Here is a 55,195-nt window from a genome sequence, read left to right as displayed (position 1 = left end):
GGCAGCGTCCAGAAGGTCGGGATCGAGGCCACGATGCCGGCCCCCAGCAGGGCGAGCGCGAACATCAGCGGGACGATGTGCTTATCGAACAGGCCGGCGCCGAAGAAGCCGAGCGCCGCCGCGATGGCGAGCCCCGCGACGAATTTCGGCCGCTCCCCCGAGGCGTCGGAGAGGCGCCCGACCACCACCATGCTGATCGCCCCGCAGATGTAGGGGATCGCCGTCAGGAAGCCCACGGAGGCGGCCTGCGCGCCGCTCGCGGTCTTGATCAGGTCCGGTCCCCAGAAATTCAGGCCGTAGGAGCCGATCTGCAGCAGGAAGTAGATCAGCGCGATCATCAGGAAGCCCGGCTGGCGGATCGCCCCGAGGAGCGAGTGGTCGCCGATCTCGCGGTTGTGGTGGGCGATGCGGCTCGACAGGAGCGCCTTCTCGGGCTCGGACAGCCAGCCCGCATCGGCGATCCGGTCCTCGAGCCGCGTCAGCACCAGGAGGCCGAGGACGAGGCAGGGCAGGCCGCCGGCCAGGAACAGCCATTGCCAGCCGGCCAGGCCCCCGACGCCGTTGAGGCCGCCGAGGATCAGCCCCGCCACCGGCGCCCCGAAGATGCCCGAGAAGGCCGAGGCCACGAACATGAAGGAGGTGATCCGGCCGCGATGCGAGGCCGGGAACCACAGGGTCAGGTAGTAGAGGATGCCCGGTGCGAAGCCCGCCTCCATGGCGCCGATCAGGAAGCGCAGGGCGTAGAAGTGCCACTCGCTGCGGATGAGGATCATCAGGGCCGTGGCGATGCCCCAGGAGATCATGATCCGGGCGATCCAGCGCCGCGCCCCGACCCGGTAGAGCATCAGGTTCGAGGGCACCTCGAAGATCACGTAGCCGATCACGAACATGCTCGCGCCGAGGCCGTAGGCGACGTTGCTGAAGCCGAGGTCGCTCTGGAGCTGGAACTTGGCGAAGCTGATGTTGATGCGGTCGAAGAACGCGAACATGTAGCAGACCATGATCAGCGGCATGAGCCGCCACGCGACCTTGCGGATGACGGCGTTCTCGGCCACCGCGCCGGCCTCGAGGGCCTCCGGCGACCCGGACAGGGCTGCGGTCATGGTTTCCTCCGGGGTTGTTTTTTTGGACTTGGGTGAGCGGTGTCGCCTTCGGATGGGCGGCTTCCAGACTCGGTAAGCGTGCGTAAGGAGAATCGCAGGTCAGGGCGCGTCCCCCTCCCCCCTCTGCGGGGGAGGGTGGCCCCTGCGTCAGCAGGGGTCGTGCCAGGACGAAGTCCCGCAAGAGGGGAGCGCCGCCTCAGGACGGGACGCGACCCGCATGACGGGCACAGCACGATCCTGCACCGTCGCGCTGCCCCTCTCCCGACCTCCTTCGGGGGCCACCCTCCCCCGCGGAGGGGGGAGGGAGGGCGTCGCGTCCGTCAGAGACATCAGCGCTTCACCGTCGTGGGTTCACGCCGCCCTGGCGGGCGGCGGATGCAGGTCGCTGGCGCGTCCGGCCTTGGCGACCTGGCCGGGCACGTCGTGGCCGACGAGGCGGGGCAGGTCCCGCGACAGGCCGATCAGCGCGGCGAGGTCCAGGCCGGTCGGCACGCCCATCTCGTGGGCCATGTTGACCAGATCCTCGGTGCAGATGTTGCCGGTGGCGCCGGGGGCGAAGGGGCAGCCGCCGAGGCCGCCGAGCGCCGCGTCGAACCGCCGGGCGCCCGCCTCGTAGGCGGCCAGCACGTTGGCGAGGCCGAGGCCGCGGGTGTTGTGGAAGTGGAGCGTCAGACGCCCGGACCCGACCAGCGGCAGCACCCGGGCGACCAGCCGTTCCACCTGCCGGGGATTGGCCATGCCGGTGGTGTCGGCGAGCGTCACCCCGTCGACGCCGAGCGACAGGTAGCGCTCCACCTGAGCCAGGACCTTGTCGGCGGGCTGGTCGCCCTCGAACGGGCAGCCGAAGGCGGTGGCCACGGTGGCGTTGGTGCTGACCGGCGCGCCGTGCACCGCCTCCATGATCCGCGCGAAGCCGGCAATCGAATCGGCCGGGCTCATGCCCATATTGGCGCGGTTGTGGGTCTCGCTCACCGAGGCCACGAGGTTGACCTCGTCGACCTTGGCGGCGAGCGCCCGCTCGGCGCCCTTCGGGTTCGGCACCAGGGCGACGTAGACCGTCCCGGGCCGGCGCCGGATCCCGGCGAAGACCTCGGCGGCGTCTGCGAGCGCCGGCACGGCCTTCGGCGAGACGAAAGAGGAGACCTCGATCCGGGTGAAGCCGGTCTGCGCCAGGGCGTCGATCAGACGGATCTTCTCCTCCGTCGGCACGAAGGCGGCTTCGATCTGGAAGCCGTCGCGGGTGGCGACCTCCTGGACGATCAGCGTGTCGCTCGTCGGGGTGCGGGTCGGGGCGCTCATGCCACGGCTCCCTTCGCGCGCAGGGCGGCGATCCGCTCCGGGTCGAGGCCGAGTTCGGACAGAACCGCGTCCGTGTGGGCGCCGAGCGCCGGGCCCTGCCAGCGGATTTCGCCGGGGGTGTCGGACAGCTTCGGCACGATGCCGGGCATCTTCACCGCGGTCCCGCCGGGCAGCTCGGCCTGGAGGATCATGTCGCGGGCCTGGTAGTGCGGGTCGGCCACGATGTCGGCCACCGAGTAGATCCGGCCCGCCGGCACGTCGGCGGAATCGAGGGCCGCGAGCGCCTCCTCGACGGTCTTGGTCTTCGACCAGTCGGCAATGACGCCGTCCAGCATGGCGGATTGCTTGGAGCGGCCATCGTTGTTGCGCAGGCCAGGATCCTCGGCGAGGTCGGGCTGGCCGATCGCCGTCATCAGGCGGCGGAAGATTGGGTCGCTGTTGCCGGCGATGACCACGTAGCCGCCGTCCCGGGTGGGATAGGTGTTCGACGGGGTGATGCCCGGCAGCGCCCCGCCGGTGCGGGTGCGGACCTCGCCCAGCAGATCGTATTCCGGGACGAGGCTCTCCATCACGTTGAACACGCTCTCGACGAGGGAGACGTCGATGACCTGGCCGGCGCCCTGGCCGGTCTTGACCCGCAGGAGCGCCATCAGGGCGCCGATCACCCCGTGGAGCGAGGCGAGGGTGTCGCCGATGCTGACCCCGACCCGCGCCGGGGGCGAATCCGGGCTGCCGGTGGTGAAGCGGATGCCGCCCATCGATTCGCCGATGGCGCCGAAGCCCGGGCGGTCGCGGTACGGGCCGGTCTGGCCGTAGCCCGAGATCCGGACCATCACGAGGTTCGGGTTGAGGGCCGAGAGCACGTCCCAGCCCAGCCCGAGCTTCTCCAGCCCGCCGGGGCGGAAGTTCTCGACCACCACGTCGGCGCTCCGGGCGAGCTGCTTGACGATGTCGAGGCCTTCGGGCGACTTCAGATTGACGGCGATCGATTTCTTGTTGCGCGACTGCAGGTACCACCAGAGCGAGGTGCCCTCGTGCATCTTGCGCCACTTGCGCAGGGGGTCGCCCTCGCCCGGGGGCTCGACCTTGATCACCTCGGCGCCGAACTCGGCCATCAGGCGCGTCGCGAACGGCGCGGCGATGAGCTGACCGAGTTCGAGAACACGGATACCGCTCAGCGGACCGGACATGCGCTCCTCCCTGTTTTGTTGACCGATGAATACTATCGCGCCCGGGTGGAAGTCCAAACGCCATCCATCATCGTGCGTTCTCCGGCGGAGAACGCTGGGCCGCGGCGGCGCACAGGTGGTCGCGCAGGAGGGCGGCGGCCGGGGGCAGGAAGCCGGGGCGGACGACGAGGCTCAGCGTGCGCTGCGCCCAGGGGTCGGTGAGCGGCACCGCGGCGAGGCGCATCGACGGTCCGAGCAGGGCGTAGACGGGCTCCGGCACCGTGCCGAGCCCCAGCCCGACCTGCGCCATCCGGCAGATCGCGTCGAAGCTCGGCACGTGCATCCGCAGGCGGAGCGGCCGGCCGAGGCGCCGGGCCTCGTCGCGCAGGGCGGCGTAGATCGAGCTCTCCGCGTGCAGCCCGACATGGTCGTAGTCCAGGGTGTCGGCCAGGGCGACGGCGCCGCGCGCGCTCAGGGGATGGCCCTCCGGCATCACCAGGACGAGGCGGTCGGTCCGGTACGGGCAGACGGCGAGCGTGCGCGTGTCGGTCCCGCCCGCGCAGATGCCGAGATCGGCGAGCCCCTCCTCGACCCCCGCCACCACGCCGCCGCTCGGGCGCTCCTCCAGGTCGACCCGGATCCCGCCCTGGGCGGCCAGGAAGGCCCGGAGATCCTCGGGCAGGAATTCCACGATGGCCGAGAGGTTGGCCAGCACCCGCACGAAGCCGCGCACGCCCCTGGCATGCTCGGCGAGTTCCAGAGCGATCTGCTCGGCGCTCGCCAGCATCCGGCGGGTATGGTGGAGCAGCGTCTCGCCCGCCGGCGTCAGGCGCATGCCCCGGGGCTCCCGGGTGAGCAGCGCGCAGCCGAGGGCGTGCTCCAGCTCGGCGAGCCGCTTGCTCACCGCCGAGGGGGCGATGGCCGCCCGCCTGGCCGCGCCGTTGAGCGTGCCCTCCGCGCAGATCGCCGCGAACAGGCGCAGCGTCTTGAGGTCGAGGCGGCTCAGGACCGCGGCGGCGGGCAGGTCGGCGGACATCCGGTCTCCCCCGAAACCGAGGCGGTCAGTCCCGCGATCCGACCGGCTGGCCGTAATGGCCGTGGCCGAGCTTCGCGCCCTGCCGGTTGACCCGGCCGAAGCGCAGCACCGCCTGCTCCAGATAGGCGATCGCGTCGACGAGATGGGTGCGCGCCGACGCGATGGTGTCCTCCCCCTCCTCGACCGGGGTCTCGGCGAGCTTCACGGCGGCGATCAGCACCCGGTCGCGCTCGTCCTCGATCCGCGGGTCGCGCTCGACATGGCTGCGGACCCGGGAGTCGTAGGCCTCGATGACCGACCAGGGCAGCGCGTCCTTGCCGGCCGGGGCCCGGAAGGCCAGGGCGTGGCGCCGGGCGGCCGCGCTGGCGGCCCTGACGTGGTCGGCGAGTTCTGCATCCATGCCTGGTCTCCGCGGCACTGCTCCGACGTCGCCAACGTGTTCCGGCGCCCTCCGTTGCCCTTACCGGCCGGCGGCGGCGCCCTTCAAGGCAGGCGGGGGTGGGGCTTACCTTGGTGGATCGACTCCGCGGATCGACTCGGCGGTTCGAATCGGTATCTGTCGATGCCGTGATCGACGGGCCGGGATTCGCCCGGCGAACGGGGGACGGAATGACGACGACATCCTTGGCCGGCGCGCTGCGCCAGCCCTCCTCGGCGGCGCGCCTCCTCGGCGTGATCGCGATGCTGCTGGTGGCCGCCGGCCTGTCCGGCTGCGGGGCGGTCAACCAGGTGCCGACCCTGCAGGAGCAGGCGAAATCCGCCTGGAGCGAGGTGCAGAACCAGTACCAGCGCCGGGCCGACCTGATCCCCAACCTCGTCGAGACCGTGAAGGGCTACGCCCAGCAGGAGAAGGACGTGCTGATCGGCGTCACCGAGGCGCGCGCCAAGGCGTCGAGCGTGAAGGTCGACGCCGCCACGGTCAGCGACCCGCAGAAGTTCAAGGACTACCAGGACGCGCAGAACCAGCTCTCCGGCGCGCTGGGGCGGCTGCTCGTGACCGTGGAGCGCTATCCCGACCTGAAATCGAACCAGAACTTCCTGGCCCTGCAATCGCAGCTCGAAGGCACCGAGAACCGCATCGCGGTGGCCCGGCGCGACTACATCACCGCCGTCCAGGCCTACAACACCGAGGTGCGCACGATTCCCGGCCGCTGGATCGCGGCCATCCTCTATCCGGACGCCAAGCCGATGGAGACCTTCACGGCCACGCCCAACGCCGACCGGCCGCCGAACGTGAAGTTCTAGGGACCGTCCGTGGGCCAAGGCATCCCGACGTGGGTGCGGCTCGCCCTCGCGCTCGCCGTCATCGCCGCCTGCCTGGCGGTCTATGCGGTCGGGGCGCTGGCGGCCGACCTGACCTTTCCGCCGCTCACCGGCCGCGTGGTCGACGCGGCCGGCATCCTCACGCCGGACCAGCGCCAGGCCCTCGACGCCAAGCTGAAGGCGCACGCGGACAGGACCTCGGACCAGGTCGTGGTCGCGACCGTGCCGAGCCTCCAGGGCACGACGATCGAGGATTACGCCAACCGCCTGTTCCGGGACTGGAAGCTCGGGCAGGCCAAGACCAACAACGGCGTCCTGCTCCTGGTGGCCCCGAAGGAGCGCAAGGTCCGCATCGAGGTCGGCTACGGCCTCGAAGGCGCACTCACCGACGCCCTGTCCCGGACGATCATCGCCGGCGCGATCACGCCGCGCTTCAAGACCGACGATTACTTCGGCGGCCTCGACGCGGGCGTCGACGGGATCCTGTCGATCCTGGCGGGGGACGCCGAGGAGTGGCAGCGCAAGCCGGAGGTGCGCGCCGACGAGGTCGATCCCGTGCAGGTCGGGATCTTCATCCTGCTGCTCCTGATCGTGGTGGTGGCCGCCTGGCGCATGACCCGGATCGCCGGACGGGCCGGGCGCGGCGGCGTGGTGGTGATCCCGACCGGTTCCGGCTCGGGCGGGTGGGGCGGCGGCTTCTCGGACGGCGGCGGCTCGGGCGGTGTCGATGACGGCTTCTCCGGCGGGGGCGGCTCGTCGGGCGGCGGGGGAGCCTCCGGTGACTGGTAGCCCCGCGGATGCGCTGACGCCGGAGGTGCAGGCCCGCCTCGCCCGGGCCGTGGCGCGGGCCGAGGCCGGCACGTCCGGCGAGATCGTCGTGATGGTGGTCGCCCGGGCGGGCGCCTATCGCTCCCTCGTCCTGCTGGCGACCCTGGTGGCGGCCCTGATCCTGCCCTGGCCGCTGATCGCACTGACGGAATGGAGCGCGGTCTCCCTCTGCCTGGCGCAGGCGGCCCTCGTGGCCGCGGTTCTCCTGGCGAGCCTGAACGCGCGGCTGCGGCTCGCCCTGGTGCCGCGCCGCCTGCGCGGCGACCGCGCCCGGGAGGCGGCGCGCCGGGCCTTCCGGTCCCGGGGCCTGAACCGCACCCGATCCCGCACCGGTGTGCTGCTCTACCTGTCGCTGGCCGAGCGGCACGCGGAGATCGTCACCGATCTGGGCGTGCTCCGGCACGTCCCGCAGGCCACCTGGGATGGCATCCTGGCCGATCTCACCCGAGCCCTCGGCCAGGGCGCGACCGAGGCCGCCCTGACCGCGGCGATCGCGGCCATCGGGGCCTGCCTGGAGGCGCATCTGCCGGCCGGTCCCGACGATCCGGACGAGTTGCCGAACCGGGTGATCGTGGTCGCCTGAGGCGCCGCAGCCGGCGCTCGCGCCATCGACGGTCCGTGGCGGCCGGCCGCGGGACACGGCGACACCGGGGGACGGCCGCGCTTTTGTGCGCCGCCGCACAAAATGTTTCCGGCGCCGTAACCACGTGAGACCACGGGCGATTTCCCCTTCGAGGCTTCGTGCCCGCAGGGGCGCCGAGACCCGACAGAGAGCGCTGCCGGCAAGGCTGGCCGCGCTCGAGGAGAGCCCGATGAAGATCCTGATCGCCGCGACGCCGCTCACCGGCCACCTGAATCCGCTGCTTGCCATCGGCCGCACCGTCGCGGCGCGCGGCGACGATGTTGTGGTGCTGACCGACGAAGCCTTCCGCGGGAAGGTCGAGGCGGCGGGCCTGCGCTTCACGGCCTACGCGGATGACGGCGCGGCCACGTTCCGGGAGACCACGCTGCCGGCCGGTCCGGAGCGTTACCGGCGCGAATTCGAGCGCCGCTTCATCGATCCGATGCCCGGGCAGGCGGCGGTGCTGCGCCGCCTGATCGCCGACGAGGCGCCGGACGTGATCGTGGCCGGCAGCATGTTCCTCGGCGTGCTGCCGCTGCTCCTCGACACGGCGCCCCGGCCGCCGATCGTGACCGTCAATATCAGCTTCCTGTTCCTGGAGCGGCCCGACCACGCCCCGGTCGGCCTCGGCCTGCCCCCCGCCCGGGACCAGGCCGAGCAGGTCCGCTACGCCGCCCTGAAGGCCGGGATGGACGCGGCCTTCGCCAACCCGGTGCGCGCCTACACGGACGGCCAGCTCGCGCGGCTCGGCCTGCCGCCGCTGCCCGCCTCGCTGCCCCATTCCATCGTTGTGCTGCCCGACCTGTTCCTCCAGCCCACCGTGCCGGGCTTCGAGTACGATTACGGTGCGCTGCCGCCGGGTCTGCGCTTCATCGGGCTGCTGCAGCCGCCCGCCCCGCCCGCGCCGCTGCCGGAATGGTGGCCGGAGCTGGAGGCGGCGAACGCCGCGGCCAAACCCGTCGTTCTGGTGACCCAGGGGACGCTGGCCAACGCGGATTTCGGCGAGCTCATCGAGCCGACCCTCGCGGCCCTGGCCGACCGGGACGATCTCCTCGTCCTGGCCACCACCGGCGGACGGCCCGTCGAGACCCTGCGCGGGCCGATCCCGGCCAACACGCGGGTCTCGCGCTTCCTGCCGTTCCGTGATCTGCTGCCGCGGGTGAGCGTGCTCGTGACCAATGGCGGCTACGGCAGCGTCTCGCAGGCGCTGGCCGCCGGCGTGCCGATCGTGTCGGCGGGGCTGACCGAGGACAAGGCGGAGGTGAACGCCCGGGTCGGCTGGTCCGGGGTCGGCCTCAACCTCGCCACCAACGCGCCGCGCCCGGACGCAGTGCGGGACGCGGTCGGCCAAGTGCTCGCCGCGCCCCGATTCCGGCAGCGCGCCGGCGCCCTGCAGGCGGCCTTCGCGACCCGGGACGCCATGGCGGGCATCCTGACGGCGGTGGACGACCTCGCCCGCTCCGGGCCGGTCCGCGGCGGCCGGACCGGCGTCGCGGTGCCGCTGGCGCGGTCGGCATGACTTCCCCCGCCGAACCGGAGGCCCTGCGCGTCGTCGTCGATCTCAACCGCTGCCAGGGCTACGCCCAGTGCTGCTACGCGGCCCCCGAGGCCTTCATCCTCCACGGCCACGAGATCCTGTTCTATGATCCCGCCCCGCCGGCCGAACGGCGCGGCGCGATCGAGCGGGCGGTCCAGGCCTGCCCGGTCCGCGCCATCAGCCTTCAGGCCGGCCCGGATGACGGAGACGCGCCGTGAGCCCAGAGCCCGCCGGCATCGTCGTGGTGGGCGCCTCCCTGGCGGGCCTGCGCGGGGCGGAGGCCCTGCGGCGGGGCGGCTATGACGGGCCGCTCACCCTCGTCGGCGCGGAGCCTCACCGGCCCTACGACCGCCCGCCCCTGTCGAAGCACGTGCTGGCCGGGGCGCTGGATGCGGGCGCGACCCGCCTGCCGGAGCTGACCGCCCTCCGGGCCTGCTGGCGGCTCGGGACGGCGGCCGTGGCCCTCGACCGGGCGGCCCGCACGGTCCGCCTCGCCGATGGTGCGGTGCTGGCCTACGACAAGCTCCTCATGGCCACCGGCGCCGAGGCCCGGACCTGGCCGGCCGCGACCGGGGGCGGCCTGACCGGCATCCACACCCTGCGCGGCCGCGACGACGCCCGCGCCCTGCGGGCGGCCCTGGTCGCCGGCCCGCGGCGGGTGCTCGTCGTCGGCGGCGGGCTGATCGGGTGCGAGGCGACCTCGTGCCTGCGCGACCTCGGCCTCCCGGTCACCCTGGTCGATCCCCATCCGACGCCCCTGGCCAACGCCCTCGGCACCGCTATCGGCGGCGTGATCGCCGATCGCCTGCGCGACGCGAGCGCCGTGTTCCGCCCCGGCACGCAGGTCCGGGCCTTCGAGGGCGACGCGTCGGGCCGGGTCGTCCGCGCCCGGCTGGCGGATGGCAGCGCCATCGAGGCCGATCTCGTCATCGCGGCCCTCGGGGCGACCCGGGCGACCGGCTGGCTCCGGGGCGCCGGGCTGATGGCCGATCCCGGAGGGCTCACCTGCGACGGGGCCTGCCGCGTGCGCGACGCCGACGGCACGCCCTGCCCGGACATCTACGCGGCCGGCGATGTCGCCCGCTGGCCGATCCCGCTCTACGGCGACCGGCTGGTCTCGGTGGAGCATTGGGGCAACGCCGTCGCGCAGGCCAGCCACGCCGCGCGCAACATGCTGGCCGGTCCCGGGGACCAGCGTCCCTACGCGCACCTGCCGGCCTTCTGGTCGAGCCAGTTCGGGATCAACATCAAGCTGGTCGGCCTGACCGCGGGGGCGGACACCGTGGCCGTGGTGCAGGGCTCGCTCGCCGCGCGGCGGTTCCTCGCCGTCTACGGCCGGGGCGGGCGCAGCATCGCGGCCGTGTCCTTCGATCAGGCCCGGTGGCTGCCCGCCTACGCCGAGGCGATCCTGACGGGCAGCCCCGTCCCGCCGATCACCGACGCCACCGACCAGCCCCGCATCGCCCGGACCGATCCCGGATTCCCGCCGCCGCGCCGGGCGGCCCCGGCACCGTCCCCGGCCGAGACCGCCCATGCCTGACGACGCCCTGTTCGCCGCCGTGACGGACCCGGCCAACCGGGCCGATCCCTATCCGCTCTACGCCCGTCTGCGGGAGCGGCCGGTCGCCCGCCAGCGCGACGGCAGCTACGTGGTGAGCGGCCACGCGGCGATCCGCGCCCTGATCTTCGATCCGCGGCTGAGTTCCGAGGATCTGCCGCCGTTCCGGCGCCCGCCCACCGGCAATCCGATCCGCGACTGGATCCTCAATCCGATCCGCAGCCGGATCGCCAGCGCGCACCGGCCCCTGATCTTCCGCGATCCGCCGGACCATGACGCCCTGCGCGCGGCGGTGATGCGGGAATTCACCATTCCGCGGGTCCAGGCCCTGCGCCCGCGCGTGGTCCGGGAGGTGGACGCGCTCCTCGACGCCTGCCGGGGGCGCGAGCGGATCTGCCTCGTGGACGACCTGTCCTATCCGCTGCCCGTCTCGGTGATCTGCGACTTGCTCGGGGTGCCGGAATCCGACGAGCCGCAGTTCCAGACCTGGGCGACGCAGCTCGCCACAGCCCTGGAGCCCGACGCCCGCGGCGACGTCGAGACCCGCCGGCACACGGTGGCGGCCTTCGACGCGATCTCGGACTACATGCGCGGCCTCATCCGGGAGAAGCGCCGCCGCCCCACGGGCGACATGCTGAGCGGCCTGGCCGCCCCCGGGCCGGGCGGACGGAAGCCGATGAGCGACTTCGACCTGATCGCCACCGCGATCCTGCTGCTGGTCGCGGGCCACGAGACCACCGTGAACCTGATCACCAACGCCATGCTGACCCTGCTCCGCCATCCGGAGGAGCTGGAACGCCTGCGCGCCGATCCCGAGCGCGCCCCGCGGTTGATCGAGGAGGTGCTGCGCTTCGAGCCGCCGGTGCATTTCCGGACCCGCAAAGCCCTCGGCGCGATCACGCTGGCGGGCGAGACCATCCCGAAGGGCGCGCCGATCATCCTGCTCTTCGCCGCCGGCAACCGCGATCCGGCCCGCTTCGACGCCCCCGACCGCTTCGATCCCGACCGCCCGGACCTCGAGCATTTCGGCTTCGGCGGCGGCCTGCATTACTGCGTCGGCGCGCCCCTCGCCCGGATCGAGGCGGAGATCGCCCTGGTGGCCCTGAGCCGCCGCCTCGTCGCCCCGCGGCTGATGCACGATCCGCCGCCCTACCGCCCCGGCGCCTCCCTGCGGGGGCCCGAGCAGCTGCATATCGGCATCGACGGGATCGCCTGAGCCGGCGGCCAGCGCGCGGTCGTGCCCCTGTGGGCTCCGATGATCACACCACGCTGATGGATGCGCGCGGACACCGGGCCGGGCGCTGATCAGGCGTGAAGATTTGGTGAGGACCACGGTTTCACGTGAAACATCTGTAAACCATGACCCTCACCGCCGCGTACGGCGCGTTCAGCGCCGCACCGGGACCGGCCCGTTCATGCCCGGCCAGTCGGAATAGCCGTTGGCCCCGCCGCCGTACCAATAGGCCTTCGGCGCCTCGGCGATGGGTGCGCCGGTGGTGAACCGCGCCACGAGATCGGGATTGGCGAGGTAGGAACGGCCGAAGCTGAACAGATCGGCCCGGCCGGCGGCCAACTCCTTCTCGGCGAGATCGAGAGTCAGCCCGTTGTTGCCGATATAGGCGCCCTTGAACCGCCGGCGCAGGGCCGCGAGGTCGACGCCCTCCGGCGCGTCGCGCGTCTGCTGCGTCACGCCCTCGATCGCGTGGACGTAGAGGAGCCCGAACCCGTTGAGCGCGTCGATATAGGCCCCGTAGGTGGCGTTCGGATCGGAATCGAGCGGCGTCTCACCGGGCTGGGTCGTGGCGGGCGAGATCCGGATGCCGACACGGTCGCCCCCGCCCCAGACCTCGGTCACCGCCTGGACGACTTCCAGCGGGAAGCGCAGGCGGTTCTCGATGGAGCCGCCGTAGCGGTCGGTCCGCCGGTTGGTCGAATCGCGGACGAATTGCTCCAGGAGGTAATTGTTGGCCGAGTGGATCTCGACGCCGTCGAACCCGGCCCGTTTGGCGTTCTCGGCCGCCCGGCGGTAATCCGCCACGATGCCCGGGATCTCGTCGGTCTCGAGGGCGCGCGGCGTCACGTGGGGTTTCATGCCCTCGCGGGTGAAGGCGGTTCCCTCCGGCCGGATCGCCGAGGCCGAGACCGGGGGCTTCCCGCCCGGCTGCAGGTCGGGGTGCGAGATCCGCCCGGTATGCCAGAGCTGGAGGAAGATCAGCCCGTCATTCGCGTGGATGGTCCGGACGATCCGCGACCAGCTCTCGACCTGCGCGTCGGACCAGATCCCCGGCGTGTACGCGTAGCCCACGGCCTGGGGCGAGATGTTGGTCGCCTCCGCGATGATCAGGCCGGCACTCGCCCGCTGGCCGTAATAATCGGCGGCGAAGTCCGGGGGCACGCCGTCGTCGTTCGAGCGGCTGCGGGTCAGAGGCGCCATCACGACGCGGTTCTTGAGGCGCAGGCCACCGATGGTGACGGGCTGGAGGATCGGGCTGTTCGGCATAGGGACTCGCAAAAAGGGCTCGGCGATATGGGCTGCGGAGCGCGGGCGCCCGAGGACGGCACCCGGACCGCCCCGCATTCTGACGAAGGGACGGAGAACCCTGCCGCCAGGCTGACAACCGGTGTGGACCGGGTGCGGGTTCCGCCTGGGGGCGCGGCTGCGGCGTGCCGGCCCGCATCGGGACGAAGCGCCGCTGCACCGGAACTTGGCCGTACCAGACGGGGCTTACCCTCCGAGACGGCCGCGCGCGGCCCTCACCCCGATCCCATCTGGAGCTCCTCGCCATGAAGGCACTGTGCTGGCACGGCCGAAACGACATCCGCTGCGACACGGTCCCGGATCCGGTCATCGAGGATCCCCGCGACGTGATCATCAAGGTCACGAGCTGCGCGATCTGCGGCTCCGACCTCCACCTGATGGACGGGCTCATGCCGACCATGAAGAGCGGCGACGTGCTCGGCCATGAGTTCATGGGCGAGGTCGTCGAGGTCGGTCAGGGCTTCACCAAGTTCAAGAAGGGCGACCGGATCGTCGTGCCGTTCAACATCAACTGTGGCGAATGCCGGCAGTGCAAGCTCGGCAACTTCTCAGTGTGCGAGCGCTCGAACCGCAACGCCGAGATGGCCGCGGCGCAGTTCGGCTACACGACGGCCGGGCTGTTCGGCTACTCGCACCTCACCGGCGGCTATGCGGGCGGCCAGGCCGAGTATGTGCGCGTGCCCATGGCCGACGTGGCGCCGATGAAGGTGCCGGACGGCATGGACGACGAGTCGGTCCTGTTCCTCACCGACATCCTGCCCACCGGCTGGCAGGGCGCCGAGCATTGCGAGATCCAGGGCGGCGAGACCATCGCGATCTGGGGTGCGGGGCCAGTCGGCCTGTTCGCGATCCAGTCGGCCAAGATCATGGGGGCCGAGCGCATCATCGCCATCGACACGGTGCCGGAGCGCCTGGCGCTGGCCCGGAAGGCCGGGGCCACCGACATCATCGACTTCATGAACGAGGACGTGTTCGAGCGCATCAAGGAGATCACCAAAGGCCAGGGCGCCGACGGCGTGATCGACTGCGTCGGCATGGAGGCGAGCGGCGGCCATGGCGGCCTCACCGGCATGCTCTCCGCCGTCCAGGAGACGCTGACCGCCACCGAGCGGCCCTATGCCCTCGCCGACGCGATCAAGGCGGTCCGGCCCTGCGGGATCGTCTCGGTGCCGGGCGTCTACGGCGGCCCGATCCCGGTCAATATGGGCTCGATCGTGCAGAAGGGCCTGACCCTGAAGAGCGGCCAGACCCACGTGAAGCGCTACCTCGAGCCGCTGACCAAGCTGATCCAGGAGGGCAAGATCGACATGACCAGCCTGATCACCCACCGCTCCCACGACCTCGCGGACGGGCCGGACCTCTACAAGGCCTTCCGGGACAAGACGGATGGCTGTGTGAAGGTCGTGTTCCACCTCTGAGGCGCCGGAGCCGTTCCCGATCGCATCGCGACCGGGAACGGCTGTCGGTCCGCGTTCCGTCGCGTGCCCCCCGGCGGGTGCGCTCCGGGCGGCGGACCACCGGGCCCGGCACATGGGCGCGGGACAGCGGTTGCACCCCTTTTCCGCGACGCGCGAGACCCGGCGGCATCGCCCTGACGGTGCCGGCCCGGGCGCGTCCGGCAGCGGTCCGATCGGTGGGCCGCAGCGATCCTCGATCTGCAATCGGCACAGATCTGATCTCCGGTGTTCGAAGACGGGGCCCAGCCCACCGGACACTTTAACCAGCCGTTACAAATTATATAGACAGATTTGCATTTCTAAAATGAGGAAACTCTCCTCAAAATCAAATAATAAGTAAAACAACGACTTCATTTTTGCGATCAATCGCCCGCGATCTATTTAAAAGCGAACAAAAGCGATAGAAAATCTTGTACCCAGAAGAACAAAAACGACGTAAGAGGGCAGCCGTTCCGTCTGGTTCGTAGACATTCGGCAAGCAAGCGACAGCCACCAAGCGGGGGAGCGCACTGTCAAATGGCGATTTTTTCTGATCGGTGGACGGCCTCGAAGCTCGACGCCTTGGACCGGTCTCAGGCCGTGATCGAGTTCGGGGTCGACGGGACGATCCTGACGGCCAACAAAAACTTCTGCGACGCGCTCAACTACCGGATTGAGGAGATCCGCGGCCAGAAGCACGCGCGCCTGGTCGATCCGACCTATCGCGACAGCGCGGCGTATCGGGAGTTCTGGTCGGCGCTGCGGGGCGGCGTGTTCCAGGCGGGCGCGTTCAAGCGTATCGGGAAGGACGGCCGCGAGGTCTGGCTGCAGGCCACCTACAACCCGGTCCTCGGCCGCGGCGGCAAGCCGGTCCGGATCGTCAAGTTCGCCAGCGACGTCACCGAGCAGGTGATACGCACGATCGCCTACGAGGGCCAGATCAACGCCATCAACCGGTCGCAGGCCGTGATCGAGTTCGGGGTCGACGGGACGATCCTCACCGCGAACGACAACTTCCTCACCGTGATGGGCTACCGGCTGGAGGAGATCGTGGGCCACCGCCACAGCCTGTTCATCGAGGCGACCGAGCGCGACGGTGCCGCCTACCGGACCTTCTGGAGCCGTCTGGCCAGCGGCCACTACGAGCTGGCCGAGTTCCGGCGCGTCGCCAAGGACGGGCACATCGTCCACATCCAGGGCTCGTACAATCCGATCTTCGACCGGGACGGACGCCTCCTCAAGATCGTCAAGTTCGCCACCGACGTCACCGCCCTGGCGCAAGACCGCGACCGCCGCGCCGAGTTGCAGGGTGTCATCGCCCGCGACCTGAACGCCATCGCGGAGGCCTCCGCGAACGTCTCGCAGCAGGCCGGACAGGCGGCAGGCGCCGCGACGGAGGTCGGCAGCGAGATCCAGGCGGTCGCGTCCGGGGCCGAGCAGCTCGCCACCTCGGTCACCGAGATCAGCAGCCAGGTGGCGCAGGCGTCCGAGATCTCCGGCCGGGCCGTCGATCAGGCCAGGAACACGCAAACGATCATCGGCGGCCTCAGCGCGGCGGCCACGCAGATCGGCGAGGTCCTGGCGCTGATCCAGAGCATCGCGGCGCAGACGAACCTCCTGGCCCTCAACGCCACCATCGAGGCCGCCCGCGCGGGGGATGCGGGACGGGGCTTCGCGGTAGTCGCCGCGGAGGTCAAGGCCCTGGCCGACCAGACGGCCCGGGCGACCGAGCAGATCGGGACCCAGGTCGCCGGGACCCAGGAGGCCACCCGGGAGGCCGTGACGGCGATCGGCACGATCCAGGCCACGATCGTGCGGCTGAACGCGGTGGCGGGGGCGATTTCATCGGCCGTCGAGGAGCAATCCGCGGTCACGCGCGCGATGTCGGCGAACATGCAGACGGCCGCGCAGGGGGTCGGCGCGATCGCCAGCGGCCTCGGCGCCATCGCCCATTCGGCCCGGGAGGCGGACCAGGCCACGCAGAAGCTGCGCACCGCCGCCCAGAGCTTGGCTTAACCGGACGCGCGGAGGCGGCGCACCGTTGACGGACCCGCGCCCCGCGCCGACAAGGGCGCGGGAGTCCGGGCGCGGCCAAGGCCGGGCCGCGGTCCGGACCGGCGGGACGCGCCATGTGCAATCTCTACAGCCTGCGCACCGGACCGGCGGCGCTGCGCCGCGCCCTCGGAATCGCGCAGGACCGCACCGGCAACCTGCCGCCGCTGCCGGCGATCTTCCCCGACCAGATGGCGCCGGTCGTCCGGACCGGCGAGGCCGGACGGACCCTCGCGATGCTGCGCTGGGGCATGCCCGGTCCGAAGGCGTTCGGCGAACCCCTGGTCACCAACGTGCGCAACGTCGGGAGCCCGCATTGGCGGCCCTGGCTGGGGGTCGGCCATCGCTGCCTCGTGCCGGCCACCGCCTTCAGCGAATATGCCGACACCAAGCCGCGCAAGACGCCGGTCTGGTTCGCCCTCGGGGCGGACCGGCCGCTCTTCGCCTTCGCGGGGATCTGGCGGCCCTGGACCGGCATCCGGGGGACGAAGCGCGAGAACCCGGATCGGGTCGAGGCGGAGCACACGCTGTTCGCCTTCCTGACCACGGAGGCCAACGGCGTCGTCGGACCGGTTCATCCCAAGGCGATGCCGGTCCTGCTCACGACACCGGAGGAATGGGCGACCTGGCTCGAAGCGCCGGCCGCGGAGGCGCTCCGCCTGCAGCGCCCGCTGCCGGATCCGAAGTTGCACGAGGTGGCCCGGGGGGCGCGGTCGGACGGGCCCGACCCGGAGGCGGAGGACGCGCCCTGAACCGCGGTCGGCCCGGCCCTCACCCGCCCGCACGGCCCGTGGCGGCCGCGGCCGTCACTGAACCGGGTCGCCGTGCCGTCCCTGCAGCAGGCGGATGGCCTCGCCCAGCACCGTGTGGAGGTCCGCCGCGCCCTGTGGACTGAGGGGCAGGCCGACCCGCTGGCCGTGGATCGTGTCGAGCACGACCACGGCGAGATCCTCGCCGATCAGCAGGTTGGGCTGGGGCAGGCAGAGCGGCAGGACGAAATCGCCCTCCACCTCGCCGAGGATGTCCACCGCGTCGGCGGGGCGGAAGGGCGGCTTCGTCTCGGTCATAGCGGCTCCCCTCCGCGATCCCGCTCCGGCAGGCGCAGCGACCGGACCGTGAGCCTGTCGATCTCCAGCGACCCGACCTCCAGGGCGCCGATCCGGGCGCGGCCCACGGAGAGACGGCCGATGGCGAAGGCCCCGAGCGCCACCGCGCCGAAGGCCACCACCCCGAGGGCCAGCGCGCCGATCGCCGAGGCGCCCACCGCCCCGGCCCCGACGGCGCCGGCGCCGAGCACCGCCGCATCGCGGGCGAGCGGGGCGCCCGGCGGCCCGCTCGTCGTCTCAAGCACCCTCGATGCGCGCATGTGCGACCCTCTCACGGCCGGTGGGAGACCCCGTATACCCGACGTTAACCGGGTTTTCACGTTAACCGGACGACGGTGAAGCCCGATCCCGGCCGGCCCGGACCGCCCATCCATCCGCCCGAGAGGACGCCGCCGTGTCGCACCTGTTCCCGGCCATCGCGATCTTCGCCTTCGGTTGCCTGCTGATCCACGTGGGGCGCGCCTATGCCCGCGCCACCACTCTGATGCTCTCGGCCACCGCGCTGATGCTGAGCGTGGCCCTGGGCACCGTGGTCTGCCAGCGGATCGGCGTTCCGGGCGGCCGGGCCGCGCCGTCCCTGGCGGCCGCCATGGGTCCCAGTCAGTAGAGCCGCGTCCGGTAGGCCTCGGCGATCGACGCCTCCGCATCCGCGACCTCCGCGGCCGCCGTCTGCTCGGCGAGGATGCGGCCGAGGCTCGGGAAGGTGCTGCGCGCGACGTGGCGCGCCGGATCCCAGAGGCCGGCGCGGATCATCGCCTTGCCGCAGTGGAAGAACGCCTCCCGCACCTGCACCACGAGTCCCGCCGCCGGGACCTTGCCCTCGGCGGCCAGGGGTTCGAGCAGCGCCGGATCGCGCGTCATCGCGGCGGTGCCGTTCACCCGCAGGGTCTCGTTGATCCCCGGCACCAGGAAGATCAGCCCGAGCCCGGGGCTGTCGAGCAGGTTGACGAACGTGTCGATCCGGTTGTTGCCGCGCCGATCCGGGATCACCAGGGTGCGCGGGTCCGGGACGGCCACGAAGCCCGGCGCGTCGCCCCGGGGGCTGGCATCGACGTTGCCCGCGGCATCGGCGCTCGCCACCACCACGAACGGCGACAGGGCGATGAACCGCCGGGCGTAGGCGTCGAGATGGTCGAGCACCTTGCGGGCCGCCAGGGGCCCGACGGCGCCGAACTGCGCGCGCAGCGCCGTCGCATCGGAGGTCGCGGAGGGATCGGGCGTTTCGGCGTCCATGGGTACCTCGTCGCCCCCCCGACTCGCCCGGTAGGGGCGGCCGCGTCAAGGGCGATCAGGGCCAGACCCGGATCGCCACCGGGCGGCGCAGCAGGTCCCGGTCGGAGGTGATCGTGCAGCCCTCGGTCCGCAGGCTGGCATAGGTCAGGAGCGCCGAGTCGCCGACATCGTCGAAATTGCGCCCCCGTGCATCCGGGTCGAGGAGCGACGGGTAGGCGATCAGCGGCCCGGTCGCCGTGCAGGGATCGTCGTAGAGGGTCGCGCCCGCGACGAGCAGGCGCGGGCTGTCCCAGGCGATCAGGTCGCGGGAGCTGGTCCAGTAGAAGCCGGAGCGCGCGAAACCTTCGCCGGCCTTGGCCATAAAGACCGCGATCCAGGCGCCGCTGGCCCGGTGGCGGACCACCGCCCCGACCGGACCCGGGAACGGCCCCACCGGCCGGCAGGTGGCGGGCCTGGGCGCCGGCGCCCGGTAGGGATCCGGGAAGGCGGCGGTGAAGCCGGTGCCGGTCCAGGCGCGCCAGCGGGTCGGGTCGGCGGGATCGTCGCTGCGGAACAGGCAGACGCCCGCCTCCTGGTCGCTGCCGGGGCGGGTCCAGCCCGTGGTCGAGGCCATGACATAGCGCCAGCGCCCGTCCGCGACGATGTTCGAGGGGTTGAAGAAGCCCCGGTGCCGCCCCTGGTCGACCTCCTGCCGGAACGGGGCGCCGGCCACCACCACCGGCGGGCTCTGCCGCGTGAAGCCGCGCCCGCCATCGGTCGAGGCGGCGGCGGTGATCGTGTTGTACCAGCAGGCCATGTAGGAACCGGCCGGGCAGCGGCCGGGATGCTCGTTGGCCTGGTATTCGTGGTGCAGGAGCGCGGCGACGCGGGTGCCATCCTCGGTCCAGGTCGCGGTGATCCAGGACCGGTCGTCATAGGCCGCCGGATCGGACTTCTCGCCCGAATCGAGCACCACTGTGCAGTCGATCGTGAGATGGCCGAGATCCGGGCCCCGGAGCGCCCGGTTGCGGTAGTGCAGGCCGTAGAGCGCCACCGCGCCGGACGCATCGCGAAAGGCGCGCGCCGGCGCATCCGGGACATCGGCCCCGTCGCAGGCATCGCGCCCGGCCTTGAAGACCGGCGACGGCGGCCCGACCAGCGTCAGGGCGGTCAGGGGCGGCTCGGAGGCGGCCCGGGCCGCCGGGGACAAGAGCAGGGGGACCACCAGGACCGTCGCGGCGCGCAGGCCGGGACGCAGCCGGCTCCCTCCCCTCTCTGCGGGGGCGGGTGGGCCGGCCGTCAGGCCGGGTCGGGGGAGGGGAGCGCGGGTGCCGGAGCGGTCGCCCCGAGAGTTCAAAATGGCAGCGTCGCGCGGCCCCTCTTGCGGGACTTCGTCCCGCCCCGCCCGGCTTCCGAGGGTCCCCTCCCCCGCCGGAGGGGGCGGGAGAAGCGGCGTCGCCGTGAGCACCCGCCTGGTCAACCGATACGCCCAGCCCATGGTGGTCATCCGGGTGCGTCCCGGCCGCGCCTGGACAAAGCGCCCGAGATTCGGTTGAGAACCGTTACAGAGTGCTTGCCGTCCGGCCGCCGTCCGAAAGTTCCTCATGCTTCTCCTAATCCTCGGGCTCGTGCTGTTCCTGGGCACGCACGCCTTCTCGATGGCCCGCCACCGGCGCGCCGCGATCGTGGGCCGGATCGGCGAGAATCGGTACAAGCTCGGCTACACCGCCCTGTCGCTGCTGGGGCTGGTGCTGGTCGGGATCGGCTTCCACGATTACCGGCTCGCCGGCTACATTCCGGTCTGGGACCCGCCGGTCTGGACGCGCCACCTGGCGCTGACCCTCGTCTGGCTCGCCTTCATCTGCCTCGCCGCCGCATATCTGCCGGGCCATATCCGGGCGAAGGCCAAGCACCCGATGCTCCTCGCCGTGAAGATCTGGGCGACCGCGCACCTCCTCGCCAACGGCGACCTCGGCTCGATGCTCCTGTTCGGCGGCTTCCTGGCCTGGGCGGTGGCGGCCCGGATCAGCGCCAAGCCCCGGGCGCTGGCCCCCGGGGCGGTGGTGGCCCAGCACGGCGGCGCCGTCGCGGCCCCGATGGGCTGGCGCAACGACATCCTCGCCCTGGTGATCGGCACGGCCGCCTGGTTCGTCTTCGCCCGCTACCTGCACTACCCGCTGATCGGCGTTTCGGTCTGGCCGGGGACCGCCTGAGACGCGCCCTGTCGCCATCGCGGCCCCCGTGTGTTAGGCGCGGGGCCCGATCGAGGTACGAGGTGGCCCGCTGAAATCATGCGGGCCGGGACATGATGGCCGAGAACAACGAGTTCCTCCGCGAGGTCGACGAGGATTACCGCCGCGACCGGATCCTCCAGATCTGGAAGCGCTACAGCGGCGTGATCATCGCGCTCGCCGTGCTCGTGGTGGCGGGCGTCGCCGGCTGGCGCTACTGGCAGAATCAGCAGCGCGTGGCCGCCGAGACCGCCTCGGTGCAGTTCGACGACGCCAACCGCCTGGCCCGGGACGGCAAAGTCGCCGACGCCGACAAGGCGTTCGACGCCCTGGAGGCGCAGGGCCCTGCGGGCTACCGCCTCCTCGCCCGGTTCCGCGCGGCGGCCGAGACCAGCAAGCGGGACCCGGCGGCGGGGGCCGCGGAATTCGACACGCTCGCCGGCGATACCGGCCTCGGCGATGGCCTGCGCGACCTCGCGCGCCTACGCGCCGCACTGCTGCGCCTCGACGGGCCGAACCCGGATCCGGCGCTCGCCAACCTGCAGGGCTTGGCCGCCGGCACCCCGTTCCGCCACACCGCCCGCGAGATGCTGGGCCTCGCCGCCCTCAAGAAGGGCGACTACGAGGAGGCCGGGCGCTGGTTCGACCAGATCGTGGCCGATCCCGACACCCCCCGGAACCTGCGCGAGCGCATCGAGGTCTACGCGGCGATCGTCGCGGGCGGCCCCGTCACGGTGACCGAGGCCAAGCCCGAACCCGCCGCCCCGCCCCCGCCGATCACACGCTGATTCGCTTCGGACTTCGAGACACACCATGGACATGCCGACCGTCGCGATCGTCGGGAGGCCGAACGTCGGCAAGTCGACCCTGTTCAACCGCCTTGTGGGCAAGAAGCTCGCGCTGGTCGACGACCGCCCGGGCGTGACCCGCGACCGGCGGGAGGGCGACGTGACCTTCGGCGGCCTCCGGTTCCGGGTGATCGACACCGCCGGCCTGGAGGAGTCGGACGCCGCGACCCTCATGGGCCGGATGCGGATGCAGACCGAGGCGGCGATCCTCGCCGCCAACGTGGTGCTGTTCGTCATCGACGCCCGCGCCGGGGTGCTGCCGGCCGACCAGCCCTTCGCCGAGCAGGTGCGCCGCGCCGGCTGCCCGGTCATCCTGATCGCCAACAAGGCCGAGGGCGGCACCGGGCTTGCCGGGGCCTACGAGGCCTTCACCCTCGGGCTCGGCGACCCGATCCCGTTCTCGGCCGAGCATGGCGAGGGCCTGGGCGAGCTGCACGAGGCGCTGAAGGGCGCCCTGCCCCAGACCGACGACGAGGACGACGCCGACGCGGACGCCCCCGGCGGCCGCGCCCTAAAGGTCGCCATCGTGGGCCGGCCGAATGCCGGCAAGTCCACCCTGATCAACCGCATGCTCGGCGAGGATCGGCTGCTGGTCGGCCCCGAGGCCGGCATCACCCGCGATTCGATCTCGCTGGACTGGGAATGGCGCGGGCGCCGGATCAAGCTGCACGACACCGCCGGCATGCGCCGCCGCGCCCGGATCGACGACAAGCTGGAGAAACTCGCGGTCTCGGACGGGTTGCGCGCCGTGCGCTTCGCCGAGGTGGTGGTGGTGCTCCTGGACGCCACGATCCCGTTCGAGAAGCAGGATCTGACCATCGTCGACCTCGTGGAGAGCGAGGGCCGCTCCCTCGTGATCGGCCTCAACAAGTGGGACCTCGTCGCCGACCAGCCGGGCCTGCTCAAGCAGCTGCGCGAGGATTGCACCCGGCTGCTGCCCCAGGTGCGCGGCGTCGCGGTGGTGCCGCTCTCGGGGCTGGCCGGCGACGGCGTCGACAAGCTGATGCAGGCGGTGGTCCAGGCGGCGGAAGTCTGGGACAAGCGGATCTCGACCTCGCGCATCAACGACTGGCTGAACGAGGCGACCTCGCGCAACCCGCCCCCGGCGGTGTCGGGCCGGCGGATCAAGATCCGCTACGCCACCCAGGTGAAGAGCCGGCCGCCGCATTTCGCCCTGTTCGGCAACCAGCTCAACGCCCTGCCGAAATCCTACACCCGCTACCTAGTCAACGGCCTGCGCGAGGCGTTCGAGCTGCCGGGCACGCCGATCCGCCTGAGCTTGCGAACCTCGCAGAACCCGTTCGACAAGGGCTGACGGCGGCCGAACGGCAGGATCCCCGGCACGTCCGCATCAACGTCAGCGGGCCGCTTCGGCGATCCAGTCCACGGCCGCCGCGAGGGCGGCGCGCTCGTCCTTCCCGTCGGCCAGCGCGGCCTCGTACGCCGCGACCTGCCCGTCCGCGCTGGTGCCGTCCGCGACGATTGCCCGGGCACGGGCGACATCCGCGGTGCAGGCAAGCGCCGTGGCGTCCTCCGCCACCAGGGCGAGCAGAGCCTCCAGGGCCTCGGGGAACGACACCGCTTCCGCTGTTGCCTCGTCGATCAGGCTCGCGCGCACGCCGCTGTGCTGGGCCCGCCACAGGTTCTCCGAGGCCAGCGCCCGCGAGACGCTGGTCAGGCCGGCATTGAGTTCCGGCCGGCGCACGCACAGGCGCACGAGGCAGCGGTACAGAGCGGCGACGCACAGGCAATCGTCGAGGCGGGTGCAGGCATCGGCGATGCGCAGTTCCAGGGTCGGGAACTTGATCGAGGGGCGCAGGGACCACCATAGAAAGCTCGCATCGGCAATGGCACCCGAGCGGGTCATGATATCCACGAACCGCGCGTGGGCGGCCGCGTCGGCGAAGAGCTCGGGCAGGCCGGTGCGGGGCAACTCCCCGAACACGCTGAGCCGGTAGGCCATCAGCCCGGTCGCCTCCCCCTGCCAGAACGGCGAGGAGGCCGACAGCGCCAGCAGCAGCGGCTGGAACGGCAGCAGCCGGTTCATCAGGTCGACCCGCGCGTCGGGGTCGGGCACCTCGACATGGACGTGCATGCCGCAGATCAACGCCCGCCGGGCCGCGATGCCGACATCCGACAGGATGCCCTGATAGCGCGCGCCGTCCGTGGCGGTCTGGCGCGACCAGCGGGCGAGCGGGTGGGTGCCGCAGGCGATCAGGCTGAGACCGTTCTCCGCCGCGATGCCGGCGAGTTGCGCCCGCTGCCCGCCCAGGTTTTCTCGCGCGGCCTGCGCATCGTCGAGGGGCGGCGTGCAGAGCTCGACCTGGGCGGCGACCAGTTCGCGCCCGGTCTCTGGCAGCTCCGCCTTCACCCGGGCGTGGAAGCCGGCCAGATCGCCCCGGGGCGTGCCGCGGGTCTCGGCATCGGCGAGGAAGTATTCTTCCTCGATGCCGAAGCGGTAGCTATGGGCGCTCATCTGCGTCTCCGGCCGGCCATCGCACCCACATAGCAGCAGCAGGGTTGGTTTCGACGGTGGCGCGACGACCTATCCGGCAACGACCGGAAGGCCGAGGGTGCGCGCGACGGCAGCCATCTTGTCGTCGAACGTCGCCAACGTTGCGGAGACGCGCCGGCACAGGGCGATGTTAAGGGCATCGGGCGTCCGAAGCGTGATGTCGAGGCGGCGCAGGAAGCTTGCAGCGGCCGCCGCATCCGTCGGGCCGAGGTCGACACGCTCGGCGACCGTGTCGCTCCAGCCGTCGAGATCCGCGAAGGTCATCCGTGCACGTTCGGCAGCGATCTCGCCCGTTCGCACCCGACGGCCGAGGGCGGACGCGAATTCCGCCGCCGCGAAGTTGCTGACCACGGGGATGGGCGCCAAGGCCCGGAAGAGCGCGTCGGCGCGTGCCGTCAGCGGGTCGTCCGTCAGCAGGGCGACCAAGACCCGGGCGTCGAGGTCGGCCCTCACCACTCGTCGTCGCGAAGGGCGCAGACCAGCGGCCCGGCATCCTGCACGGGTGCCCGCATCGGCACGCGCCGCAGGGCGAGCCAATCCAGGTCTTCGGCGGTGATCGGACGTCCGGCTCGACGGATCGGGCTCAGCGTCGCCACCGGTCGCCCGTCACGCGTGATCACGACGCCCTCGCCCGCGAGCGCGCGGTCGATCAGGTCCGTGAGGTTTCGCTCCGCGTCCTGGACGCTGTGCTCGCTCATACCCGATGATAGGAAGCGCGCCGGAGCCCTGTCCAGAGATTCAGGCTGTCCGCAGCGCCCCGCCCACCAGCCAGGCCGGGTCGAACCAGCGGTCGGCCTCGCCGTCGTAGGGCAGGCGGGTGATGTCCCAGTTCTGGATGTACTTGGCGTAGACGTTCCACACCGCGATGCCGCCGCCGACGAAGATCCGCCGGCCCGGGTAGCGCGTGAGCACCGCTTCCGGATCCTCGTGGCTGCGGATCACGTCGATGGTGCGGTCCTTGAAGGCGAAGTCCGGGACCGAGGCCACGGTCTTCGGCCCGGCGATCAGCACGTGGCCCATGGTCAGCGCGAAGAAGCGCGTCACGTCCTCCACGAACAGCGGGTCGGTGTTGCCCTCCCAGGGCAGATGCCCGTTCAGGCCGAGCTGGCCGCGCAGGCCGATCGCACAGATGCAGCGGACGTCGATCATATGTTTGGTCCGGTTCGCCAAGCCAGCGCACCACGCGGATCCCACCCATCCCCTCATCCTGAGGTGCTGCGCAGCAGCCTCGAAGGAGGGCTCCAGAGATCGCGCGCCACCTGGAGGGCTCCTTCGAGGCCCGCTGGCGCGGGCACCTGAGGATGAGGGTGTTGGGTGGGATCAGGTGTTGCGCAACAACAGGTCAGGTCATTCGGGCGCGCGGAACTGCAGCACCCGGTCGGTGGGGAAATCGTAGAGCTTGCCGGTCTCGCTCCAGTCCGGCGCGGCCAGCCGCACGAAGTGGGGGGCGAGGTCCTCGGGCGTCTTGAGCGTCTCGGGATCCTCGCCCGGCATGGCCGAGCGGCGCATGCCGGTGCGCAGCGGCCCCGGGTTGAGCAGCATCGTCCGGATGGCGGTGCTCTCGTTCTCGGCCGCATAGGTGCGCACCAGCGCCTCCAGCGCGGCCTTCGAGACCGAATAGGGCCCCCAATAGGCCCGGCATTTCGAGGCCGCCCCCGAGGAGACGAAGATCGCCCGGCCGGCATCGGACATGCGCAGCAGCGGGTCCAGCGAGCGGATCAGGCGCCAGTTGGCGGTGACGTTCACGTCCATCACCTGGCCCCAGACCTTCGGGGTGATGTGGCCGATCGGCATGAGCGCGCCGAGGAGGCCGGCATTGCCGACCAGGATGTCGAGGCGCTTCCAGCGCTCGTTGATCGCCGCACCGAGGCGGTCGATCGCCTCGTAATCGGCGAGGTCGAAGGGCACCAGGGTGGCGCTGGAGCCGGCCGCCCGGACGGCGTCGTCCAGCTCCTCCAGGGCGCCGACCGTGCGGGCCACCGCGATCACGTGGGCGCCGGCCCCGGCGAGCGCCAGGGCGGCGGCGCGCCCGATGCCGCGGGATGCGCCGGTGACGACCGCGACGCGGCCTTCGAGCTTTCTCTGAGGATCAGCCATGCCGTGGACCTAGCGCATTTCAGCGCCAGGAGGGCCGAAAAATTCCGGTTTCAAAAGGTCCGTGACCTTTTGCGGGGGCGGGGTGGGCCCGTGCAAAGACCCAGGGGCTCCGCCCCTGCACCGCGCCAAAGGGCTTGCCCTTTGGGAACCCCGTCTCGCGAGGTCAGTCCGCCTCGGCCAGCATGGCGAAGCGCTTCGGGCCGGCGATGGAGAGATCGGTCAGGCCGGTCGGGTAGTCGCCCGTGAAGCAATGGTCGGTGTATTGCGGGCAGGCCGAATCCCGCGCCTCCTCGCCCATCGCCCGGTAGAGGCCGGGGATCGACAGGAAGGCCAGCGAATCCGCGCCGATATACCTGCGCATGCCCTCGAGGTCGTGGGTCGCGGCGAGCAGCTTTTCCCGCTCGGGCGTGTCGATCCCGTAGAAGTCCGGATAGGTGATCGGCGGCGAGGCGATCCGGAAATGCACCTCGGCGGCACCGGCCTCGCGCATCATCCGGACGATCTTCACCGAGGTGGTGCCGCGCACGAGGCTGTCGTCGACCAGCACGATGCTCTTGCCTTCGATCGCCGCGCGGTTGGCCGAGTGCTTCATCCGCACGCCGAGTTCGCGCACCGACTGGGTCGGCTGGATGAAGGTCCGGCCGACATAGTGGTTGCGGATGATCCCCATCTCGAACGGGATGCCGGTCTCCTGGGCGAAGCCCAGCGCCGCGGGGACACCGGAATCGGGCACCGGCACGACGATGTCGGCGGCCACCGCAGCCTCGCGGGCGAGTTCCCGGCCGATCGCCTTGCGCACCGCGTAGACGCTCTTGCCGTTCACCACCGAATCCGGCCGGGCGAAATAGATGTACTCGAAGATGCACGGCCGCATCGGCATCGCGTCGGCGAAGCGGATCGACTCGACGCCGTCCTCGGAGATCACCACGACCTCGCCGTTCTCGACGTCGCGGATGTAGCGGGCGCCGATGATGTCCAGCGCGCAAGTCTCGGAGGCCAGCAGGTAGCGGCCGTCGAGCTCGCCCAGCACCAGCGGGCGGATGCCCAGCGGGTCGCGGGCGCCGATCAGCTTCTTGTTGGTGAGCGCCACGATGGCGTAGGCGCCCTGGATCGCCTGCAGGGCGTCGATGAAGCGCTCGACGATCCGCGGCTTCCGGGAGCGGGCCGCGAGGTGGAGGATCACCTCGGTGTCGGAGGTCGACTGGGTGATCGCGCCGTCGCGCACGAGGTCCCGGCGGATCGACAGGGCGTTGGTGAGATTGCCGTTATGGGCGACCGCGAGGCCGCCGCTGGCGAGTTCGGCGAAGAGCGGCTGGACGTTGCGCAGGATCGTCCCGCCGGTGGTCGAGTAGCGCACGTGCCCGATGGCGGCGCGGCCCTTGAGGCGGGCGATGGTCTCGCCGTCCGAGAACGAGTCACCCACGAGGCCCGGGCGCCGCTCGGAATGGAACACCGAACCGTCGAAGGAGACGATGCCGGCCGCCTCCTGACCCCGGTGCTGCAGGGCGTGCAGGCCCAGAGCCACGATGGCCGAGGCCTCCGGATGGCCGAAGATGCCGAAGACGCCGCACTCCTCGCGGAGCGTATCGCCGTCGAGATCGAAATCGGCCTGCGGGTTGGCGGCGTGTGACATGCTGCGGTCGATCCCTCACGGGTCCCGGCGGCGACGGGCCGGCGCGCCGGTCGCCGCGGATGCAATCCGTTCGTCACCGGACCCGCTATCTAGGCGTTCCACGCGCCGCAGCCTACGGCGAATACCGCAGATCAGCGTCGCGTCGGGGCCGGTGCGGTCTCGGTCCGGCGCTGGGGCACCGGGTCGGTCTCGGCGGGGGCGTCGGCGGCCTCGTTGGGCGGGGTGACGACCTTGGGCTTCTTGAACTGCTTCAGGAAGCCTTCCGGATTCTCGGGGAGCTGCGCCACCAGGGCGTCGCCGGATTTCTCCAGCATCGGGCGCGAACGCGCCTGCGCGGCCCAGTCGGGCACCTTGCCCTGCACCAGCCAGGACAGGAACACCCAGCCGATCACGCAGATCAGGAAGCCGCGCGCCGCCCCGAACAGGAAGCCGAGCGAGCGGTCGACCGCGCCGATGCGCGAATCCAGGACCACGTCCGAGATCTTCACCGTGATGATCGACACCACGATCAAGGTCCCCAGGAAGATCGCCGCGATGGAAGCGACGAGCGCCACGGTGTCGCTGCTCACGTGCTGCTTCACCGTGGGAAGCAGCATCGGATAGAGCGTCCAGGCGACGGCGGCGGCCGCCACCCAGGCGACGATCGCCAGCACCTCGCGGGTGACGCCACGCACGGCCGCGAGCAGCGCGGAGACCGCGACGATGCCGAGCACGACGAGATCCAGGACGGTAAACGGCATCTGTGAACTTTTAGGCACCAGTGGGGATGCCGCGGCGGCCATGCGGCTCCCCGGGACCGGGGGCGAAGTATACCAAGGCGAACCTCGGCCGTCACCCTGGGGTGCGGGCGTCGGCTGAGGCCTGTGCCGTCCGTGCATCAGCCCCCCGCATCCGCGCCGCCACGCCATGAGCGCAAGGCGGCATGCGCGTGGCTCCGCTCCACCCGAATGACGTCCCGGTGCTATGGGTCCGGCCTGTGCTTCCGGGATACCGGCGGCGAGAGGCAGGAGGCAGTCTGTGTGGCCGAAAGCGGAGCTGTGAGGGAGATCGGCGCCCACGGCGCCCGCCTGACGATCGACCTCGGGGCGATCGTGGCGAACTGGCGGATCCTGGCCGACCGAGGGGGCGCCCCCTGCGCCGCCGTGGTGAAGGCCGATGCCTATGGCTGCGGGATCGGGCGGGTCGGGCCGGCCCTGTGGGCGGCCGGGTGCCGGACGTTCTTCGTCGCCCACCTGTCGGAGGGGGTCGCCGCCCGGGCCGTCCTGCCGGAGGCGGCGATCTACGTCCTGAACGGCCTGCTCCCGGGCACCCTCGAGGCCTACGCGGCGCACGGGCTGCGCCCGGTGCTCGGGAGTGTCGCGGAGATGGCGGACTGGGCTTCGTTCTCGGCCGGACGCCGGCCCGCGGCGCTCCACGTCGATACCGGCATGAACCGCCTGGGGCTGCCGGTGCCGGAGGCGCTGGAGCTGGCCGGCACCCCGGGCATCGCCGCCTGCGGCATCGACCTGCTGCTGAGCCACTTCGTCAGCGCGGAGAAGCCGGAGGACCCGGTCAATGCCCGGCAGATCGCCGATTTCGCCCGGGTCCGGGCGGCCTATCCGCACCTGCTTGCCTCGCTGGCGAATTCGTCGGGGGTGTTCCTCGACGGTGCCGGGCACGACCTGCTGCGGCCGGGCTACGCCCTGTTCGGCGGCAACCCGAGGCCGGGATCCATCAACCCGATGTGCCCCGTCGTCCGGCTGGAGGCCCTGATCGCCCAGGTGCGCGCGGTGGAGACCGGCGCCACGGCCGGCTACAACGGCCGCTGGACCGCCCCCGCCCCGAGCCGGCTGGCGACACTGTCGCTCGGCTACGCCGACGGGTTTCCGCGGGCGATCAGCGGGCGGGGTCAAGCCCTGGTCGGCGGCGTGCCCTGCCCGATCCTGGGCCTCGTCTCCATGGACCTGATCATCCTCGATGTCACCGCGGCGCCCGCGGCCGAGCGCGGCGCGACGGCGGTGCTGATCGGCGACAGCCTGGATATCGACACGGTCGGCCAGGCCGCCGGCACGATCGGCTACGAGATCCTCACCGGCCTGGGTTCTCGATATGTTCGAACTTATGTAGGCTGAACCGATTCCCCGCGGACAGGCCGGACAGCCGGCGCCGGACCCGAATGGCCAAGATCCACCAGACCTTCGTCTGCCAGTCCTGCGGGGCGGTCTACAACCGCTGGCGCGGGCGCTGCGAGGCGTGCAACGGCTGGAACACGATCGTCGAGGAGGCCGCCGCCGCGCCGGGCCAGTCCGGGCCGGTCGCGACCCGGCCGTCCCGGGCCCGCGGCCGGGTCTTCCCGCTGGAGGGGCTGACCGGCGAGGCCAAGGAGGCGCCGCGCATGCCCTCCGGGATCGGCGAGCTCGACCGGGTGACCGGCGGCGGCTTCGTGCGCGGCTCGGTGATCCTGCTCGGCGGCGATCCCGGCATCGGCAAGTCGACCCTGCTGATGCAGGCCTCCGCGGCGATGGCGGGCACCGGCGAGCGGGTCGCCTACATCTCGGGCGAGGAGGCGGTGGGGCAGGTGCGCCTGCGGGCCGAGCGGCTGGGCCTCAGCACGCACCCGGTGCAGCTCGCCGCCGAGACCAATGTCGAGGATATCGTCGAGACCCTGAGCCAGGGCCGGCCGCCGGCCCTGGCGATCATCGACTCGATCCAGACCATGTGGACCGAGACCGTGGAATCGGCCCCCGGCACGGTCACGCAGGTCCGCTCCTCGGCCCAGGCCCTGATCCGCTTCGCCAAGACCACCGGCACGGCGGTGATCCTGGTCGGCCACGTCACCAAGGACGGGCAGATCGCCGGCCCCCGGGTGGTGGAGCACATGGTCGACGCGGTCGCCTCGTTCGAGGGCGACCAGGGCCACCATTTCCGGATCCTGCGCGCGGTGAAGAACCGCTTCGGACCCACCGACGAGATCGGCGTGTTCGAGATGACCGATGCCGGGCTCGCCGAGGTGCCCAACCCCTCGGCCCTGTTCCTGGCCGGCCGCGACCAGCAGGCCGCCGGCACCGCGGTCTTCGCCGGGATGGAGGGGACGCGGCCCCTGCTGGTGGAGATCCAGGCGCTGGTGGCGCCCTCTTCGCTGGGCATGCCACGCCGGGCGGTGGTCGGCTGGGACCCGAACCGGCTGTCGATGGTGCTGGCGGTGCTGGAGGCCCATGGCGGCATCCGGCTCGGCACCCACGACGTCTATCTGAACGTCGCCGGCGGCTTACGGATCACCGAGCCGGCGGCGGATCTGGCGGTGGCCGCCGCCCTGGTCTCGTCCCTGTCGGGGGCGGTGCTGCCGCCCGAGACGGTGTATTTCGGCGAGATCGGCCTGTCCGGGGCGATCCGGCCGGTGGCCCAGGCGGGCGCCCGGCTGAAGGAGGCCCAGAAACTCGGCTTCGCCAAGGCCCTCATTCCGCAGGGACGCGGCGAGGGCGACAAGGCCCTGTCGGTGGAGACCCTGCGCCACATCGCCGATCTGGTGGCGGGGATCAGCGCGGGCGCGCCGCGGAAGGGCTCCGGACCGCGCGGGCGGGCCCAGACGCGCTACGCCGACGAGGAGGTGTGAGGGGCTTTCCCCTCCCCCCGGATCTACGGACGACACAGGTCTGCGGCACCGGCGCTGTTGCAGGCCGCGACGCGCCCCTCGCCCGTGCGGGAGCGGGGACCGGTGCCTCCTGCCGCAACGGCGTGACTGCGGCCACGAATGGAACCGGTGTGGCCCGTAGCCCGTGGATGTTCGGTGGGGTCGGGGCGGTGCGGGAGTTCCCCACCGCCGGCTCCTCCCCACGAGGGGGGAGGAGCGCGGGTCGGTGATGCGAGCGGAGGGATCCGCCCGGTCGGTCAGGCCGCGAGGGAGCGCAGCACGTAGGGCAGGATGCCGCCGTTGCGGAAGTATTCCAGCTCGTCGAGGGTATCGATCCGGCAGGTCAGGGGGACCTGCTTCACCGAGCCGTCGGCGGACTTGATCTCCGCGGTGAGCGTCTGGCGCGGCTTCAGCTCGCCCGCCAGCCCCTTGATGGTGACGGTCTCGTCCCCCTTCAGGCCGAGCGACTGCCAGGACGTGTCGCCCTGGAAGACCAGCGGCACCACGCCCATCCCGACGAGGTTCGAGCGGTGGATGCGCTCGAAGCTCTCCGCCACCACGGCGCGGACGCCGAGCAGCTTCGTGCCCTTCGCCGCCCAGTCGCGCGACGAGCCGGTGCCGTATTCCTTGCCGGCGAAGATCACCAGCGGCGTCCCCTGCTCCGCGTATTTCATCGCCGCGTCGTAGATGAACATCTTCTCGCCGGTGGGCTGGAAGTGCGTCCATCCGCCCTCGACCACGCCGCCGGAGGCGTCCCGCACCATCTGGTTCTTGATGCGGATATTGGCGAAGGTGCCCCGCATCATCACCTCGTGGTTGCCGCGCCGCGTGCCGTACTGGTTGAAGTCCTGCACGCGCACCTGATGCGTCTGCAGGTATTCACCGGCCGGGGAGGCCGCGCGGATATTGCCTGCCGGCGAGATGTGGTCGGTGGTGATCGAGTCGAGGAACAGGCCGAGGATGCGGGCCTCGGCGATGTCCTCCACCGGCTTCGGGGTCTTCTCCATGCCGACGAAGTACGGGGGGTTCTGCACGTAGGTGGAGCCGGGGTTCCACGCGAAGGTCTCGGCCTCGGTGACCTCGACGTCCTTCCAGTTCTGGTCGCCGCCGAACACGTCCGCATAGCGGGACTTGAACAGCGCCGAGGTGATGTTCTGCTCGATGAACTGCTGCACCTCCTCCGAGGACGGCCAGATGTCCTTGAGATAGACCGGCTTGCCGTCCGAACCCTGGCCCAGGGGCTCCGTGGTGATGTCGATCTGCATCGAGCCGGCCAGCGCGTAGGCGACCACGAGCGGCGGCGAGGCGAGGTAGTTCGCCCGCACGTCGGGGTTCACCCGGCCCTCGAAGTTGCGGTTGCCCGAGAGCACCGCGGCGGCCACCACGTCGTTGTCGTTGATCGCCTTGGAGATCGCCTCCGGCAGCGGGCCGGAATTGCCGATGCAGGTGGTGCAGCCGAAGCCGACGAGGTTGAAGCCGAGCGCGTCGAGGGGCTCCTGCAGGCCGGCCTTGTCCAAATACTCGGCGACCACCTGCGAGCCGGGGGCGAGGGAGGTCTTCACCCACGGCTTGGAGCGCAGGCCCTTGGCGACGGCGTTGCGGGCCAGCAGCCCCGCGCCGATCATCACCGAGGGGTTCGACGTGTTGGTGCAGCTGGTGATCGCCGCGATCACCACGTCGCCGTGGCCGATGTCGAAGTTCGTGCCCTCGACCGGATAACGGCGCGCGATGTCGGCGGCCTTCTTGAACTCGCTCTCCATCGAGGCCGCGAAGCCGGGCTTGGCGCCGTCGAGCAGCACCCGGTCCTGCGGACGCTTCGGGCCGGCGAGCGAGGGCCGGACCTCGCCCATGTCGAGCGCCAGCGTGTCGGTGAAGGCCGGGTCGGGGGTGTTGGCGTCGCGCCACATGCCCTGCGCCTTGGCATAGGCCTCCACCAGGGCGATCCGCTCGTCGGACCGGCCGGTGACCTTCAGGAAGTCGATGGTCTTCCGGTCGACGGGGAAGAAGCCGCAGGTGGCGCCGTATTCCGGGGCCATGTTGGAGATCGTGGCCCGGTCGGCGACCGCCATGTCGTCGAGGCCGGGGCCGTAGAACTCCACGAACTTGCCGACCACGCCCTTCTTGCGCAGCATCTGGGTGACGGTGAGCACGAGGTCGGTGGCGGTGGTGCCCTCGGGCAGCTTGCCCGACAGCTTGAAGCCTACGACCTCGGGGATCAGCATCGACAGCGGCTGGCCGAGCATGGCCGCCTCGGCCTCGATGCCGCCGACGCCCCAGCCCAGCACCGCCATGCCGTTGACCATGGTGGTGTGCGAATCGGTGCCGACGAGCGAGTCGGGATAGGCCACCTCGGACCCGGCTTCGGACTTCGTCCAAACGGTCTGCGACAGGTATTCCAGATTCACCTGGTGGCAGATGCCGGTGCCCGGCGGGACCACCGAGAAATTGTCGAACGCCGATTGGCCCCACTTCAGGAAGGTGTAGCGCTCGCCGTTGCGCTCGTATTCCAGGGCGACGTTGTCGGCCAGCGCCTTCGGGGTGCCGAACTCGTCGACGATCACCGAATGGTCGATGACGAGGTCCACCGGCACCAGCGGGTTGATCTTCTGCGGGTCGCCGCCGAGCGCCACCATGGCGTCGCGCATGGCCGCGAGATCGACCACCGCGGGCACGCCGGTGAAGTCCTGCATCAGCACCCGGGCCGGGCGGAAGGCGATCTCGACCTCGGCCTTGCCCTTCTGCTCGAGCCAGCCGACGGCGGCCTCGATGTCGGCCTTCTTGACCGAGCGGTCGTCCTCGTAGCGGAGCAGGTTCTCCAGGATCACCTTCATGGAGAAGGGGAGCGCGGTTGCGGAGGCGAGGCCGTTCTTCTCGGCCGCGGGGATGGAGTAGTAGGTGTAGGTCTTGCCGCCGGCTTCGAGCGTCTGGCGGGCCTTGAAGCTGTCGAGTGAGGGCACGGCTGGTTCTATCCTCGCTGCGGTTGTCGAACACGCGCAGGCAAGTCCTGCGCTAGGAGATCCGTGTTCGGCCTGTTTAGCGCCCGACGGGCGCGCGCCGCCCCGGGAGTGCCCGGGCAGGAGACGATGCGCGGGGGCGATTTGGACGCCCGTGGAGCCGCGCGGCGCAGCCAGGTAGGGATATAGAACGTTTCGAATCTGGCCGCTACCGGGTCGCGATGACAGGCGCGTTTTCCTGTCTGGGTGGCGGGGCGCGCCCGTCTAGGCATGGCCCGAGAGCGGGTTCACGCATCTGCGTGGGAGACGCGGGCGGCTGGACTCGCCCTCCTGCGGGGGAGGAGGGTCACACATCTCCGGCCGCTGGGTTCCCTCCTCCCCGCCAGGGCTGCGACATTCACACATCGCTGGTCGAGACGCCCTCTCCTCCCCCTTGCGGGGAGGAGCCGGAGGTGGGGGTGGTGCAGGATGCGGCGCGGCGGTACCTTCTGCACCACCCCCGCCCCTGGCCCCTCCCCGCAAGGGGGAGGGGAAAAGCGCGCTGTTTTCAAGATCTTGGTGGCAGACTGGGACGTGTGGTTCCGGCAGCCCCCGCGGGGCAGAATGGGCCCCGCGTCGGCAAGGGCCGGGGGAGGCCGACGCGCCTGGATCCGGCCGTGACCCGCCTCCGGCCTAAACGGGGCGCTTGGCCACGGTCGCGCGGGGCGCCCTGACGGATCCGAGGATCGCCGGCCGTTCGGCGGGCGCTTCGCCCATCCGGTAGGCAGACCGCAGGGCCGCCTCCGCCCGATCCGCGGCGGCCTCGTCGGCCGCGTGGACGATTCCGAGCAGGCCGCCCGACGACCCCGGGGCGGCGAGATCCGTGAATCCGACCCGGGGGTCGATGGAATCCTCCGGGCGGGTCCGGCCGCCGCCGAGCCCGATCACCGCCAGCCCGATCGCCCGGGTCGCGATGCCGGCCACCGTCCCGGCCTGATGGACCGGCCGCTGCACCGGCGCGGCGGGCAGGTGTTTCTCCGGCTCGTCCAGGAGATCGGCCGGACCGCCCAAAGCCGCGACCATCCCGGCGAAGATCTCGGCCGCGCGGCCCGAGGCCAGGACCGCTTCGAGCCGTTCCGCAGCGCCTTCGACGTGCTGCGCGAGCCCCCCAGCCACCAGCATCTCGGAGGCCAGCGCGAGCGTGACCGCGTGGAAGCGCGGCTCCCGGCGCAGGTCCTTCAGATAGGCGATGGCGTAGGCGACCTCGATGGCGTTGCCGGCGGCGCTCGCCAGCGGCGCGTCCATGTCGGTGATGAGCGCGGCGGTGCGCAGCCCCGCCCCCTCCGCCACCGTGACGATGCTCTCGGCCAGCGCCCGCGCTTCGGGGAGGCTCGCCATGAAGGCGCCGGAGCCCTGCTTGACGTCCATCACCAGCCCGTCGAGCCCGGCGGCGAGCTTCTTCGAGAGGATCGAGGCGGTGATGAGATCCAGCGACTCGACGGTCCCGGTCACGTCGCGGATCGCGTAGAGGCGCCGGTCGGCCGGGGCGAGGTCGGCGGTCTGGCCGATGATCGCGCAGCCGACTTGGGCGACGACGTCCCGGAAGGTGTCGAGCCCCGGGGTCGCATCGTAGCCCGGGATGCTGGCGAGCTTGTCGAGGGTGCCTCCGGTATGGCCGAGGCCGCGCCCGGAGATCATTGGCACGTAGCCGCCGCAGGCCGCCACCATCGGGGCGAGGACGAGGCTCACCGTGTCGCCGATGCCGCCGGTGGAGTGCTTGTCGAGCACCGGGCCCGGCAGCGCCCAGGTCAGCACCCGGCCCGATTCCGCCATCGCCCGGGTCAGCGCCACCCGCTCGGGGAGCGCCAGGCCGCGGAAGAACACCGCCATGGCGAAGGCCGCCGCCTGCCCCTCGCCGACTGTGCCCCGCGTGAGGCCCGTGACGAAGGCCCCGATCTCCGCGGCATCCAAAGTCAGGCCGTCGCGCTTGGCCCGGATGGTTTCCTGCGGGAGGCGCATGCTCAGAGCCCCCGGGCCTGCATCAGGGCGCCGAACAGGCTGCTCGCCCCGAGCCGGAAGGTTTTTGGAGTCACCCAGTCGGGCCCCATGATCCGGTCGGCCAGGGCGAGATAGGCGGCGGCGTCGGCGACGCTGCGCAGGCCGCCCGACACCTTCAGGCCGGCGGGGCTGCCGCGCGCCAGGATCTCCGTCAGCATCGCTTCGGCGGCCTCCGGGGTCGCCGAGACCGGGCTCTTGCCCGTGGAGGTCTTCAGGAAATCGGCCCCCGCCTCCAGGGCGAGCCGGCTCGCCGCCCGGATCGTGTCCTGATCGGCGAGTTCGCCCGTCTCGAGGATCACCTTGAGGGTCGCGGCGCCGCAGGTGTCGCGCACGGCCTCGACCATGTCGCGGGCGAGCGCCGCATCGCCCCGCTGCAGGGCGCGATAGGGCAGGACGAGGTCGATCTCGTCCGCGCCGTCGCGCAGGGCCTCGGCGGTGTCGTCGGTGGCCCGGGCGCAATCCTCGCCGCCTTCGGGGAAGTTGATCACCGTGGCGATCCGGATGCCGGTGCCGGAGAGCGCCCGGGCGCCCTGCGCGACGAAGCGCGGCCAGACGCAGATCGCGGCGACACCGCCGGCCTTCGCGTCCCGGCACAGGGCGTCGATCTTCGTCTCGGTGCAGGTCTCGCCGAGATCGGTGAGATCGAGGAGCGGCAGCGCCCGGCGGGCGACCACGCCGGTCTCGGGATCGGTCATGGCGTGTCTCCGGCGGGCAGGTCTCCGGCGGGCAAGCCGGCCACGAAGGCCCGGATCAGGCGGCCGAGATCCGCCGCGGCCCGGGACGCCACCGCCTTCGTCTCGGCGTGGTGCGGGGTGCCCCCGGCGATCCCGGCGGCGAGGTTGGTCACCACCGAGACCGCCGCCACCGGCAAGCCGAGGAAGCGGGCGAGGATGACCTCGGGCACCGTCGACATGCCCACGAGGTCGGCCCCCAGGATGCCGGCCATCCGGACCTCGGCGGGCGTCTCGAAGCTCGGGCCGGAGAACCACGCGTAGACCCCCTCCCCCAGGGGCAGACCGCAAGCCCCGGCCGCCGCGCGCAGGCGCGCCCGCAGGTCGGGGTCGTAGGCCTCGGTCATCGGCACGAAGCGGGCGTCGCTCGCCTCGCCGATCAGCGGGTTCAGGCCGGAGAGGTTGATGTGGTCGGACAGCAGCACGAGGCTGCCGGGGCCGGTCTCCGGCCGCAGGGATCCGGAGGCGTTGGTCAGGAGCAGGCGCCGTGCCCCGAGATGCCGGGCGCAGGCGAGCGGCACGCGCATCACCGCCGGGTCGCCCCGCTCGTAGGCGTGCGCCCGCCCCTCGAAGACCAGGACGGGCCGCCCGGCGAGCGTGCCGCGATGAAGCCGGCCGCCATGGCCGCTGACCCCAGCCCCCGGGAAGCCCGGGATCGCCGCGTAGGCGAGGGAGACGGCATCCTCCAGGGCGGCCGCGATCCCGCCGAGGCCGGTGCCGGTCACGAGGGCGCAGGCGTAGTCCCCCGCGAAGCCGGCGGCACGCAGCGCGTCGAGGGCGGCGGCCTCACTCACCGAGCGTCTCCGGACCGAAGGATTCCGGCAGCAGGTCCGCGAGCGTGAAGGTTTTGGCGATGCCCTCCGGGGTGGCGGCGTGGATCGGCGTGTCCGGCCCCGCGAATTCCCGGATGCGCTGGCGGCAGGCGCCGCAGGGCGTCACGAGGCCCGCGCCGTCCCCGCAGACGAGGATCGCCGCGATGCGCCGCCCGCCGGCCGCCACCATGGCGGCGATCGCCCCGGCCTCCGCGCAGGTCCCGACCGGATAGGCCGCGTTCTCGACGTTGCAACCGGCATGAAGGACGCCGCGCTCGTCGCGCAGCGCCGCGCCGACCCGGAAGCGGGAATAGGGCGCGTGCGCCCGCTCCCGGACCGCCTTGGCGGCCGCCAGCAGGGCCGCCCCCTCATCCGCCTGTGCCGAATCCGCTGCCTGCATGGCCGATCTTTGGCACCCGCCGGGGCGGGATGTCGAGGGTCATGGTGGGCCGGAGGAGGCGTCGCGATGCGCGCATCGCTCAGCCTTGTGTCGGACACGCGGCCGAAATATGTACACCATCCTGTACAGCTGAGGATGGGTATGAGCCAGGTCAGCTACACCGAGTTCCGTGCGCACCTCGCGACCTACCTCGACCGTGTCGAGGAGGATCGGGCGGAGCTGATCGTGACCCGGCAGAACCGCCCAGACATGGTGGTCATGCCGCTGGCCGAGCTGGACAGCATCCGCGAGACGCTGCACCTGCTCTCGACGCCGGCGAATGCCAAGCGTCTTCTGGACGGTGTCGCACAGCTTGATGCCGGGGCCGGCACCGAACATAGCCTCATCGAGCCGTGAAGCTCGTCTGGTCAGTGACGGCCTGGGAGGATTACCTGCACTGGCAGGCGACCGACCGGGATACGCTTGTCCGCATCAATGATCTGATCAAGGCCAGCATGCGAACGCCTTTCTCGGGCGTTGGGAAAGTCGAACCTTTGCGAGGCAACCTCAAAAGATGGTGGTCGCGCCGGATCACCGGGGAGCACCGCCTCGTGTATCGCGTGAAAGGCGTCGGAGAGGATCAAGTCCTCGAGATTGTCCAATGCCGCTGGCACTACGACGCCTGAAGCGGGCGCGGCCTGTCGCAATGTGGTCGGGACGAGCGCCGGAAGTCTGACTTCACCGCTTCAGCGCGCCGACGGCTCAGCCCCGAGCAGACCCGCCACCTGCCGCAGCGCCGCGTCGTCCCGCGGGCCGATCAGCGCGTAGGCGGTGTCGCCCGCGTTCCAGGAGATGACGTCGCCGTCGTCGGAGCCGGTGAGGGCCGTGGCTCCCCCGCGGAGGCCGCGCGTGGCGAAGAGCGACGCCTCGCCGAAGCCCCCGGCCTCCAGGGCGATCTCGATGCCGGTGCCGTGGCGGGCGGGGAAGATCTGGATGTCGCGCACCCGCCAGCCGTCCGGGAGCGTCGGCAGGTCGATGCCCGTGACGGCGCGCAGGCGCGTCCGATCGTAGACCGGCCCCTCGGCCTGGCCCGCGGCCTGTCCCGTCACGCTCTTGCGCAGCTGCGCCACGGCGCGGGCCTGCCGGGCGTCGGCGATCAGGACCGGATCCGGCGTCGCCGCCTGGGTGTCCGGCACGCCGAACCGCCCGATCTCGTCATGGGCGAGCCAGCCCGCGCCGACCAGCACCGCGATGGCGGCGGCCCGCTTGAGGCGCGCGGCGACCCGGCGCCAACGCAGGTTGCGGTCGAACCGGCGCGCCAGGACGACGGTCCGGTCGGGCCCGGGCCCCGGGACCCGGGCGAAGCAGGCCCGCAGGGCGTCGCGATCGTGCATCTCGGCCATCACCCGGGCGGCGGCGGCGGGATTGGCGGCCAGATGGGCCTCGACGTCGAGGCGGCGCATCGGGTCGATCTGGCCGTCGACGAAGGCGATGAGATCGTCGTCTGTGATCGGATCGATCATCGTGGGGTCCTCGAATCCAGCGTGCCCCGGAGGCGATCCGCCGGTCGCAATCGTCAGTGGGCGCCGGCACCCCTTGGTGCCGGTCCATCGTCGTGCCTCTGCTCAGGACTCCCCGGCGGCGCGCCGGAGGGGGCCAGGCGGACCGGCCCCGCGGCGGCGCGTCGGAGACCACGAGCCGGAGGGTGGAGGGCGGCCCGCGCCGCGTCTCGGAGGCCGTCGCACCGGCCTCGGATTCCCCGGCAGCCCGGGTCCCCTCCTCGAAGGCCCGCAGGGCCGCCCGGCCGCGGCCGAGGCGGGACATCAGCGTGCCGATCGGGATGCCGAGCACGGACGCCGCGTCGGCATAGGCCATGCCCTCCAGGGTGACGAGGTGGAGCGCGGCGCGCTGCTCCTCCGGGAGGGTCAGGAAGGCCTGCCGGATCTGGGCGAGGCGGACCTGCCCCTCCTGGGCCGGGGGCGCCGTGTCCTCGGCCATCCGCACCAGCGTATCGGCGTGGCGCGCCTCGACCTGCCGGCGGCGCTGCTCGTCGATGAAGGCGTTGTGCAGCACCGTCATCATCCAGGTGCGCAGGTTGGTGTTCGGGCGGAGCGTGCCCTGCATTTCCAGGGCGCGCACGAGCGTGTCGTGCACGAGATCGTCGGCCCGCAAGGCGTCGCGGGTGAGGGACCGGGCGTAGCGCCGCAGGGGCACCAGCAGGTCGAGGATGTCGGGGTGCGTCTGCGTATCCGATGCCATGGGGTGTGAACGCCGGGGCGCGGCGCTTTAATCCCGCCGGCGGGCGTTCAGGCCCGGTCGAGGGCGGCCGCGATGCCGGCGATCACCCGCGGATCGGTGGGCTCGACCTGCGTGGCGAAGGCCGCCGCCAGGGTGCCGTCCCGGGCGACGAGATATTTGTGGAAGTTCCAGTGCGGGGTCTCGGACGGGCGCTCGGCGGCGGCCCAGCGGTAGAACGGGTGAGCGGCAGGGAGCTTCACGTGGGTCTTGGCGGTGAGCGGGAAGGTGACGCCGTGGTTCTTTCGGGCGGCCTCGGCGATGGCAGGCCCGTCCAGCGGCTCCTGATTGCCGAAATCGGGGGACGGCACGCCGATCACCGTGAGACCCCGGTCACCGAAGCGCGTCCACAGGGTCTGGAGACCGGCGAGCTGCCCGGCATAGCCGCAGGCGGTGGCGGTGTTGACCACCAGGATGGGCTTGCCCGCATAGGCCGAAAGCGGCATCGGGCCGCCCTCCGGCGTCGCGAAGGCGAAGTCGGTGGCCCGCGTGGCCTCGGCGGCGCGGGCGCCGCCGGCGAGTCCGGCGCCGATCAGGATCAGGGCCTCGCGGCGCAGCAGCGTCATGGGGGCGGCCTCGTTTCGCGCAGGACCCAATCCGGTATCCCGCTGCGCGACAACGCGCCAGGCCGCCCCGCGTTTCGCCCGCCGGGAAGGCGGCTTCGTCGCAGTCGCGGGGCGAGCCGTCCCGGCGGGGGGGGGACCGGCTCAGGCCGCCCGGACGGTTTCGAGGAAGTCGTGGACCTCCGCGTCGAGCCGCCGCGCCTGCACCGAGAGGTCCGAGGCGGAGCCGAGCACATGCGCGGCGGCCGCTCCTGCCCCCTGCGCCGCCCGGGCGACGCCCGCGATGTTGTGCGTCACCGCGCCGGTGCCAGTCGACGCGTGCCCGACGTTCCGGACGATCTCCTCGGTGGCCGATCCCTGCTGCTCGATCGCGGCGGCGATCCCATCGGCCAATGCGCTGATCTCCTCGATGCGGGAGACGACCACGACGAGGGCCCCGGAGGCGTCCCCGGTGCAGGATCGGATCTCCCCGATCTGGCGGGCGACCTCCTCGGTGGCCTTGGCGGTCTGAGCGGCCAGCTCCTTGACCTCGGTCGCCACCACGGCGAAGCCGCGGCCGGATTCTCCGGCCCGGGCGGCCTCGATGGTGGCATTGAGCGCCAGAAGGTTCGTCTGTGCGGCGATACCCGAGATGAGGCCGACGACATCGCCGATCCGCGCCGCGCTCGCCTGCAGGCTCTGCATCAGGTCCGAGGATTTCCCGGCTTCGGCGACGGCCGCGCTGGCGACGCCGGTCGACGCCTGCACCTGGCGGCCGATCTCGCCGACCGTCGCGCCGAGCTCCTCGGCGGCGGCCGCCACCGTTCCGACATTCGCGGCCGCCTCCTCGGCCGCGACGGCCACCGAGGTCGATTGGCTCGCCGTCTCGGCGGCGGCCGCGCTCATGGTCTCGGCGGTGGATTGCAGTTCGGCCGCCGCGGCCGTGACGGCGCGCACCACACCCCCGACCGCCGCCTCGAAGCGGTCGGCCATCTCCCGCATCGTGGCCTTGCGCTGCGCCTCCTGGGTGGCGTGCGCCTGGGCCGCCTCCAGTTCCAGGGTCTTGGCGCGCGCCAGGCCATCCCGGAAGACCTGCACGGCGTCGGCCATGGCCCCGATCTCGTCGCCTCGGCCTACGCCGGGCACCTTGGCCGTGAGGTCGTCCGCGGCGAATTTGCGCATCGCATCCGTTATGGCGCGGATCGGCTTGGCGATGCCGAGTTGCAGCAGCACAAGCCCGGTGAGGGCAATCACCGTCATCAGGCCGAGGCCGCCGAGACTGGCCAAGCGCGACGTGGCGATGGCCTCCGCGGCGGCGACGGCGCGTTCCTGCATCAAGGCCCGCTCGGTCTGTGCGATCTCGGCCGTCTTCGCGCGGATGCTGTCCATCAGCGCCTTGCCCGCGCCCGCACTGACCTGACGGCGTGCCTCCTCCCGCGTCGCGGCATCGCCCATCAGCGCGATCTCGCTGTCGGCGATCTCGTGGCTCCAGCGCTCGGCCGCGCTCCTCAGCGCCGCGAGCCGGGCCTGTTGCACGGGATTGTCCGCGGTCAGTTGCTGGACAGCCGCCCACGTCGTGGCAAAGGTCTGTCGACCCGCCGTTTCGGGCTCGAGGAAGCGCGGATCCGCGGAGATCAAGTAGCCGCGCAGGCCAGTCTCGCGATCGATCATCGCGGCGTTCATGCGCTCGACCTCGACCAGCAACGCCTGCGTGTGCGCGTTCCGCTCCTCGGTCCCCTCGATTCGCGCTATATTCTTTATTGAAATCGCGGAGACGACAATCATTACAGCCATCAGCGCGCTTATCACGAGCGCGATCTTGACGCTGATTCTCATTTTTACCAAATGAATTGGCATGATACGCCCCCTCCCGGCACGGTTTTCCGTGATCGTCTGGGCCTCCCGAACCCAGACGAAGACGCATATAGTCCGCACGTGAAGGTCTTATTATTGCTAAAATAGCAGATATTCGTAGCACATGGACAAAATCACGGCTTGAATGCCGCGAAATTATACCGACACAGACCTTTAGTTGTGATTCGCGCCCTGGACGATTACTGAACGACGGCCTGCCGCAGCGATGGCGCGCGGTGGCCCGCTCACTGATAGGCCTGTTGTAGGTCGATCGAGCAATCCCGGCCGATCGCCTCATAGGTCTCGGCGAGCCAAGACCGTGCCGCCCCGCGGCCCTTGTCGCGCAGGCGCTTGAAGACGGTCCAGCGGGCGTCGAGCTTGGAGGCGGCGTTGTAGTCCTCCAGGGCGTCGGTGCCGTCGATCCGATGCACCAGGACCCGGCGGTACTGCCCCTGGCCGAGGGTGCCCTCCTCGATCAGCCCGTCGACGAAATCGATGGCGCGCAGTTCCCGCATCAGATTGGCGTTGAAGGTGATCTCGTTGAGCCGGTCGCGGATCTCGCGCTCCGTGCGCGGGGTCTCGCGCCGCTCGACGGGGTTGATCTGGACAAGCACGATGTCGCGGGTCTGGGCGCCCCGGTGCAGGGGGTAGAGCGGCGGATTGCCGAGATAGCCCCCGTCCCAGTAGGGCACGCCGTCGATCTCCACCGCCTGGAAGACCGTGGGCAGGCAGGCCGAGGCCATCAAGTGGTCCACGGTCAGGCGCTCGCGCTCGAACACCGCGAGCTTGCCGGTCCAGACATTGGTCGCCGAGACGAACACGCCCGCCGTGTCGGCCGCGCGCAGGCGCTCGAAATCGACCTGCTCGGCCAGGGCCTTGCGCAGCGGGTTGATGTTGAGCGGGTTCGACACGTAGGGGCTCGGCGACAGCATCTTGGACCAGAATTCGGCCACCGGGTTTCCCTTCCAAAGGTTGAACAAGCCGCTGACGAGGTGGCGCTGGGCCGGGCCGAGGTCGCCGTCGAGGCTCACCTCCCGCCAGAATCGCTCGAGACCCTCGCGGGCCCCGTCCGGGCCGCCCTTGAGCCAGCCATCCACCAGGACGACGGCGTTCATCGCCCCCGCGCTCGCCCCCGTCACCGCCTCGAAGCCGAGGCGCCCGTCCTCGATCAGGGCGTCGAGCACGCCCCAGGTGAAGGCGCCGTGCGCCCCGCCCCCCTGCAGCGCCAGGGCGACCGGCTTCTCGGCCCCGGGGCCGGCCAGCATGTGGCCCGGCATCTGCCCCGGCTGCGCGTCGATCGCGTCCGAGACGGGCGTCTCCGGCACGGCGGTGGCGGGATTGTGCGGCTCGGCGCCGCCGAAGTGCTGGCTCATGTCGGCCTCCTGGGTCAGGCCGACAAAATGGATATGCTGCAGCGCAGCATCAACCGCGCGGCAGGGTTGCGGCCCGCCGCCCGGCGGCGCGCCCGCGCGAGCGGATCGGCAACAGAGGCGGACGAAAACCCCGCTGGCCGCACGGCAAACTCGACATCCGCGCGCAGATGCGACATGAGATCCGCGATGTTGTCCTGCGCGATGCTGTCCCGTGGGGCACCGGCTTTACGCCGCGCCGGGTCGTCCGCACCTCCCCCGCGGCAGCCCCGAAGTTCCGGCGCGGCGTGTCCCCGGGACAGGCCCGACGGCTCTGACGGCTCCGGCGCCTCGCGAGGCGCGCACGCGAAGGTCCACGATGGAAGTCATGGAAGCCACCCGTTCCGACACCGCCGCCGAACTCCCCGCCGCCGGGAACCCCCTGGCCGCGGGCGGCCCGGAGATCGCCGGCCCCGCGCCGCGCCACCGCACGGTCGGCGTCACGGTCGGCACGGGTGAGGGCGCGGTCACGGTCGGCGGCGGTGCGCCGATCGTCGTCCAGTCGATGACCAACACCGACACCGCCGACATCGACGCCACGGTGGCGCAGGTCGCCCAGCTCGCCCGGGTCGGCTCGGAGCTGGTCCGCATCACCGTGGACCGCGACGAGGCGGCGGCCGCCGTGCCGAAGATCCGCGAGCGCCTGGACCGGATCGGCGTCCACGTGCCCCTGATCGGCGACTTCCATTACATCGGCCACAAGCTGCTCGCCGACCACCCGGCCTGCGCTGAGGCTCTGGCCAAGTACCGGATCAACCCCGGCAACGTCGGCTTCAAGGACAAGAAGGACACCCAGTTCTCGACGATCATCGAGCAGGCGATCAAGTACGGCAAGACCGTGCGGATCGGTGCCAACTGGGGCTCGCTGGACGGCGAGCTGCTCACCCACATGATGGACGAGAACGCCAAGGCGCCCCGGCCGATCGATGCCCGCGCGGTGATGCGCGAGGCGATGGTGCGCTCGGCGATCGGCTCCGCCGACCGCGCCGTGGAACTCGGCCTGCCGCAGAACCGGATCATCCTCTCCGCCAAGGTCTCGGCGGTGCAGGACCTGATCGCGGTCTACCGCGAGGTGGCGCGGCGCTCCGACTACGCGATCCATCTCGGCCTCACCGAGGCCGGCATGGGCTCGAAGGGCCTGGTGGCCGCCTCGGCGGCCATCGGCGTGCTGCTCCAAGAGGGGATCGGCGACACGATCCGCTACTCGCTCACCCCCGAGCCCGGCGGCGACCGGAGCGTGGAGGTGAAGGCCAGCCAGGAACTCCTGCAGACCATGGGGTTCCGCACCTTCGTGCCGATGGTGGCGGCCTGCCCCGGCTGCGGCCGCACGACCTCGACCACCTTCCAGGAGCTGGCCCGGGACATCCAGAACTGGATCGTCACGTCCATGCCGGAATGGAAGAAGACCTATCCGGGGGTCGAGGGGCTGAACGTCGCCGTGATGGGCTGCATCGTGAACGGCCCGGGCGAATCGAAGCACGCCGATATCGGGATCTCCCTGCCCGGCACCGGCGAGACCCCGACCGCGCCGGTCTTCATCGACGGCAAGAAGGCGATGACGCTGCGCGGTGCGACGCTCGCCAAGGATTTCGAGACGATCGTGATCGACTACATCGAGCGCCGGTTCGGCCAGGGCGGGACGCGCACCGCCGCGGAGTGAGGTTCGGGCCGCGGGGGAGCGCGCTGCCCTGCGATTTTGCTGTCATGGCAACCCATATTCGCCGCGCATCCCCCTCCCCCCTTTGCGGGGGAGGGTGGCCGCCGGAGGGGGTCGGAAGAGGGGAGCGACGGTGCAGACAAGGCTTTGGCCTTCAAACCTGCTCCGCGCCATCCTGAGGCCGCGCTCCCCTCTCCCGACCCGGCCTGACGGCCGGCCCACCCTCCCCCCGCAGAGGGGGAAGGGAGCGCGCGCGATTCCTCTGAGACCCCGGCCTTCGATGCGCAGCTGCGACACGGCGATCTTCGCGTCGCACCCGGTTCCCGGCCGACCGAGGCCGTGATAGCAAGGCGCCACGATCCCGTGAGCGGTCGGCCCGGTGGCCGGCCCGCGCGGTTCGGCGGAGTCTTCGCGTTTTCTGCCCGGCCCCGACTGGCCCCTGAGCCGAACCGCGAAGCGCCGGCCACGCCCGAGCTTCCGACATCCGCATGAGCCAAACCTTCGCACCCGGCGTAGCACCCCAGCCCGCGCCCGACGCGTCCGACGGCGCGCGGCCCGCGGCCGAGGGGGCCGACAGCCAAACCTCGACGCAGGGCCCGGCCACCTCCGGCACCCTCGACGCCCCCGAAAAAGCCGAGACCCGGCAAGGCCATGCGGGCTTCTGGACGCTGCTCGTCGGCTCCGTCGGCGTCGTTTACGGCGACATCGGCACCAGCCCGCTCTACGCGTTCCGCGAGGCCCTGGTCCCGGCCCGCACCGACGGCATCCTGCTGCCCGAGGAGGTGATCGGCACCGTCTCGCTGATCCTGTGGGCGCTGTTCCTGATCGTGACCGTCAAGTACGTCGCGATCCTGCTGCGCATGGACAACAACGGCGAGGGCGGCATCCTCTCGCTGATGGCGCTCGCCCGCAAGGCGCTGGGCGGCTCGCGCATCGTGTTCATGCTCGGGCTGCTCGGGGCCTCGCTGTTCTACGGCGACGCGGTGATCACCCCGGCGATCTCGGTGCTCTCGGCCGTGGAGGGCCTGAAGCTCGTCACCCCCGCCCTCGACGATTACGTGCTGCCGATCACCGTGGTGATCATCGTGGCGTTGTTCCTCGTGCAGAACCGCGGCACCGGCAAGGTCGCGGCCTTCTTCGGCCCGGTGACCATCGTGTGGTTCCTCGCCATGGCGCTGGCCGCGCTGCCGCATATCGCCCTGCACCCGGAGGTGTTCCGGGCGCTCAATCCCTGGCACGCCGTGGTCTACCTCCTGGGCCACGGCACCGGGGCGCTGGTGGCGCTGGGCGCGGTCTTCCTGGCGGTGACCGGGGCCGAGGCGCTGTTCGCCGATCTCGGCCATTTCGGGCGCAAGCCGATCCAGCTGGCCTGGATCGGCCTGGTCTTCCCGTCGCTCGCCCTCAACTATCTGGGCCAGGCCGCCCTGGTGCTGGAGAAGCCCGACACCGCCGACCCGTTCTTCCAGCTCGTGCCGGCCTGGGGCCTGCTGCCGATGGTGATCCTCGCCACGATCGCCACCGTGGTGGCGAGCCAGGCGGTGATCACCGGTGCCTTCTCCCTGTCCCGGCAGGCGATCCAGCTCGGGCTGCTGCCGCGGCTGGAGATCCGCCACACCTCCGAGTCCCATGCCGGCCAGATCTACCTGCCGCAGATCAACGGGCTGCTGATGGTCGGCGTCGTCCTGCTGGCGGTGCTGTTCAAGACCTCGTCGTCGCTGGCCTCGGCCTACGGCATCGCGGTGACCGGCACGATGCTGCTCACCGCCGCGCTGACCTTCCTGGTGATGTGGCGCATGTGGAACTGGTCGCCGGTGGCGGCGGCGGCGGCGATGCTGCCGTTCATCGTGGTCGAGTTCCTGTTCCTGCTCTCCAACCTGATCAAGGTGGTGGAGGGCGGCTACGTGCCCCTGCTGCTCGCGGGCGGACTCGTGGTGGTGATGTGGACCTGGGTGCGCGGGGTCACGATCCTGTTCAACAAGACCCGCAAGACCGACGTGCCCCTCGTCGAGCTGGTCGGCATGCTGGAGAAGAGCCCGCCCCACCACGTGCGCGGCACCGCGGTGTTCCTGACGAGCGACCCCGAGATCGCCCCGGCGGCGCTCCTGCACAACCTCAAGCACAACAAGGTGCTGCACGAGAAGAACGTGATCCTCACCGTGGAGACGGTGGACACGCCCCGCTCCAACGAGGCCGACAAGGTCCGGATCGAGCCGGTGGGCCCGCATTTCTACAAGGTGGTGATGAAGTTCGGCTACATGGAGACGCCGAACATCCCGAAGACCCTGGTGCTGCTGCGCCGCCAGGGCTTCAAGTTCGACATCATGGCGACGTCGTTCTTCCTGTCGCGCCGCTCGATCCGGCCGGCGGCGCATTCCGGCATGCCGCTCTGGCAGGACCGGATTTTCATTACGCTGGCCAAGAACGCCAACGACGCGACGGACTTCTTCCAGATCCCCACGGGGCGGGTGGTCGAGGTGGGCACGCAGGTGACGGTATAGGGGCGATCCTGATCGCACACAGGAAACAACGGGTTTCCAAAGGGCTCAGCCCTTTGGCGGGGTTCCGGGGCGGAGCCCGGAGGCTTGCAGGGCTCTGCCCTGCAGTCGCAAAAGGGCTGAGCCCTTTTGAAACCCGGATCGTCATGGCGGCGCGAACAGGTTCTCCGCCATGAAATCCACGAAGACTCGGATCTTCGGCGCGAGCTGACGGCTCGACGGCCAGAGGATGCGGAAGGTGCCGCAGCGATGCACCGCGTCGTCCAGCACGCTCATCAGCGTCCCGGCCGCGATCTGCGTGCGGACCGCGAAATCCGGCAGGCAGGCGATGCCGAGGCCGCGCTCGGCCAGGCAGACCAGCGGCTCGATGGTGTTGGAGGTCGCCGCAGTCCGCAGGTCGATCGTGTCGCCCGCCCCCAGCAGCCAATCCTCCAGCCGGCCGGTGGTCGGGAAGCGATGGCGCAGGCACCGGTGCCCGGCGAGGTCGCCGAGCGAGCCCGGGATTCCGTGCGTGGCGAAATAGGCGGGCGCGCCGACCAGCTTGAGGTCGTAGCTGCCGAGCACCCGAGTCATCAGCCGCGAATCCCGGGCCTCGCCGGTGCGGATCACCGCATCGAACCCCTCGTCGATCACGTCGACCAGCCGGTCGGTGAAATCGAGGTCGAGCTCGATCTCCGGCCAGGTTTCCATGAAGGCCGAGAGCGTCGGCACCATCAGCCGGCCGACCATCGGCAGGCTGACCCGCAGTTTTCCGCGCGGGGCATCCCGCGTCCGGGACAATTCCAACTCGGCTTGCTCGATCTCGCAGAGGATCTTCCGGCAGCGTTCGAGGAACTGCCCGCCTTCCGGGGTCAGCGTGACCACCCGGGTCGAGCGGTGGAACAACCGGACGCCGAGCCGCTCCTCCAGGCGCGCCACCGCCTTGCCGACCGCCGAGGCGGAGACGCCGAGCTGCCGGCCCGCCGCCGTGAAGCTGCGCGCCTCGGCGGCCTGCATGAAGGCGGTGAGGGAGCCGAGCCTGTCCATCGCGCTCGCCGATTGCGGACCGATCTGTCCGATATGTCGCGAATTGTAGCCCGATGATCGGAGCGCGCCAGCGATTCTATCGTCGCCGCCCGAGTCGGTGCTCGGTCTGCTGGCGCTCCCGCCAGCGAGGGCACCGCCTCGATCGGACAGGTGAGCGATGACGGCGACCCCGGAACCCCGAACCCTTCCCGGCCAAGCCATGGCCGGCAAAAGCAGCGATCCGACCGAACCGACCAGCCTTCCCCTGGCAGGGCTGCTGGCGCTGGCGCTCGCCGGCTTCATCACCGTCCTGACCGAGGCGCTGCCCGCCGGCCTGCTGCCGCAGATCGGCGCCGGCCTCGCGGTGCCGGAATCCCTGGCCGGGCAGCTCGTCACGATCTACGCACTGGGCTCGCTGATCGCCGCGATCCCTTTGACGGCGGCGACCCAGGGCATGCGCCGCCGGACGCTGCTGCTGGCCGCGATCCTCGGCTTCGCGGTGGCCAACACCGTCACGGCGGTCTCGGCGTCTTACGCCCTGACGCTGGCGGCACGCCTCGTTGCCGGCGTCTCGGCCGGCCTGCTCTGGGCCCTGCTCGTCGGGTACGCGGCCCGCATGGTGCCGGAGCACCAGAAGGGCCGTGCCATCGCAATCGCCATGGGCGGCATCCCTCTGGCACTCTCGCTGGGCATCCCCGCCGGCACCTTTCTCGGCACGGCGATCGGCTGGCGGCCCTGTTTCGGCGTGATGAGCGGGCTGACGCTGATCCTCGTCGCGTGGGTCCTAGTCACGGTGCCCGACTTCCCCGGCCAGTTGGGCGGCCGGCGCCATGCCCTGCGCGACGTGGTCTCGATCGCCGGCGTGCGCCCGGTGCTGTTCGTGACGCTGGCCTTCGTGCTGGCTCACAACATCCTCTACACCTACGTCGCGCCGTTCCTCGCCGCCGGCGGCATGAGCGAGCGGACGGATCTGGTGCTGCTGATCTTCGGCGCCGCCTCGCTGATCGGCCTCTGGGTCGTGGGCGCCCTGATCGACCGGCATGCGCGGGCGCTGACGCTGCTCAGCGCCGGCCTGTTCGGGCTCGCGACGCTGATCTTCGGCCTCCGGAATGACGATCCGGCGGCGATCTGTGCCGCCGCCGCGATCTGGGGGCTCGCCTATGGCGGCGTGCCGACCCTGTTTCAGGCGGCTTTGGCCAAGGCGTCCGGTGACGCGGCCGATCTCGCCCAGGCGATGCTGGTCACGGTCTGGAACGTGGCGATCGCGGGCGGCGGACTCATCGGCGGCCTGCTGCTCGACAGGGTCGGTACCGGCGCCTTCGCGCCTGCTCTGCTCGCCCTGCTCGTGCCGACCCTGATCGTCATCGGGACGGCGCGGCAGCATGGCTTTCCGCACACGCGACCCTGAAGAGGCATTTCTCCAAGACATCCGCATGTGCGCCGCCACACGCGGCATGTCCCGGGCGCGGACCTCCGGCGGCATGCCGCGCCCACCTTGCGTTGCACAAGTCTCCCGGGGTGGATTAGAATTCTTCCACTTCCGAACCCAGAGGCCCGTTCGCCGGGTTTGCCCCAGAGGCGGACGCGTGGACCAGAGGAGCGGTCGGCGCTTCCGGCTCGGACCCGACTGAACGCCGCTCCGGCGCCGCCAGACAGGATGCATCGATGATCAAACTCACCGTGAACGGGGCTCAGCGCAGCTTCGACGGCGATCCCGACATGCCGCTGCTGTGGTACCTGCGGGACGAGCTCGGGCTCACCGGCACCAAGTTCGGCTGCGGCGTCTCACTCTGCGGGGCCTGCACGATCCATCTCGGCGGCGCCGCGACCCGCGCCTGCATCACCCCGCTCTCGGCGGCCGAGGGCCAGGAGGTCGTCACCATCGAGGGGCTGTCGCCGGACGGTAACCACCCGGTGCAGGCGGCGTGGCGCGACCTGAACGTCGCCCAGTGCGGCTTCTGCCAGTGCGGCCAGATCATGCAGGCTGCCGCCCTCCTGAAGGACACGCCCAAGCCCTCCGACCAGGACATCGACGACACGATGAGCGGCAACATCTGCCGCTGCGGCACCTACCCGCGCATCCGCGCGGCGATCCATCAGGCCGCCGGCCAGACGGCCCCCGCCAGCAAGGGAGAGCGCCTGTGATCCACGACGCACAGATGATGGCGGATCTCGCCACGGCCAAGCCGGCCCTCGCCAACGTCAGCCGCCGCGGCCTTCTCGGCGGTGCCGGCGCCCTGGTTCTCGCCCTGTCGCTCCGCCCCGCCCGGGCCGACGAGACCCAGACCCAGGAGCAGAAGGAGCAGAAATTCGGCGCCGACGGCATGCCGCACGGCTGGCGCGACGATCCCAAGGTCTTCGTGTCGATCGCGCCGGACGGCACCGTGACGGTGACCAACCACCGCTCTGACATGGGCCAGGGCATCCGCACCTCGGTGGCCTTCACGGTCGCCGACGAGCTGGAGGCCGACTGGTCGAAGGTGAAGGTCGTCCAGGCCTGGGGCGACGAGACCCGGTTCGGCAACCAGGACACCGACGGCTCGCGCTCGACCCGCCACTTCTTCCAGCATTTCCGCCACGCGGGCGCCGCCGCGCGGCTGATGCTGATTCAGGCCGCCGCCAAGCAATGGGGCGTGCCGGCCTCCGAGGTGAGCGCCGTCAACCACACCCTGACCCACGCCAAGTCGGGCCGTACCCTCGGCTACGGCGCCGTGGCGCAGGCAGCCGCCGAGCTGCCGGTGCCCACCGACGTCACGCTGAAGGATCCGAAGGACTTCCGCTACATCGGAACCGGCAAGGTCGGGCTGATCGACAATTTCGACATCACCACGGGGCGGGCCGTCTACGGCCTCGACACCAAGCTCGACGGAATGCTCTACGCGGTCGTCGCCCGCCCGGCCGTCTACGGCGGCAAGGTGAAGTCGGTCGATGACAGCGCGGCCAAGAAGGTCCCCGGCGTCGTCAAGATCTTCACGATCGACGGCGGCGAGATCCCCTCGGAGTTCATGCCGCTCGGCGGCGTCGCCGTCGTGGCCAAGAACACCTGGGCGGCCCTGAAGGCGCGCGACGCCCTGAAGATCACTTGGGACGACGGCCCGAACGCCGGCTACGACACCGACGTTTTCCGCAAGGAGCTGGAGGCCGCCGCCCGCAAGCCCGGCAAGGTCGTGCGCAACCAGGGCGATGTCGACGGCGCCATGGCCAAGGCCAAGACCAAGGTCCAGGCCGAGTACTTCGTGCCCCACCTCGCCCAGGCGCCGATGGAGCCCCCGGCCGCGGTAGCGCGGGTCAAGGACGGGTTCTGCGAGGCCTGGGCCTGCGTCCAGGGCCCGCAGGCGGCCAACGACCGCCTGATGAAGGCGCTCAAGCTCCCCGACGACAAGGTCAAGGTGAACGTCACGCTGCTCGGCGGCGGCTTCGGCCGCAAGTCCAAGCCCGACTACGTGGTCGAGGCGGCGCTCTGCTCGCAGGCCGTCGGCGGTGCGCCGGTGAAGCTCGCCTGGACCCGCGAAGACGACATCCACCACGGCTTCTACCACACGATCTCGGTGGAGCACCTGGAGGCCGGCCTCGACGAGAAGGGCATGCCGGTGGCGTGGCTGCACCGCTCGGTGGCGCCGACGATCGGCTCGATCTTCGCACCCGATCCGAAGCACGAGCTGCCGTTCGAGCTCGGCATGGGGCTGGTCAACACGCCGCTGAACATCCCGAACATGCGGCTGGAGAACCCCGAGGCCGCCGCCCATGTCCGCGTCGGCTGGTTCCGGTCGGTGTCGAACATCCCGCACGCCTTCGCGATCCAGTCCTTCGTGTCGGAACTGGCGCACGCCGCCGGCCGCGAGCCGAAGGAATACCTGCTGGACCTCCTCGGCCCCGACCGGAAGATCGACCCGACCGAGATCGGCGACGTCTGGAACTACGGCGAGGACCCGAAGCGCTACCCGATCGACACCGGCCGCCTGCGCGGCGTGATCGAGGCGGCCGCGAAGGGCGCCGGCTGGGGACGGGACATGCCCAAGGGAACCGGCCTCGGCATCGCCGGCCACTACAGCTTCGTCACCTACACGGCGGTGGCGGCCGAGGTGGAGGTCGACGACAAGGGCCAGGTGAAGGTGAAGGCGATCGACATCGCGGTGGATTGCGGGCCGCAGGTCAACCCGGAACGCATCCGCTCGCAGATGGAGGGTGCGGTGGTTATGGGGATGGGGCTCGCCCTCACCTCCGAGATCACCTTCAAGCAGGGCCGCGCGGTGCAGAACAACTTCGACGGCTACGAGATCATCCGGATCGACGCCGCCCCGAAGGTGATCCGTGTGCACCTCGTGTCGTCCGGAACCTTTGACGGCCCCCTCGGCGGCGTCGGCGAGCCCGGCGTGCCGCCGGTGGCGCCGGCCATCGCCAACGCGATCTTCGCGGCCACGGGCCGGCGGGTGCGGCAATTGCCGATCCGCGATCAGCTCAGCGCCTGAACCCGCAAGGCTGGTGAGACGTTGGGGGCCGCGGGGGATCCGCGGCCCCCTTTTTTTGGAAAGAACCCGATACGATGATGCGTTCCGCCGCCCTCACGGCCTGCCTGATCCTGACGGCGGCCCCCGCCCTCGCCTCGCCCTGCGGCGACCGGATCGATGGCGTCTCCAAGCGGGTCCAGTCCGAGCTGACCCAGTCGATCTCCGCCTCGACCAGCGGCCAGGGCAACGCCGCCAAGCGCGGCAGCGAGGGGATGACCGGCACGGAGGGGCAGCGGGCGAACGAGTCGCCGCAGGCCCCGCCTGAGAAATCCGCCCAGGCCGGCCAGGGAGCGGACGCCGCCCAACAGGCGAAGGTCGCCCTGGACGAAGCGCGCACGGCGGATTCGAAAGGCGACGCCACGGGCTGCGAAGCGGCCCTGTCCCGCGCCGAGCAGCAGTTGAAGAAGACGCCCTGAGGCGCCGAAGCCCAGCAGGGGTTGAGGTCACGGTTCCAAAAAGCTCCGTGATCCAGCCCTGTCAGGGTGTTTGCCCCGTAGGGTGGGTGAGTTCGCGGTCCGGATGGGAGAAGCGCCCCTCGCCCGGACGCCTGGAACGCGATCCGGCGACTGTCTTGCGGGTGCAGGGCCGAGCCCCTGCGCTGAGGCGTGCCCGGATGCGCCGGGGTTACGCCCTGGCACCCCGCCAAAGGGCTCGCCCTCTGGAATCCCGCGTTGGCGTTCGATCCGCAGCGCTCGCCGCCCGAGGGCGCTGATCTCGATCACGACGTTTCGGTGCCGAACCCGCGAGGCGTCGCCGTAGCCCGCCGCCGTCAGCAGGAATGCCGCCGGACCTCGCGGGGCTGCGCGGACATGATGCCCGGCCC

The 55,195-nt window shown here is 71.3% G+C and carries 51 protein-coding genes and 1 pseudogene (1 of these 52 running past the window's edge); 24 read left to right on the top strand and 28 right to left on the bottom strand.

All coding sequences use genetic code 11. From position 1 onward, the window contains the following. From AC3IF1_RS06490 to AC3IF1_RS06470, 5 genes are all read right to left on the bottom strand, one after another. Positions 1 to 1,103, bottom strand: partial view of an MFS transporter gene (locus AC3IF1_RS06490; protein ID WP_489216659.1) — the 5' portion only. It extends 226 nt beyond the left edge of the window; the window shows 1,103 of its 1,329 coding nt (coding positions 1–1,103); it begins with the start codon at positions 1,101 to 1,103; its stop codon lies off the left edge, out of view. 351 nt (positions 1,104 to 1,454) lie between these two features. Continuing rightward, on the bottom strand, positions 1,455 to 2,402 hold the full coding sequence (locus AC3IF1_RS06485) for a hydroxymethylglutaryl-CoA lyase (RefSeq protein ID WP_489216657.1): 948 nt from the start codon (positions 2,400 to 2,402) through the stop codon (positions 1,455 to 1,457). Then, positions 2,399 to 3,592 (bottom strand): CaiB/BaiF CoA transferase family protein, encoded by a 1,194-nt coding sequence (locus tag AC3IF1_RS06480; RefSeq protein WP_243969038.1) that lies wholly within the window; start codon positions 3,590 to 3,592, stop codon positions 2,399 to 2,401. Before AC3IF1_RS06480 ends, AC3IF1_RS06485 begins: the two co-directional genes overlap by 4 nt. Positions 3,593 to 3,659: 67 nt before the next feature. Next, entirely contained in the window at positions 3,660 to 4,607 is a 948-nt protein-coding gene (locus tag AC3IF1_RS06475) for a LysR substrate-binding domain-containing protein (RefSeq protein ID WP_489216655.1), read from the bottom strand. A gap of 25 nt (positions 4,608 to 4,632) precedes the next feature. Beyond that, positions 4,633 to 5,007 (bottom strand): hypothetical protein, encoded by a 375-nt coding sequence (locus AC3IF1_RS06470; protein ID WP_489216653.1) that lies wholly within the window; start codon positions 5,005 to 5,007, stop codon positions 4,633 to 4,635. 281 nt (positions 5,008 to 5,288) lie between these two features. Here AC3IF1_RS06470 and AC3IF1_RS06465 point away from each other — a divergent pair, with 281 nt between their 5' ends. From AC3IF1_RS06465 to AC3IF1_RS06435, 7 genes are all read left to right on the top strand, one after another. Further along, a complete protein-coding gene (locus AC3IF1_RS06465) occupies positions 5,289 to 5,852 on the top strand; it encodes a LemA family protein (protein WP_409564817.1) in 564 nt (187 codons plus the stop codon). A gap of 33 nt (positions 5,853 to 5,885) precedes the next feature. Beyond that, positions 5,886 to 6,659, top strand: coding sequence for a TPM domain-containing protein (locus AC3IF1_RS06460; RefSeq protein WP_489220333.1), 774 nt, complete (start codon positions 5,886 to 5,888; stop codon positions 6,657 to 6,659). After that, on the top strand, positions 6,649 to 7,281 hold the full coding sequence (locus AC3IF1_RS06455) for a TPM domain-containing protein (protein ID WP_243969046.1): 633 nt from the start codon (positions 6,649 to 6,651) through the stop codon (positions 7,279 to 7,281). The genes AC3IF1_RS06460 and AC3IF1_RS06455 overlap by 11 nt, the downstream gene beginning before the upstream one ends. 229 nt (positions 7,282 to 7,510) lie before the next feature. Then, the gene (locus tag AC3IF1_RS06450) at positions 7,511 to 8,839 is read left to right on the top strand and encodes a glycosyltransferase (RefSeq protein ID WP_489216651.1); all 1,329 of its coding nucleotides are present in this window, start codon (positions 7,511 to 7,513) and stop codon (positions 8,837 to 8,839) included. Beyond that, entirely contained in the window at positions 8,836 to 9,075 is a 240-nt protein-coding gene (locus tag AC3IF1_RS06445; protein ID WP_489216649.1) for a ferredoxin, read from the top strand. The genes AC3IF1_RS06450 and AC3IF1_RS06445 overlap by 4 nt, the downstream gene beginning before the upstream one ends. Further along, positions 9,072 to 10,397 carry an NAD(P)/FAD-dependent oxidoreductase gene (locus AC3IF1_RS06440; RefSeq protein WP_489216647.1) on the top strand — a complete coding sequence of 442 codons (1,326 nt, stop codon included), beginning with the start codon at positions 9,072 to 9,074 and terminating at the stop codon, positions 10,395 to 10,397. Before AC3IF1_RS06445 ends, AC3IF1_RS06440 begins: the two co-directional genes overlap by 4 nt. Beyond that, positions 10,390 to 11,631 carry a cytochrome P450 gene (locus AC3IF1_RS06435; RefSeq protein WP_489216645.1) on the top strand — a complete coding sequence of 414 codons (1,242 nt, stop codon included), beginning with the start codon at positions 10,390 to 10,392 and terminating at the stop codon, positions 11,629 to 11,631. The genes AC3IF1_RS06440 and AC3IF1_RS06435 overlap by 8 nt, the downstream gene beginning before the upstream one ends. 171 nt (positions 11,632 to 11,802) lie before the next feature. Here the strand turns inward: AC3IF1_RS06435 and AC3IF1_RS06430 are convergent, their stop codons facing one another. Continuing rightward, positions 11,803 to 12,915 carry an alkene reductase gene (locus tag AC3IF1_RS06430; protein WP_489216643.1) on the bottom strand — a complete coding sequence of 371 codons (1,113 nt, stop codon included), beginning with the start codon at positions 12,913 to 12,915 and terminating at the stop codon, positions 11,803 to 11,805. 284 nt (positions 12,916 to 13,199) lie between these two features. Here AC3IF1_RS06430 and AC3IF1_RS06425 point away from each other — a divergent pair, with 284 nt between their 5' ends. The 3 genes from AC3IF1_RS06425 (at position 13,200) to AC3IF1_RS06415 (ending at position 17,194) form a co-directional block, all read left to right on the top strand. Further along, positions 13,200 to 14,372 carry a zinc-dependent alcohol dehydrogenase gene (locus AC3IF1_RS06425; protein WP_243969058.1) on the top strand — a complete coding sequence of 391 codons (1,173 nt, stop codon included), beginning with the start codon at positions 13,200 to 13,202 and terminating at the stop codon, positions 14,370 to 14,372. A 555-nt stretch (positions 14,373 to 14,927) separates the two neighbouring features. Next, entirely contained in the window at positions 14,928 to 16,406 is a 1,479-nt protein-coding gene (locus AC3IF1_RS06420; protein ID WP_489216640.1) for a methyl-accepting chemotaxis protein, read from the top strand. A 113-nt stretch (positions 16,407 to 16,519) separates the two neighbouring features. Then, positions 16,520 to 17,194, top strand: a complete 675-nt coding sequence (locus tag AC3IF1_RS06415) for an SOS response-associated peptidase (protein WP_489216638.1) — start codon at positions 16,520 to 16,522, stop codon at positions 17,192 to 17,194. 54 nt (positions 17,195 to 17,248) lie between these two features. On the opposite strand, the gene AC3IF1_RS06410 is transcribed toward AC3IF1_RS06415, so the two are convergent. Both AC3IF1_RS06410 and AC3IF1_RS06405 read right to left on the bottom strand, forming a co-directional pair. Next, positions 17,249 to 17,509 carry a hypothetical protein gene (locus AC3IF1_RS06410; RefSeq protein WP_243969064.1) on the bottom strand — a complete coding sequence of 87 codons (261 nt, stop codon included), beginning with the start codon at positions 17,507 to 17,509 and terminating at the stop codon, positions 17,249 to 17,251. After that, the gene (locus tag AC3IF1_RS06405; RefSeq protein WP_489216635.1) at positions 17,506 to 17,808 is read right to left on the bottom strand and encodes a hypothetical protein; all 303 of its coding nucleotides are present in this window, start codon (positions 17,806 to 17,808) and stop codon (positions 17,506 to 17,508) included. The genes AC3IF1_RS06410 and AC3IF1_RS06405 overlap by 4 nt, the downstream gene beginning before the upstream one ends. Positions 17,809 to 17,942: 134 nt before the next feature. On the opposite strand from AC3IF1_RS06405, the gene AC3IF1_RS06400 reads away from it, so the two are divergent. After that, on the top strand, positions 17,943 to 18,155 hold the full coding sequence (locus tag AC3IF1_RS06400) for a hypothetical protein (protein WP_489216633.1): 213 nt from the start codon (positions 17,943 to 17,945) through the stop codon (positions 18,153 to 18,155). Here AC3IF1_RS06400 and AC3IF1_RS06395 read toward each other — a convergent pair. After that, the gene (locus tag AC3IF1_RS06395) at positions 18,149 to 18,781 is read right to left on the bottom strand and encodes a pyridoxamine 5'-phosphate oxidase family protein (protein ID WP_489216631.1); all 633 of its coding nucleotides are present in this window, start codon (positions 18,779 to 18,781) and stop codon (positions 18,149 to 18,151) included. The two genes, AC3IF1_RS06400 and AC3IF1_RS06395, sit on opposite strands and share 7 nt — an antisense overlap. Before the next feature lie 55 nt (positions 18,782 to 18,836). Next, positions 18,837 to 19,988, bottom strand: coding sequence for a hypothetical protein (locus AC3IF1_RS06390; RefSeq protein ID WP_489220332.1), 1,152 nt, complete (start codon positions 19,986 to 19,988; stop codon positions 18,837 to 18,839). 376 nt (positions 19,989 to 20,364) lie between these two features. Between AC3IF1_RS06390 and AC3IF1_RS06385 the strand changes: the two genes are divergently transcribed. The 3 genes from AC3IF1_RS06385 (at position 20,365) to der (ending at position 23,154) form a co-directional block, all read left to right on the top strand. After that, a complete protein-coding gene (locus AC3IF1_RS06385; RefSeq protein ID WP_489216629.1) occupies positions 20,365 to 20,973 on the top strand; it encodes an NnrU family protein in 609 nt (202 codons plus the stop codon). Positions 20,974 to 21,068: 95 nt separating this feature from the next. Then, positions 21,069 to 21,779: a tetratricopeptide repeat protein gene (locus AC3IF1_RS06380; protein WP_489220331.1), complete on the top strand. Its 711-nt coding sequence runs from the start codon at positions 21,069 to 21,071 to the stop codon at positions 21,777 to 21,779. Between the two features lie 25 nt (positions 21,780 to 21,804). Continuing rightward, positions 21,805 to 23,154, top strand: a complete 1,350-nt coding sequence (der, locus tag AC3IF1_RS06375; RefSeq protein ID WP_489216627.1) for a ribosome biogenesis GTPase Der — start codon at positions 21,805 to 21,807, stop codon at positions 23,152 to 23,154. 42 nt (positions 23,155 to 23,196) lie between these two features. On the opposite strand, the gene AC3IF1_RS06370 is transcribed toward der, so the two are convergent. From AC3IF1_RS06370 to AC3IF1_RS06340, 7 genes are all read right to left on the bottom strand, one after another. Beyond that, a complete protein-coding gene (locus AC3IF1_RS06370) occupies positions 23,197 to 24,315 on the bottom strand; it encodes a carboxylate-amine ligase (RefSeq protein ID WP_489216626.1) in 1,119 nt (372 codons plus the stop codon). Positions 24,316 to 24,384: 69 nt separating this feature from the next. After that, positions 24,385 to 24,807, bottom strand: coding sequence for a type II toxin-antitoxin system VapC family toxin (locus AC3IF1_RS06365; protein ID WP_489216624.1), 423 nt, complete (start codon positions 24,805 to 24,807; stop codon positions 24,385 to 24,387). After that, the gene (locus AC3IF1_RS06360) at positions 24,804 to 25,052 is read right to left on the bottom strand and encodes a type II toxin-antitoxin system Phd/YefM family antitoxin (protein WP_489216621.1); all 249 of its coding nucleotides are present in this window, start codon (positions 25,050 to 25,052) and stop codon (positions 24,804 to 24,806) included. Before AC3IF1_RS06360 ends, AC3IF1_RS06365 begins: the two co-directional genes overlap by 4 nt. 40 nt (positions 25,053 to 25,092) lie before the next feature. Continuing rightward, the gene (locus AC3IF1_RS06355) at positions 25,093 to 25,503 is read right to left on the bottom strand and encodes a dihydrofolate reductase (protein ID WP_489216619.1); all 411 of its coding nucleotides are present in this window, start codon (positions 25,501 to 25,503) and stop codon (positions 25,093 to 25,095) included. Between the two features lie 198 nt (positions 25,504 to 25,701). Next, positions 25,702 to 26,451: an SDR family NAD(P)-dependent oxidoreductase gene (locus tag AC3IF1_RS06350; protein WP_489216617.1), complete on the bottom strand. Its 750-nt coding sequence runs from the start codon at positions 26,449 to 26,451 to the stop codon at positions 25,702 to 25,704. A gap of 163 nt (positions 26,452 to 26,614) precedes the next feature. Then, on the bottom strand, positions 26,615 to 28,084 hold the full coding sequence (purF, locus tag AC3IF1_RS06345) for an amidophosphoribosyltransferase (protein ID WP_243969085.1): 1,470 nt from the start codon (positions 28,082 to 28,084) through the stop codon (positions 26,615 to 26,617). A 131-nt stretch (positions 28,085 to 28,215) separates the two neighbouring features. After that, positions 28,216 to 28,824, bottom strand: coding sequence for a CvpA family protein (locus AC3IF1_RS06340; RefSeq protein ID WP_243969087.1), 609 nt, complete (start codon positions 28,822 to 28,824; stop codon positions 28,216 to 28,218). 279 nt (positions 28,825 to 29,103) lie between these two features. Here AC3IF1_RS06340 and alr point away from each other — a divergent pair, with 279 nt between their 5' ends. Together alr and radA are read left to right on the top strand one after the other, a co-directional pair. Then, positions 29,104 to 30,195 (top strand): alanine racemase, encoded by a 1,092-nt coding sequence (gene alr / locus AC3IF1_RS06335; protein WP_489216615.1) that lies wholly within the window; start codon positions 29,104 to 29,106, stop codon positions 30,193 to 30,195. Between the two features lie 44 nt (positions 30,196 to 30,239). Continuing rightward, positions 30,240 to 31,676, top strand: a complete 1,437-nt coding sequence (gene radA, locus AC3IF1_RS06330; protein ID WP_243973365.1) for a DNA repair protein RadA — start codon at positions 30,240 to 30,242, stop codon at positions 31,674 to 31,676. 275 nt (positions 31,677 to 31,951) lie between these two features. Here radA and acnA read toward each other — a convergent pair whose 3' ends face one another. The 5 genes from acnA to cdd form a co-directional block, all read right to left on the bottom strand. Then, complete coding sequence (gene acnA, locus AC3IF1_RS06325; RefSeq protein ID WP_243973364.1) at positions 31,952 to 34,651, bottom strand: aconitate hydratase AcnA; 2,700 nt, start codon at positions 34,649 to 34,651, stop codon at positions 31,952 to 31,954. Positions 34,652 to 35,320: 669 nt separating this feature from the next. Continuing rightward, complete coding sequence (gene deoA / locus AC3IF1_RS06320; protein WP_489216611.1) at positions 35,321 to 36,646, bottom strand: thymidine phosphorylase; 1,326 nt, start codon at positions 36,644 to 36,646, stop codon at positions 35,321 to 35,323. Between the two features lie 2 nt (positions 36,647 to 36,648). Beyond that, positions 36,649 to 37,380 carry a deoxyribose-phosphate aldolase gene (gene deoC / locus AC3IF1_RS06315; RefSeq protein WP_489216608.1) on the bottom strand — a complete coding sequence of 244 codons (732 nt, stop codon included), beginning with the start codon at positions 37,378 to 37,380 and terminating at the stop codon, positions 36,649 to 36,651. Then, positions 37,377 to 38,210 carry a purine-nucleoside phosphorylase gene (locus AC3IF1_RS06310; protein WP_489216606.1) on the bottom strand — a complete coding sequence of 278 codons (834 nt, stop codon included), beginning with the start codon at positions 38,208 to 38,210 and terminating at the stop codon, positions 37,377 to 37,379. Before AC3IF1_RS06310 ends, deoC begins: the two co-directional genes overlap by 4 nt. Then, positions 38,203 to 38,628 (bottom strand): cytidine deaminase, encoded by a 426-nt coding sequence (gene cdd / locus AC3IF1_RS06305; protein WP_489216604.1) that lies wholly within the window; start codon positions 38,626 to 38,628, stop codon positions 38,203 to 38,205. Before cdd ends, AC3IF1_RS06310 begins: the two co-directional genes overlap by 8 nt. A gap of 66 nt (positions 38,629 to 38,694) precedes the next feature. Here cdd and AC3IF1_RS06300 point away from each other — a divergent pair, with 66 nt between their 5' ends. Together AC3IF1_RS06300 and AC3IF1_RS06295 are read left to right on the top strand one after the other, a co-directional pair. Further along, the gene (locus tag AC3IF1_RS06300; protein WP_489216602.1) at positions 38,695 to 39,024 is read left to right on the top strand and encodes a type II toxin-antitoxin system Phd/YefM family antitoxin; all 330 of its coding nucleotides are present in this window, start codon (positions 38,695 to 38,697) and stop codon (positions 39,022 to 39,024) included. Beyond that, positions 39,021 to 39,293, top strand: a complete 273-nt coding sequence (locus tag AC3IF1_RS06295) for a Txe/YoeB family addiction module toxin (protein WP_489216600.1) — start codon at positions 39,021 to 39,023, stop codon at positions 39,291 to 39,293. Before AC3IF1_RS06300 ends, AC3IF1_RS06295 begins: the two co-directional genes overlap by 4 nt. Positions 39,294 to 39,353: 60 nt before the next feature. Here AC3IF1_RS06295 and AC3IF1_RS06290 read toward each other — a convergent pair whose 3' ends face one another. The 5 genes and pseudogenes from AC3IF1_RS06290 to AC3IF1_RS06270 form a co-directional block, all read right to left on the bottom strand. Continuing rightward, positions 39,354 to 40,130, bottom strand: coding sequence for an anti-sigma factor family protein (locus AC3IF1_RS06290; protein WP_489216598.1), 777 nt, complete (start codon positions 40,128 to 40,130; stop codon positions 39,354 to 39,356). Between the two features lie 102 nt (positions 40,131 to 40,232). After that, positions 40,233 to 40,866, bottom strand: a pseudogene (locus AC3IF1_RS06285) (sigma-70 family RNA polymerase sigma factor). A 47-nt stretch (positions 40,867 to 40,913) separates the two neighbouring features. Beyond that, the gene (locus AC3IF1_RS06280; RefSeq protein ID WP_489216596.1) at positions 40,914 to 41,468 is read right to left on the bottom strand and encodes a glutathione peroxidase; all 555 of its coding nucleotides are present in this window, start codon (positions 41,466 to 41,468) and stop codon (positions 40,914 to 40,916) included. Between the two features lie 141 nt (positions 41,469 to 41,609). After that, the gene (locus AC3IF1_RS06275; RefSeq protein WP_489216594.1) at positions 41,610 to 43,238 is read right to left on the bottom strand and encodes a methyl-accepting chemotaxis protein; all 1,629 of its coding nucleotides are present in this window, start codon (positions 43,236 to 43,238) and stop codon (positions 41,610 to 41,612) included. A 305-nt stretch (positions 43,239 to 43,543) separates the two neighbouring features. After that, positions 43,544 to 44,671, bottom strand: a complete 1,128-nt coding sequence (locus tag AC3IF1_RS06270) for a patatin-like phospholipase family protein (protein WP_243973351.1) — start codon at positions 44,669 to 44,671, stop codon at positions 43,544 to 43,546. Positions 44,672 to 45,026: 355 nt separating this feature from the next. Here AC3IF1_RS06270 and ispG point away from each other — a divergent pair, with 355 nt between their 5' ends. Beyond that, the gene (ispG, locus tag AC3IF1_RS06265) at positions 45,027 to 46,367 is read left to right on the top strand and encodes a flavodoxin-dependent (E)-4-hydroxy-3-methylbut-2-enyl-diphosphate synthase (RefSeq protein WP_489216592.1); all 1,341 of its coding nucleotides are present in this window, start codon (positions 45,027 to 45,029) and stop codon (positions 46,365 to 46,367) included. Between the two features lie 485 nt (positions 46,368 to 46,852). Then, positions 46,853 to 48,862: a potassium transporter Kup gene (locus AC3IF1_RS06260; protein WP_243973345.1), complete on the top strand. Its 2,010-nt coding sequence runs from the start codon at positions 46,853 to 46,855 to the stop codon at positions 48,860 to 48,862. Between the two features lie 141 nt (positions 48,863 to 49,003). Here AC3IF1_RS06260 and AC3IF1_RS06255 read toward each other — a convergent pair whose 3' ends face one another. Next, positions 49,004 to 49,885, bottom strand: a complete 882-nt coding sequence (locus AC3IF1_RS06255; RefSeq protein WP_489216589.1) for a LysR family transcriptional regulator — start codon at positions 49,883 to 49,885, stop codon at positions 49,004 to 49,006. 157 nt (positions 49,886 to 50,042) lie between these two features. Here AC3IF1_RS06255 and AC3IF1_RS06250 point away from each other — a divergent pair, with 157 nt between their 5' ends. The 4 genes from AC3IF1_RS06250 to AC3IF1_RS06235 all read left to right on the top strand — a co-directional run bounded on the left by AC3IF1_RS06250 (position 50,043) and on the right by AC3IF1_RS06235 (position 54,788). Then, positions 50,043 to 51,272 carry an MFS transporter gene (locus tag AC3IF1_RS06250; protein WP_489216587.1) on the top strand — a complete coding sequence of 410 codons (1,230 nt, stop codon included), beginning with the start codon at positions 50,043 to 50,045 and terminating at the stop codon, positions 51,270 to 51,272. 257 nt (positions 51,273 to 51,529) lie between these two features. Then, positions 51,530 to 52,009 (top strand): (2Fe-2S)-binding protein, encoded by a 480-nt coding sequence (locus tag AC3IF1_RS06245; RefSeq protein ID WP_243973339.1) that lies wholly within the window; start codon positions 51,530 to 51,532, stop codon positions 52,007 to 52,009. Next, positions 52,006 to 54,333: a xanthine dehydrogenase family protein molybdopterin-binding subunit gene (locus tag AC3IF1_RS06240; protein ID WP_489216585.1), complete on the top strand. Its 2,328-nt coding sequence runs from the start codon at positions 52,006 to 52,008 to the stop codon at positions 54,331 to 54,333. Before AC3IF1_RS06245 ends, AC3IF1_RS06240 begins: the two co-directional genes overlap by 4 nt. Before the next feature lie 74 nt (positions 54,334 to 54,407). After that, positions 54,408 to 54,788, top strand: coding sequence for a hypothetical protein (locus AC3IF1_RS06235; RefSeq protein ID WP_489216583.1), 381 nt, complete (start codon positions 54,408 to 54,410; stop codon positions 54,786 to 54,788). Positions 54,789 to 55,195: the final 407 nt, after the last annotated feature.

This window comes from Methylobacterium sp. E-012 (assembly GCF_057836545.1).
Note: the sequence above shows the minus strand (reverse complement) of the source record. Positions and strands in the feature narration are given on the sequence as shown.

Excerpts from the sequence above, each read along its gene's own strand:
- AC3IF1_RS06485 (WP_489216657.1), bottom strand. The coding sequence starts at position 2,402 with ATGAGCGCCCCGACCCGCACCCCGACGAGCGACACGCTGATCGTCCAG.
- AC3IF1_RS06480 (WP_243969038.1), bottom strand. The coding sequence starts at position 3,592 with ATGTCCGGTCCGCTGAGCGGTATCCGTGTTCTCGAACTCGGTCAGCTC.
- AC3IF1_RS06475 (WP_489216655.1), bottom strand. The coding sequence starts at position 4,607 with ATGTCCGCCGACCTGCCCGCCGCCGCGGTCCTGAGCCGCCTCGACCTC.
- AC3IF1_RS06470 (WP_489216653.1), bottom strand. The coding sequence starts at position 5,007 with ATGGATGCAGAACTCGCCGACCACGTCAGGGCCGCCAGCGCGGCCGCC.
- AC3IF1_RS06465 (WP_409564817.1), top strand. The coding sequence starts at position 5,289 with ATGCTGCTGGTGGCCGCCGGCCTGTCCGGCTGCGGGGCGGTCAACCAG.
- AC3IF1_RS06450 (WP_489216651.1), top strand. The coding sequence starts at position 7,511 with ATGAAGATCCTGATCGCCGCGACGCCGCTCACCGGCCACCTGAATCCG.
- AC3IF1_RS06445 (WP_489216649.1), top strand. The coding sequence starts at position 8,836 with ATGACTTCCCCCGCCGAACCGGAGGCCCTGCGCGTCGTCGTCGATCTC.
- AC3IF1_RS06435 (WP_489216645.1), top strand. The coding sequence starts at position 10,390 with ATGCCTGACGACGCCCTGTTCGCCGCCGTGACGGACCCGGCCAACCGG.
- AC3IF1_RS06430 (WP_489216643.1), bottom strand. The coding sequence starts at position 12,915 with ATGCCGAACAGCCCGATCCTCCAGCCCGTCACCATCGGTGGCCTGCGC.
- AC3IF1_RS06425 (WP_243969058.1), top strand. The coding sequence starts at position 13,200 with ATGAAGGCACTGTGCTGGCACGGCCGAAACGACATCCGCTGCGACACG.
- AC3IF1_RS06420 (WP_489216640.1), top strand. The coding sequence starts at position 14,928 with ATGGCGATTTTTTCTGATCGGTGGACGGCCTCGAAGCTCGACGCCTTG.
- AC3IF1_RS06415 (WP_489216638.1), top strand. The coding sequence starts at position 16,520 with ATGTGCAATCTCTACAGCCTGCGCACCGGACCGGCGGCGCTGCGCCGC.
- AC3IF1_RS06410 (WP_243969064.1), bottom strand. The coding sequence starts at position 17,509 with ATGACCGAGACGAAGCCGCCCTTCCGCCCCGCCGACGCGGTGGACATC.
- AC3IF1_RS06405 (WP_489216635.1), bottom strand. The coding sequence starts at position 17,808 with ATGCGCGCATCGAGGGTGCTTGAGACGACGAGCGGGCCGCCGGGCGCC.
- AC3IF1_RS06395 (WP_489216631.1), bottom strand. The coding sequence starts at position 18,781 with ATGGACGCCGAAACGCCCGATCCCTCCGCGACCTCCGATGCGACGGCG.
- AC3IF1_RS06385 (WP_489216629.1), top strand. The coding sequence starts at position 20,365 with ATGCTTCTCCTAATCCTCGGGCTCGTGCTGTTCCTGGGCACGCACGCC.
- AC3IF1_RS06380 (WP_489220331.1), top strand. The coding sequence starts at position 21,069 with ATGGCCGAGAACAACGAGTTCCTCCGCGAGGTCGACGAGGATTACCGC.
- der (WP_489216627.1), top strand. The coding sequence starts at position 21,805 with ATGGACATGCCGACCGTCGCGATCGTCGGGAGGCCGAACGTCGGCAAG.
- AC3IF1_RS06370 (WP_489216626.1), bottom strand. The coding sequence starts at position 24,315 with ATGAGCGCCCATAGCTACCGCTTCGGCATCGAGGAAGAATACTTCCTC.
- AC3IF1_RS06360 (WP_489216621.1), bottom strand. The coding sequence starts at position 25,052 with ATGAGCGAGCACAGCGTCCAGGACGCGGAGCGAAACCTCACGGACCTG.
- AC3IF1_RS06355 (WP_489216619.1), bottom strand. The coding sequence starts at position 25,503 with ATGATCGACGTCCGCTGCATCTGTGCGATCGGCCTGCGCGGCCAGCTC.
- AC3IF1_RS06350 (WP_489216617.1), bottom strand. The coding sequence starts at position 26,451 with ATGGCTGATCCTCAGAGAAAGCTCGAAGGCCGCGTCGCGGTCGTCACC.
- purF (WP_243969085.1), bottom strand. The coding sequence starts at position 28,084 with ATGTCACACGCCGCCAACCCGCAGGCCGATTTCGATCTCGACGGCGAT.
- AC3IF1_RS06340 (WP_243969087.1), bottom strand. The coding sequence starts at position 28,824 with ATGCCGTTTACCGTCCTGGATCTCGTCGTGCTCGGCATCGTCGCGGTC.
- radA (WP_243973365.1), top strand. The coding sequence starts at position 30,240 with ATGGCCAAGATCCACCAGACCTTCGTCTGCCAGTCCTGCGGGGCGGTC.
- deoA (WP_489216611.1), bottom strand. The coding sequence starts at position 36,646 with ATGCGCCTCCCGCAGGAAACCATCCGGGCCAAGCGCGACGGCCTGACT.
- deoC (WP_489216608.1), bottom strand. The coding sequence starts at position 37,380 with ATGACCGATCCCGAGACCGGCGTGGTCGCCCGCCGGGCGCTGCCGCTC.
- cdd (WP_489216604.1), bottom strand. The coding sequence starts at position 38,628 with ATGCAGGCAGCGGATTCGGCACAGGCGGATGAGGGGGCGGCCCTGCTG.
- AC3IF1_RS06300 (WP_489216602.1), top strand. The coding sequence starts at position 38,695 with ATGCGCGCATCGCTCAGCCTTGTGTCGGACACGCGGCCGAAATATGTA.
- AC3IF1_RS06290 (WP_489216598.1), bottom strand. The coding sequence starts at position 40,130 with ATGATCGATCCGATCACAGACGACGATCTCATCGCCTTCGTCGACGGC.
- AC3IF1_RS06280 (WP_489216596.1), bottom strand. The coding sequence starts at position 41,468 with ATGACGCTGCTGCGCCGCGAGGCCCTGATCCTGATCGGCGCCGGACTC.
- AC3IF1_RS06275 (WP_489216594.1), bottom strand. The coding sequence starts at position 43,238 with ATGGCTGTAATGATTGTCGTCTCCGCGATTTCAATAAAGAATATAGCG.
- AC3IF1_RS06270 (WP_243973351.1), bottom strand. The coding sequence starts at position 44,671 with ATGAGCCAGCACTTCGGCGGCGCCGAGCCGCACAATCCCGCCACCGCC.
- ispG (WP_489216592.1), top strand. The coding sequence starts at position 45,027 with ATGGAAGTCATGGAAGCCACCCGTTCCGACACCGCCGCCGAACTCCCC.
- AC3IF1_RS06260 (WP_243973345.1), top strand. The coding sequence starts at position 46,853 with ATGAGCCAAACCTTCGCACCCGGCGTAGCACCCCAGCCCGCGCCCGAC.
- AC3IF1_RS06255 (WP_489216589.1), bottom strand. The coding sequence starts at position 49,885 with ATGGACAGGCTCGGCTCCCTCACCGCCTTCATGCAGGCCGCCGAGGCG.
- AC3IF1_RS06250 (WP_489216587.1), top strand. The coding sequence starts at position 50,043 with ATGACGGCGACCCCGGAACCCCGAACCCTTCCCGGCCAAGCCATGGCC.
- AC3IF1_RS06245 (WP_243973339.1), top strand. The coding sequence starts at position 51,530 with ATGATCAAACTCACCGTGAACGGGGCTCAGCGCAGCTTCGACGGCGAT.
- AC3IF1_RS06235 (WP_489216583.1), top strand. The coding sequence starts at position 54,408 with ATGATGCGTTCCGCCGCCCTCACGGCCTGCCTGATCCTGACGGCGGCC.